The sequence below is a fragment of the Martinezella sp. CNPSo 3890 genome (assembly GCF_057784455.1).
Genome location: NZ_JBXSOR010000028.1, coordinates 1 through 46,754 on the forward strand (window position 1 = coordinate 1; position 46,754 = coordinate 46,754).

The window sequence follows — 46,754 nt, forward strand, 5'->3', positions numbered from 1 at the left end:
AGCCTCGACCGCGAACGGAGCAGCGCCAATCCAGCGCGGCGAGAATAATTCACTCGTCAATTCTCGAGCGACGACATCGTACCCGAGAGGTGCATCAGGTGGCCCGCACATATCGGACAGTTTGACAGCATCGGACTGCCCGACGCTCATGATCGGCAGGCGGAGGGTGGTCCAGTCGAGTGCTGACTGTTGCAGCAATCGCATATGCTCCTCTCCGTCCAGGATCAGCGGAGCCATGTGGCGCATCAGCATCGCGCGCCTCGTCGCCTGCCAGCCATTTTTCTGACCGACTTCTGAATCGAGTTGCGCAGCAGAGCCGGTGGTGGTCACGATCCGCATAATGGACCGTTCGGTCATCACCGGCATCAGATTCCGCATGGCGGCAGAGCAGACGTCCATTGTCGGCAACCCTGCGGCACGAAGCGTCGAGACGACCATCGACGCTCCGTCGAGGAGTTCAGCAACAGCGGCGGGATCATGAACATCGCCATGAACCTGAGTAACTTGCACGGTTGGACCCGATATTCGACTCCTATGGATCAATGCCCGGATTTGGCACTCCTGCGCACATAGAAGATCGAGCACGCGACCACCAAGGCGCCCACTGCCGCCCAGCAGCGCAACCACGGTCATAGCCGATGGTCCTCAAGGAAGACTTCAATGGGCTGAACCAGGCGATCACCTGCCTCCTCCGCGACATTATGGCCCACATCGGCGAACTCGACGCACCTATTCTTGGGGAAAGCCTCCCGCCAGATCGGGAGCACGGGAGCAAGGCCTGGGTCTTTCATTCCCCAGAGAAGAAGCGCTGGAAGATCGGCTAGTATCGATTTCCGCGCCCCGATCCGCGCGGCCCAATCATTTTCGCCGAGGATGGCTCGTGGGAATATCCAGGTCTGCTCACGCGAAGACGGGGCCGCAAAAGGCGCGAGAAACTGAGCGTGTACGGCTCGGGTAAGGAGCGACCGGTCGCCGAAGGACCCCTTGAATACGACCCGAGTAAAGAAATTGAAGTGCCGCGTAAGCCAGCGGGCCACTTTACTACCGACGATCGCACTGAAGCGCCGCATCATGAGCCGATCACTTATGTCGAAAAACCAGCTATTGAGGGCGATAGTGCGACGAACGCGATCCGGATGCTCGACAGCCCAGCTCAGAGCGATCGGACCACCCCAATCATGTACAATCAACGTTACGTCACTGACATCGAGACCGTTTACGAAGCGGGCGAAGTTTGCCGTGTGGAACTGAGGAAGGTACGAGACACCGGACGGCTTGTCCGAAAGGCCAAAGCCGAGATGATCCAGGGCGATGCAGCGATATTGGCTGGAGATGTTATTGCTTCTCCGCATGGAAGACTCCGTCGATTTCACAGAAGACTTAACTTCACCGCCTCCCGCTGACGGATCAACGCACCAAGAGGTTCGCTCCGATGCGGCGACCTGTCCGCTCGGACTGGCAATCAACACTATCGGGAGCGCTAGAAGCTCCACATCTTACGCTCGCTGCTGTTGGTCGGGCCGCTTCGCTACAACGCTCTCCTGTCCGCGATCGACGGGATCAGCGCCAAAGAGCTGACGCAGAATTTGCGTGAACTTGAATCAGCACGGCTGATCAAGCGGGTTGCGGTAGAGGATCAGTCCGCGTATGCGCTCACCCCGCTCGGACGGGAAATAGAGGGGCCGTTTCGCGCATTGGGCATCTTCGGAGCAGCACTCGCGAGACGATGAACGTTGCTCGCCGGAGCGCATAGTACCCTGCCAGAAGCGTGGAAGACCGAGCGGCCGACTGCCCCGGAGGCGTGCTTTGCTTCGAGTGCAGACTGTGATTGGATGCAGTTAGACCGGCGGAGAGCGCGCCCGAGAGGCTGCGCCAGCAGGCCACCTGCTACGATCCTGCGCTCGCATGAGCATATTCCAGTTTGACCGCAAGCGGCTCGTGTCCATCATCCAAGTCGCTTGAACTAAGCAGTGGCAGGAGCCAGACGGGCAGCGGTCGCGGCTTCAACCTCGGCTATGAACTCCGCAACCGTTTCGCCTATGATCTCCGGGTGGTCCTCCTGGAGGTAATGAAGGCCCGATCCGAGTTTCACTAGGCGGCAGTCGTGCAGTCTGCGAGCAAATTCCTCCGCCACCTCAGGCGATACAAGCGCACCAGGATCTCCGGCAAACAATAGCTTGGGATAGGTCGAAGCCGACAAGGCTTCATGCGCTCGCTCCATTATCGCGTAGACATCGGCTGGCTCGCCTGCGATCGGCAATTCGTTCGGAAAACGCCACGTTGGTTTGCGGGAGGCAGGGGTCTGGAATGGTGAGCGATAGATCGCCATTTCCTCCTCGGTATAGACGCGGACGGTTGCTCCCGGTAGTACGCCCTCTACGAATGCATTCTCCTCCAGGATCAGCTTTTCGCCTTCGCCGGGTGTACGAAACTTGCGGAAGATTTCGCGCTCAGCCCGATCGCGCAAAAACTCCTCCCAGGTCGGGATGGGTCTTGTGAACTCCATAAAGGCCATGCCCTTGATAAAGTCAGGACGTCGGGCGGCAAGATGGAAGGCAAGCGCCGTACCCCAATCTTGCGCTACGACGTAGGCCGAGCGGATCTCCAACTTCTCTATAAAGGCGTCGAGATATCTCACATGGTCTTCGAACCGGTAGGTGATATCCGGCTTGCCGGACTGTCCGAAACCGATCAGATCCGGCGCGATACAATGACCGACATCAGCAACAAGCGGAATTATATTTCGCCAGATGAATGACGAGGTGGGATTGCCGTGGAAGAAAAGCACGGTGGGGGCGTCCGTTCGCCCCGCCTCACGAAAGGCCATTTCAGAGTCAAGGACGGGCAGTCGGGGCAGGCTGATATCAGCGTTCATCACGATCACCTTTTAAGCACAGTAGCGAAAACAATCCTTTTGAAGCGCTCCAACGGCTCTACGTCGCGGGATACCTTCATCCGCAATATTGCTCCTTCCCACGCTGCGATCAGAAACTCGGCCAAGTCATTTGGCTCGAACGCATCCGAGATTTCCCCGGACGCCTGGCCTTCGGCAATGCAGTCGGCAAAAGGAGCTGACCATTCAGGAAAGATATCACTCAGCCGCTCGCGCAGGAGATCACTCTGGGGCGCGGCCTCAAGGCTAAAGTCACCGATCAAGCAGCCTCTTTGGAAACCGTCTTCAGCCAGGCGGCCGATAATAATATCGAGATAACGGTTGATCCGTTGTGAAGGGGTTAGCCGCTTATCCCCAAGCGACTCCGCCATTGCGTCCTTCAGACTGGCAAAATACCTGTCCAGCACCTCTCTCGTGAATTCCTCTTTCGAGCGAAAGTGGTTCGTAAAGGAGCCCTGAGGTACGGCCGCTTCGGCGACGATATCGCGCACGCCTGAACCGACATATCCCTTGCGGAACATCACGGTCCGACCCGCTTCCAGAATAGCTTCACGATGAGAATGTTTTGCCATAGTTGTGATAATATGTACGAACGTATTGCTGTCAATATACGTTTTCCCGGCGCCAGGCCACGGCAGCGGTACGAACGATTACCGCGGTAGCTGAGGTGACGGGGCGCGCCCGGAAAGTCCGCCTTGCACCCTCGCTAGCGCTTTCCGTTCGAGCTTCCCGCGCTAAGCACTGAACGCTATGCTTGGTCGTGCTGTGGTGCGGAAATACCTGGCCGCTCAACTGAGGGCGCCGCGATGAAGGCGGTTGAGGGCCCGGCCTGCGAAATGACACCGCTTCGTCCATGCTTCCACGGAGAGATTTTTGGTATCCGCCTGATCGTGCATGGGAACGGCCGGTTCATTTCGTTCGCTACCTTACGATAATCGCAAGGTAGCGAACGAACTTCAATGCTCGACACGGCCGGATCCGGACGGGATCTCAGGGTGCTGGGGCCAGAAAGCTGGCTAGCTGTCTTCGACGCAAGTGCCGCGATGAGGCGGGTAACGCAGGTGAGTGACCATCCGCGATGCGGCCACGGCTTCAAGCCAGCCTCAGCGCTCGGGCGTTCCGCATCGTAGTGGCCAGGCCCGCTAGCGACTGTGATGACACGACGATATCATGGGGCGCTATCGCCACCGCTTCACGTGGTCGACCAGGGCTCGAAGCTTCGGAGCGATATTGCGCCGGCTGGGATAATAGAGAAAGAAGCCGGCAAAGGGAGGGCAATAGTCCTGAAGGAGAGGGACCAACTGTCCGGATTCGACGTAGGGTTTGAAGGTGTCCTCCATTCCGAAGGTAATGCCGCCTCCGGCACAGGCGGTGCGGATCATAAGCCACACGTCGTTGTGGTGATCTGCGGGGTCGACAGCCACATCGAACTCGCGTCCATGCTCACCGAATTCCCAGCGATAAGCGCGCTGTGTGGCGCTGGACGCCAGCCGATACAACGATGCGCGGAGAGCTCCGAAGGATGCTCGGGCCTGCCGAAACGTTCGATGTAGGACGGCGCGGCGAAAGCACCTTGGCGCTGGTCGCCCGAACCTGGAACGGCAATCATGTCTTGATCGATGACTTCACCCAATCGCACGCCCGCGTCGTAGCCTTCGTCGACGATGTCGAATTCCTCGTCCGTGACCGTCACGTCGATCCGGACGCCGGGAAAGGCTTTCGCAAAACCCGCCAGAAGCGGCCCGGAGATGAACTGCTCGGGATGGATGACACCGCCAGCCTCAACAGGTCGCTTGGTGCGCTGTCGCGATCCGCCGTTGCGTCGAGCGCCAGTCCGACTTCGGAAATAGCGGGCGCCACACGCTGATATAGTAGTTCACCAGCCTCCGTGAGGCTGACACTATGTGTCGTGCGCCGCACGAGCGCAACGCCCAGCCGATCTTCGAGACGGCGCATGGCCTGACTGACGGCTGGCCGTGTGATGCCCAAATTCTCCGCGGCTACACGAAAACTCCGCGCTTCAGCGACAGCCAGGAAAACAGAAATGCCATTCAGATCGATTGCCATTGGTTAGATCAGGTTACCAGCTTGGTCATCATTGGGCAAATTGTCCGATCTTATTCGGGCGCCTAGCTTGGATCTCACGAACTAGAACTCGAGGCCTGTCGACGGTGCATGCAGCTTCATCGCGGGTCGATAGTCCTCATCAAGCTCTCAGCAACAGGAAAAGACCGATACCATGACCATTCTTCCGACACGTCACAGGGTCGCCGGCGCGCGCCGTAGAGCTCTGATCACACTGGCATTGCTGTCGCTCGCTCTGCCGGGCACAGCCATTGCAAACGCCATGGCAACGCAGGTGCAAGCTGTGGACAGTGTGGCTATCGAGCAGCGAAACAAGGCGGTAGTCGAGGCCGCCTTCGAAAAGTGGCGCGGGGGCACCTATGTCTTCGCGGAACTCCTCGCTCCCGATGTCGTCTGGACGATCCATGGTTCCGGACCGGTCGCGGGCACCTATCGCAACCAGAAGGATTTCATCGAACAGGCATCGCGTCCGCTGACCAGCCGGCTCGCGACCCCGATCGCGCCGGAGGTGCACAACATCTTCGCCGATGGCGACACCGTCATCATCCGCTTCGACGGAACAGCGACCACGACGTCGGGCGCACCTTATCGCAATCAGTTCGTCTGGATACTCAAGATGAAGAACGGCCTTGTCGTTAATGCTGAGGCCTTTCTGGACCTCGTTGCTTATCAGCAGGTCGTCGACAACAACGCTCCACGGCCCCAATGACCGACGCCGGCGGTTCGGCAGACCAGAGCGTCTGGCGACCGATAGCCGCGCATCCGCGCGCCATCGCTTCCAAACCGAGATTTGTAGTGCTCAATGGAGCCAGATCATGCGACAGGCACTTGCAGCAATCATCACGGCCACCCTTTCATTTCAATCCATGGAACCGCAAGAGACCAATTTGGAGCCGAACCATCCCTGTGCCGGCATGTGGGTCACCGACGACAATCGTGTGCGCCATGAGCTTCTGCCGAACGGACGCTATGTCGAGGCCCGCGGCCAGCGGGAGCGAGCCCATGAGGGCCGCTACGAAGTCGAGGGGACGCATATCGAGTACTGGGACGACACGGGCTTCACTGCCGACGGCGATTTCGTCGATGCCAACACACTGCGCCATGGCGGCATGATCTTACGACGTCAGCGAGCAACGCCTTGACATACCAGTTGACAGGGGCGGAGCCCACTCAGTGCCGCCCTGTCACCGTGACCTGTCCACCTCGCGTAGGAGGTCGATGAAAGCTCGGAGTGGTGACGGAACGTGCCGGCTGCGCGGGTAATAGAGCGCCAGCCCCGATGTCGGCGGGCACCATTCATCAAGCACGGTCACCAATTGACCGGACGCCAGAAATGGCTGCGCGAAATAGTCGGGTACATAGGCGATACCGCGCCCGTCCATCGCCGCCTGGACGAGAAGATCATTGTCATCGAGGGTGAGGTTGCCGGGGACGTCGATCGCCACTTCGGCGCCGCGTTTTGAGAACTCCCAGCGATAGCGCTTCCCGCTCGGCAGACGCTGGCGGATGCAGCAGTGCGCGTAAAGGTCGTCGGGCGTATGCGGTCTTGCTCTGCTCTCGAGGTAGGATGGCGCTGCCACGGCGATGAAACGCACGTCGCCGCCGAACTTCACCGCGACCATGTCTTTCGGAACAGCTTCCAGCAAGCGGATGCCGGCATCGAAACCCTGTTCCACGATATCGACGAGCCGTCCTTCCGAAACCAAATCAAGCTCGACGTCGGGATAACGATCGAGAAAGCTTGGAACGACGTCGGCGAGCAGGATGCGAGCGCCGCTCTTGTTGGCGTTGATCCGCAGCGGACCGCTTGGGGTACCGCGTTCCTCCGATAGGGTATCGAGCGCTTGATCGAGATCCTGCAGAACCGGGTCGAGTCGTGCGAGCAGGCGGGCGCCAGCCTGGGTCAGCGACACGCTGCGCGTCGTCCGATTGAAGAGCCGTACGCCTACTTTTCCCTCCAGTCCAATGATCGCGTGGCTAAGGGCGGAGCGCGAGACGCCCATGATGTCGGCGGCTCTGCGGAAGCTCTGGTGATTGGCCACCGCGGCAAAGGCGGCAAGATCGTTCAGGCTGGGCCGTGACATTCGTGATATATCCTCACCATCTCATCTCAAATTGAAGATCTTATATCACCAATGCTGCCGAATTACATTCCGAGATGAACAGATCAGGAGTTTCTATGCCAAAGACATGGTTCATTACCGGCGCCTCCTCGGGGCTCGGTCTCGAGATGACACAACAGCTGCTTGATAAGGGACACAAGGTGGTCGCCACGGTCCGCCGTGTGGGCGCGCTGACGGAACTTGCGCAGGAATACGGCGATCGTCTCGATATCGTTGAGCTCGACCTGGTCGAGCCGGAAAGCATTGACTCCGCCGTTAAAGGAGCATTCCAACGGCACGGCCGGATAGACGTGATCGTCAGCAACGCCGGTTACGGCCTGTTCGGTGCTGCGGAAGAGCTCACGAATGAGGAGATCGACCGGCAGATCGCCACAAACCTCGTCGGCTCCATCCATCTAATCCGCGCAGCATTGCCTCTTCTTCGGAGGCAAGGCGGCGGGCGGATCGTCCAGGTTTCGTCCGAAGGTGGGCAGATCGCCTATCCGGGCTTCAGCCTCTATCACGCAACCAAGTGGGGCATCGAGGGCTTTGTCGAAGCCGTGGCTCAGGAGGTGGAGCCTTTCGGCATCGACTTCATCATCGCCGAGCCCGGGCCGACCGGCACGAATTTCGGAGTCAATCTTGTCTGCGCGACACCGATGGATGTTTACGATGACACTCCCGCCGGGGCGGTTCGCCGGGCGATTACGCAAGGCAGCTTCGAGATCAAGGGGCATGCGGCGCGAACCGTGGCCGCAATCATATCAGCCGCCGAGAGCGAGAAGCCGCAGCTGCGGCTGGCGCTGGGCAGCACAGCCTATTCGTCTATCTCAAAGGCGCTTTCCGCACGCCGGTCCGCTCTCGAGGCGCAACGGGAGGTGGCGAATTCTGCCGACCGCCAGGACTTGTGAACCGCGAGATCGGCCTGGAAACACAGATCTCATGAATAGGAAAGGAAACACCATGCGCATCCGACCAGCCATGTTGGCTCTCGCCATAAGCGTCTCGTCTTCCGCCTTCGCGCAGACAGCGGCTGAAAACCAGGTTGTAGGCACCTGGCGCATGGTGTCGGCAACCATCGATCCCGGCGGCAAGAACACCGCCGCCTATGGAAAAAAGCCCAACGGTCTTCTCGTCTTCACCCCCGACATGCACTTCGTGGAAGTCCTGACCGACGCCGATATCCCGCCCTTTGCTTCCAATGCTCGCGGTGAGGGAACGGACGATGAAAACCGCATGGCTATGTCACGCAGCATCGGGTTCTTCGGCACCTACACCGTCGATGAGAGGGGCGAATTCAGCGGCAACCGTGTCGAGGGATCGACATTCCCAAACTGGGTTGGCAGCGCGCGAACACGCGATGATCTCACGCTGGTCGTGGACGGCGACCGCATGACCGAGCAATTCCGCAGGCCGGAAGGCACCGAAATCCGGATCGAGTGGCAGCGCGTCAAATGAGGCACGAGGGGTTAATTCCTGCAAGGCCTCGACCTCCGGGCGTGCGCCGTCAGTCACTCGCCTCCCAGTCGTAGCTTCTCATATAGTCGAGAAATGCGCGCATGGCGGCGCTCGGCAGGCGACGGCTGGGGTAGTATAAAAACCAGTGTGGCAAGGTCAGACTCCAGTCGGAGAGAAGCTCCACCAGCTGCCCGGTCCGAATATAAGGCTTGGTGTAGTCATCGAAGACATGGGCGATTCCTCTGCCCGCCAGCGCAGCTTGCAATTCATTATGCGCAGAGCTGACGGTCAAACGGCCGGTCGGAGCGATTTCGATTTCCCCGTCTCCCTCGGCGAACCGCCAGGTGACGAGCGTGCCGCCAGGGAAACGACGTTTGATACAGTCGTGCTCAACGAGTTCGGGCGGCGTCTGCGGCTCTCCGCACCTCTTGATGTAGTCAGGTGAAGCAACGATTGCATAACGAAGTGCGGGTCCAAGCGGGAGCGCAATCATGTCCTGTGCCAACTGCTTGCCGAACCTAACGCCAGCATCGAAACCCTGTTCCACGATGTCGATGACGGTCGCATCGCTGATAATCTCGATCTTCACCTCGGGGTAAACATCCATGAAGTCGAACACGAGCGGGCAAAGAAAATGATCGACGGCCGGTGCCGGTGCGTTGATCCTGACGGTACCCGATGGGCTATCGCGCAGTTCATCGACCTCTGCGATGGCAAGCCGGATGTCGCTCAACGCAGGTGCCAGACGCTCAAGAAGGCGCTGTCCTGCCTCCGTCGGAAACACGCTCCTCGTCGTCCGGTTGAGGAGCCGGATACCCAGAGCCTCTTCCAGCCCATTCATCGTTTGGCTCAAGGCAGATGAAGAGACGCCGCGCTCAAGTGCTGCCGCGCGGAAGCCGCCACAGCGCACGATGGCCACGAAGACATCGAAACTGTCTAGGCGAATAGGGTCCATTGCGAAGTTTTTCTAATCAAGCTGACAACTTTATAGCAGGTTATCAGATCAATAGCGCCGTGTCATGATTGCGGAAACTAAACGCAGCCCTGTGGAAAGTCCTCTTCGTTGATAACGGCCGCGAGGAAAAGGGACTTAGCGGTGCGCCGAGAAGAAGGAACGACAGATGAATGCCTTTACCCTCAACAGACGCGCAATCATGCTGTCCGCTCTCGCAGGTGCTTCAACCATGCTCATCCCAAGCCTCCTGGGTACCTCCGGCGACGCCAAGGCCCAGGCGGCGTCTTCGGTGGCCGTCAATGCTGGCTATTACCGTTTCCGTGTCGGCGAAATCAGCGCGACGGTCTTGAGCGATGGTGTGATAGGTGGCCCGCCCCGCGTCTATGCAAGCAACGCGCCGGAAGCCGAGCTTCAAGAAGTCCTGCGGCAGGCGTTTCTTCCGACCGACCACATGACGCTCAACCTCAACACGCTGCTGATCGAAACCGGCGGCCGGCGGATTCTGATCGAGGCTGGCGCCGGCAAGACAATGGGCCCGAACGGTGGCCGCATCTTTGATAATCTGGCGGCTATCGGTCTTAGTTCCGCGGACATCGACGCCATCGTCATCTCTCATACCCACCCCGACCATGTCGGCAACTTGAGAACCACGGACGGTGGCAAGGCCTTTCCCCGCGCCACTGTCTTCGTCCCGAAGGCCGACTGGGACTTCTTCTTCCGCACCGATCCGGATCTCTCCTACATGCCCGTGCCGGAGGAATTCCGTCTGCGCTTCGCGGCAAACATCAAGAACAGCCTCGCGCCGGTCATGAACGACGTCGAGCTTTATGAAGCCGGCACCGAGATCGTGCCGGGTCTGGCGACGATCGTCGCATCCGGCCACACGCCCGGAATGGCCACCTTCCTCGTCCATTCAGGAAGCGACCAGTTGCTGCTGACGGCAGACCTTGCCTATCACCCCGTCGTCAACGTCGACAAGCCATGGCTGCCCGGGCCTGACCGCGACAAGGAAACGGCCCTTGCCTCCCGCCACCGCATCTTCGACCGCGCGGCTACCGAGCGCATGCCAGTGCTGGGCTTCCACTATCCGTTCCCCGGCCTCGGACGGATGCTAAAGACGGATGGCGGCTACGCCTGGGTACCCGCCAACTGGCAGTTCTGACGGCTGAGGAAAAGGAGAGATCGCATCGACCAGTCGAAGATCAATAGACGCGGCTTCCTCGGGACGATGGGTGCGGCGGCAACAGGGCTGGCACTGGCCACCAACGCTGCGGGGCAAACCTAGGACACGAATATGGTGCCAGCCGCCGGATCTAGTCCGGATGTGCTAACCCGCACTTTGCCGCGTACCGACGAAAGGGTCGCGGCCCTGGGCCTCGGCACCTTCCTGACCTTTGATCTGAAGCCCGGGGATGGGCGCGACGCACTCCGGCAGGTCTTCGAACGGTACGTCGCCGCAGGCGGTCGCGTCGTCGACACGTCACCTCTCTACGGTTCGGCGGAAGTTAGCGTCGGCCAGTTCATGGGCGAATTTGAGCGATCGGACGAGATGTTCCTCGCCAACAAGGTCTGGTCCACAGGAGAATATCGCGGGGACGAAAGCCACGCTGTTGAAAGCTTTCGCCAGTCGCGCGTGCGGACATGGCGTGACACGATCAATCTGATGCAATGCCACAGCATCACCAATGCGCCGGTCGTCATTCCGCGGATGAGGCATGGAAGAAGGAAGTGCTCATATGGAGACGATTCCCGGCTTTGGCTCCATCGGCACGATGCCGTGGTATCCCGGCAAGGAGAATATGTATTCTGGCCTGATCCGAGAGGCACAGGCGAACGCCGCGCAGCGCCTGCGGTACAGCCATACCGGGCCGACGCTGCGGCAGCATCCGGTCGCCGTCCTTTGCAAGGACCTCTCGGAGCTCAACATCATCCCTGTGCCGAGGCGATGACTGCACGGGACGGCCGTTAGGTTTAAACGGCGGGCCTGGTGCTCGTGCGGCAAAGCCAGGGTCGGCCAAGGGCGTCATGCCCATTACCATCGAGGACGAGATAGCCGTTTTCCAGGATGATCTTGTCGACATGCGCGGCGACGCCAGCCGATCCCCAATTCATCTCGGCGATGGAGATGTTGCCGCAATCCGTCGCCTGGCTGGCATCCGCCGACGCCCAGGCGCCGGCCACATAACAAATGCTATAAACCTGTACATGATCAGGGATCTCCCATCTCGGTTTCGGGCTTCAATTCCTTTTGGCTGAACAAGTTTGACCGTAGCCGCGCGGACTGGGCCGCGACCGATATGGCCAGAGTCTAGGACAACAGGCGGCTGTCGAAGGGATAGCATGTCAGATCTTCGTACCCGGTCTCGGTAATGAGCACCTGATCCTCGAGCTTGATGGAGAAATCGCCGCCCTCGGGGCTAACGAGGGCTTCCACACAGATGGTCATGCCCGGTTCCAGCGCGACATCGAAGGCGCCCTCGACCCATGCATCCGGATAGGGCACGAACGGCCATTCGTCGCAGAGGCCAACGCCGTGCATCTTGCAGGAGTATTTCTGTTGCCAATAGCGGTCCGCGAGCCGATGGCCTCCATGCGTTAGCTCCTTGATCGTCACGCCCGGCCTCAGCATCGCCATGTTCTCGCGGATATGGTCGACGGCGTGGTTCATGGCAGAGATCATGTTGTCGCTTGGCCGCGCATCGCCGATCCACCAGGTTCGGGAAATGTCCACGCACATGCCATAACAGCCGACGAGGTCGGTAGAGGGCATTCAATTAAGCAGCACCGAAATATCCAATGCGTCAGATATTTCGAAAGCTTTGGAACGTGTTCTTTGCTTGGACGTTTATGACGCGGTGAACGATAATTGGACGGGCGGAGATGCTGAGCGTAAGTATTGCGGTGCGAACAGGTGGAACGATTGAGCTTCAATCGGGAATTTACGACGACAAAGAAGCCGCAGTCCTCATTTCCTCGATGACAAGATCGTCTCAGGTGGAAGCTACGGATATGATCCACGAAACGCGTCGCTCAGGAATTTGTAGACGCAGAGCGGAGAATTTCGAGATTTTGACCAAAATTCTATAAGTGCGCAAAAGATTCGCGGCATTTGTAGAAGTGTCAGATCTCTGAAAAACCAGGCGCCATCGCTGTGCCATCTCAGATGTTTGGTCAACGGACTAATTTCGGTATTGACTACCGTGTCGTGACGGAATGACCTTCCACGGTGGATGGACGTATCGGCCTCTCGCTCCGTTTCCTCGTGTGATCTCCGCTCGTTGTCCATGGTCGAGATGGCGCGCCTCTGGCCTCCCTTCCTCCGCCCAAATCGGCAACATCTCCGATATCGCCTTCGCCATTGAAGCTGAAGGCGATCAGCCCGATTTCGATGATCTCGTCCTTTCTCGTATCGAGGCCGGTTGTTTCCGCGTCTGGTCGCCCAGCAACTGTTCGACCTGACATTCGATCTCTCCGGCCTTGCCGATCGCGATGAGGCCTTCAGGCTGCCGACTGGTCGCGGCGACGAGTTCGCCCATGGGACTCCCGGCAGTCCGGATTCGCGGGAGCGGGCGATAATGAAGGCACGGGAGATCTATGAGCCGGATCGGCTTATTGAGAGGCTGAAGGTGAGAAGCCGGAATTTTCAGTAGATGCGAAAACAGTCGATCTGGACTGAATAACTCACGAGCCCGCAAACCCATCAGGCAAGCGGCACACACCGGGGAAGCGTTCAGGTACCTGCTGCACGGTTAATGGCTCGAAATGACCGCTGCGCCTCGCCGGGCCGTGCCCGGCACATTGTCTTGGGAACCTTCGCGGGCTGACACGGTTAGGCTACCCCTATTGGACAGATGGAGATCGAGATGAATAAGTTCGTCATTACGATGTGCGCATCACTGTTTACGTTCGGAACGGCTCTTGCGCAAAGCAGTGTTGTTGTAACTCCGGATAGTTCAGACACCAACGCTTCGACGGTGGTCGTACCGGGGGAGGTTAAAACCTATGTCACAGGACATGACGTTCCATCCGCAACTTATGAGGGTGACGTTGTCGTCGGCACCGAACTGCCGAGTTCCGTAGAGGTGTATCCCATCCCCAGCAATAGTGATTATGCCTACACCGTCATCGGAAAACAGCGTGTCATCGTCAACCCGCACACTCACAAGATTATCGAAATCGTTAAATAACGACCGTCTAACTAACAACTGTGTCTAAGTTGGGCTTTGATGGCTCCATGAGGCGCCATTTTTCAGGATCGCGTTTGCGATTGTTAGAGCCTCCTCGCGACAGCGACGACAAGGAGCTTGTGGGGTTTGCCACGCTCTTTCAGTCGGTGGGTGACTGATCTTGGAACAGGGTTGTGATACGCAGCGGCGAGTACACCGGCTTACTGGGGCGGTACTTTAGGCTTGGCGCCATTCTGTCTCGGTTCGCGACGACGTCTATCCACGGTAGGCCTTTAAATACCAAACTGTCCAGCATGCCTTACTCGAGAAAGTCAGCGTGGCATAACGGCGAGCATCTTTTCGTGATTGCGAGAGGAGAGCATGATGCTCAAAGCCGCCGATCGCGTCGCTAAGGATGAAGCAATAACCATTCCGCAAATAGAGGCTGTTGTTGCCTTTGGATGATTCCCTCGCAAGTGCCGATGTGAAAAGTAAGCCGATTCCATTCCTCGTCTATCGGTCAAAGCGCATTTGTGAAATTGCGCATGCTTTGCGCAAAGCTGCATAAGCGCGAAACACATGCGAGGTTGGATGGACGTGACAAGTCCGCTAGCGCTAGCGGAAGGCTTGCCGCTGCTTATTGGAGCGCCCATCGAAGCAGTTAGGACCACGTTCGTCAGGTTCCTATCCGACTTCTTGGATCAGACTCTGCATCGACTGATGATGTCGTCCACACGATAGCACACAAGGAATTTTTTCTTAGTTTTCAAGCGAGCGAGCTTATTTCCGCCCACTGCCCGGAAATGACTTCTGGAACAATCCTCACGGGTCAATGCCAGCGGTTCTTGCCGTCTGAATGACGAGGTCGAGGAAAAGTTGCTGGCCAACCGTGGGCAGCCATTCCGCCCGACAGGTGACGCCTATCGGCCTGGCAGTATGCCCTAATTCGAGGGGGAGTGCCTTTAGCAGTCCTCGTGAAATCTCAGCTTGTGCTTGCAGAAAGGAAATGCAGCCTAAATGATTGGTCCGATCCAGAAGTTCGCGCATGAGGATGAGCGAACTGGACTCGACGATGCTGAGCGGTTGCCGACCAAGTCCTTCGAACATTGCGTCGAAGTGCCTTCGGATCGGAGTTCCGACCTGCCCGACGACCCATGGGAACGATGCGAGCTGCTCCGTCGTCGGCACGCCCTTTTCAAGCAGGGGGTGATCCTTGCCAGCGACGACGACGATGGTGTCTGTGAACAGCACACGCTGCTCGACATCGCCGATAGGGGGCGGATCGCGCATCGCTCCAATCAGAAAATCTATCTCCCCGCGCCGCAGACCCGTCAGGAGGTCGGCGTACGGACCCTCCAGGACATGAATTGGCGTCTTTGGTCGGAGCTTTCGGAACTCTGCGATTGCTCGTGGAAGAACAAAAGAGCGCGATAGAGGCATGGCGCCGATGACGATCTGTCCAGCTTCCTCATCGTTCGCGTCGGCCAAATCGACCTCGGCCTGCGCAAGCTCCGCAAGTGCGAGACGGGCCGCCTGGGCAAGCCCGTTCGCCGCCTTGGTCGCCACAATTCCAAAGGATGTGCGATCGAACAAAGTGCGGCCCGCTTCTTCTTCGAACTGCGTGATCGCTCTGTGCACCGTTGGTTGCGCCAGGCCGAGCCTCTTTGCCGCGAGGGTGAAGTTCTCGCACTCGCGCACTGCGATCAGGGCACGAAGCTGAGATGTGGTCGTCAACATCCGCAGGCGAGGGCTCAGTTCGTCGAGTGCGGGATCCAGATATGCAAACGCCCGCCGGACCCTCTTGGCAAGGAGGTCGCCGTGAGCCGTCGCGAAGAGCCCTGTTGGTGTTCTCGTGAACAGCTTCGTGTGAAGCTCTCGCTCGATTTTTGACAGCGCCTGCGTTACAGCCGGCTGTGACAAATGACAGGCTGCCGCGGTCTTAGTCACCGAGCTGGTGGTCACAACAGTCAGAAACACCCTCAGATGGCGAAGGTTGTGCTGGATCTGAGGTGCTGGAGACTTTCCGTTACTCAATCGAGCGTCGACCCCAAAATTGCGTCGGTCCTGGCTTGCAGAGAGTCTTCGACGGACCGTGTCACCCTTCCGCCGATTTGACGTTGCCAATCCGCCGTCGCGGTTGCCATTCGATCCGGCAGTCCGAGCTCTCTCAGTGTTGCTGCAACTTCGACCATCTCCGCAGCTCTTCTTTGACCGTGGACCATCATTCTCTCGAGGTTGTAAGTTGCTCGCTTGTTCCAGTCCAGCCCGGGATCGGAAGATTGAAGTGACGCCAGAACAGCTGCCTCGACACCGGCGCGCCTTGCAGCCAGAAAGCACTCCGCGGTCAGCGCTTCGAAGCCTTTGATCATCACTGATCTGAGCATCTTGATCGATGATGCCTGTCCGACCCTATGTCCCGCAACTGTGGCGTTCATGTTGAGGCTGGAGAGAAGGTCCAGAGCCTTGTCGGCCGACGAACCCGACAGCAAAAGCGCGGTACGGTGGCGCGCGGGATATACCGGAGCCATGACCGCGACGTCGATATAGATCCCGCCGGCCACCTCGATGACTTCTGCTGCCTTTAACTTCGTGTTGGGCGAACATGAATTGCAGTCAAGGTAGAGTGCGCCTCTTTCGAGGTTTTCCGCCGCGCCGGTTGCGGCCTGCAACGCCCTATCAGCGGTCACAAGGCTAAACACGAGCTGGCGATCAGCAAGCGCTTCAGCGGGAATCTTGGCGCACAAAACCTGAAGATCCTTACAGCGGTCCTGCAGCCCGGACAGGGTCTCGAGGTCTTCGACCTTCACGTCGAACGTGGTCACGTCCTCGAGTTCTCGGCTGCTGATCTCATCGGCTCGCCATCCGGAAACAAAAGCCTGCGCGGCTTCTCCAAATCCCACCAGACCGACCTTTGTCATGCTTATCTCTCTCGACACCTGGTTTGTTCAATGCAATGAGGCGCGGAGGCAGGACCTATCTCCGCGCCTCGGTTTCAATGGGCCGGATCCTTGACGTTCTGGATCGTCTGGAATTCGGTGTTGTAAAATTCGCCGTCGACCTTCTCAACCTTCCGCATATAGATGTTCTGGATGATGTCGTGCGTCTCCGGATCGATCGAGATCGGCCCGCGCGGGCTGTCGAGCTGCATGCCCTCGGCGGCCTTGACAAAGGTCGCACCGCTTGCGTCGCCCTTGGTCTTGTCAAGCGTCTTGTAGATCAGGTCCAACGCATCCCATGCCGCGGCCGCGACCATGTTCGGACGCATCCCGTCGTTGTTCTTCTTGAAGGCTTCGACGAACGTCTTGTTCTGCGGTGAGTCATGATTGGTGGAGTAAGGGCCTCCGGTGATAACCCCCAGCGCGGGCTCGCCCATGTCGTTCAGCAAGTCGTCATCCGTGACGTCAGCCATGGCAATGACCTTGATGCCTGACTTGTCGAGACCGCGTTCGACAAATTGTTTCATGAAGGCCGCGCCGGCGCCCGTCGGAACGAACACGAACAGGCCTTCAGGCTTTTCATCCGCAGCTCGTTGAAGGAAAGGCGCGAAATCGGGATTTGCGAGCGGAACTTTGAGCTTGGAAACGATCGTGCCGCCATTCTCCTCCAATGTCTTCGAGAACCATTCCTCGGCATCCTTGCCCGGGCCATAGTCCGATACGATCGAGACGAACTTCTTCGTACTGTTTTCGGAAGCCCATTTTCCGATGACGCTCGCGACCTGCGGGATCGTCCAGGAGGTGCGAAGCATGTACGGGGACGCCTTCATGATCGAGGAGGTGGCCGCCACCATGATCACCTGAGGGATCTTCGCACGTTTCGAAAGTTGTGCCACCGAAAGCGCCGTCGGTGTGTTGCCGAATCCGGTCAGGATCGACACCTTGTCGTTGGTGACGAGTTCCTGGGAGATGCGAAGCGCATTGTCCGGCGAGCTGGCGTCGTCCTTCACGATAAATTCAACCTTCTTGCCGCCGGCTGTGTCGCCGTGCGTGGCAACGTAAGTCTTTAGCGCTGCGTTGATCTGACGCCCATTCGATTGGAAGCCGCCCGTCATCGGAATAACGACGCCGACCTTCACCGCATCTTCGGCACGTCCGGAAACGGCGGTCGCCGCCATGATCGTGAGCATTGCAGCCGCTGTGGCAATAATGCCTTTCATGTTCATTCTCTCCTCCTTGTTGACCGGGTTATGGCCATTTTTGGCCGCACGCCGTTTGCTTGATTTCATTCGATCGGTTGCCGGAGCTGCGATCACTAGGCCGCACCGACGCCGAGAAACTTGCCCAACGTCGCCCGATCATCGGCAAGGCAAGCGCTGCTACCCGAATACGCGACGCTTCCCCGATCAAGAATGACCGCGCTATCCGTGATCGCGAGGATCTGTTGCGCATGCTGCTCGACGATAATTGCGGCAAGACCTTCTTCCCGAACGATCCGTCGAATGGCTACCAGCAGTTCCTCGACAATGATCGGCGCGAGGCCTTCAGTCGGTTCGTCGAGCAGTAGAATACGCGGATTGAGAACCAGAGCGCGGGCGATAGACAGCATCTGCTGCTCGCCGCCTGAAAGCTGATTGCCTAAATTCGAACAACGCTCCTGGAGCCGGGGGAAGAGTTCGTAGACAGCTTGCAGCGTCCATCTCCCAGGTCTCGCCACCGCGGTGATGTTTTCCTCGACGGTCAAAGAACGGAAGATCCCGCGCTCTTGTGGAACCCAGCCGACGCCAGCCTCGACCCGCCGCTCCGGGGCCATGCGCTCGATAGAGGCGCCATTAAGCCTGATCGAGCCGGACTGGTACCGGGTCAGCCCGACGATCGTGTTCAGTGTCGTCGTCTTGCCCACGCCATTGCGGCCGAGCAGTGCAAGAGCCGTTCCCTGTTCCACCGAGATGTTGACGTTGTGAAGCACTGTCGCCTTGCCGTAACCGGCGGACAGTGCATCTATCCTGAGAACTTCAGTCATGGGCACCCCCAAGATAGACTTCCTTGACGCGTTGATCCCGGGCGATCTCGTCTACACTGCCTTCCGCAAAAAGCGCGCCTGAGACAAGGACGGAAATCCTTTTGGCGAAGTTGAAGACGAGATCCATGTCGTGCTCGATCAGCAGGATAGAGACGTCCGATGGCAAGGCCGATATCCGCCTCATGACCTCCTTCCGGTCGGCTTCGGGCACACCCGCGGCGGGTTCGTCAAGCAGTAGCACGCGCGGTTTGGATGCTATCGCCAGCGCGATCTCCAGGAGGCGTTGCTTGCCGTAGGGCAGCGCCGAGCATTTTTCGTCGCCCACTCCGTCGAGGCCAAAGTCTTCGAGCAGGATTCCAATCTCCTTCTCCAATCCTTTGATTGCATGCGTTGGCCGCAGGAGGTTCCATCCGCGGCGGTCACGTTCAGCAATGACGAGCGCCAGGCTCTCAATCACGGTCAATCCTGCAAAGAGCTGGTTGATCTGGAAGGTTCGAACCAGTCCCCTTGCGACCCGTCGCTCCAGCTTTAGGCGGGTGACAACTTCTCCGTTCAGTAAGATCTCGCCACCTGATGGCTGCAAAACGCCGGTGAGCAGATTGATGAATGTCGTCTTCCCCGCACCGTTAGGGCCGATCAGTGCGTGGCGCGCGCCATGCTCCAAGCCAAAGTTGACATCTGTGGTCGCATTCAAGGCGCCGAACACCTTATTCAGACCCCTTGTTTCCAAGGCGAGCGCGGTCATGACGCTTCTCCTTTCGACGCCCGGATCGAAGATGGCGCCTTTCGCGCACCGAGGCCACGTGCTGCTATTTGTTCGATGATCTGGCGCGGCCGATCCCGGCCCACGAGAACGAAGGCGACCAGTAGGATGCCGAGCCAGAACTGCCAGTATTGCGGGGTCAAGGACGAGAGAGCGTCCTGGATCAGTTCGTAGAAGAGCGCCCCGATCAGACCGCCGTAGAGATAACCCGTTCCGCCGATGACGAGCACCATCAACCCGTCTGCCGACTTTTGAAACGAGAGGACGTCGAGCGAGATGAACTGCTGTGTCTGGGTGAAGAGTGCGCCCGCGATGCCCGCATAGGCACCCGCCAGCGTATAAATCGCAATCTGGCGAGCCTTCACCGGGATACCGACGGCTGAAGCGCGCAGCGGATTGTCGCGGATGGCCTTCAGGGAATTGCCGAAGGGCGAGGCCATCAGATAGCGGGCGAGCACGAACAGGACGAAGAGGACCGTCAGGCAATAGGCATATCCGACATGGCCATAGATGTCGAAATTGAAGGACCCGAACAGCGGATCAATCGTGATGTTTTGCAGTCCGTCGGCCCCGCCCGTCAGCCATCCGGCCTGGTTGGCGATCTCGTGGAGAACCGCGGCAACGCCGAGAGTGACCATCAGCCGCGTCAGATCGGCGCCACGCAACAGCAGGAAACTGGTCGCCAGCGCCACGGCGGCACCCGCCGCTGCCGCAACCAATAATCCGATCAGCGGCTCTCCGGTAACGTAGATCGAGAATAGGCCGCTGGCGTATGCGCCAACGCCGTAAAGCGCGGCCTGTCCGAGGGTCACGATCCCCGAGAAGCCCAGGATCAGGTCGATCGAGAGGGCGAGGAGGGCGAAGATCGTAATCTGGGTGAGGATCAGGTGTTCATCAGGCAACAGGAACCAGGATGCCACCGCAGCGATCCAGAATAGGACTTCCAGCAAAGCCCACCGGGTTTGTCGCCTCAGGCTTGCTTTGACAGCATTCGAAAGCGGACCATTGAGTTGGTGCGTCACGGACATCAGCCAGCCCTCGAGAAAAGGCCCTGGGGACGAACAACGAGAACAGCCACGAGCACGATGTAGATGATGAAGCCGCCAAGCGACGGCACGTAGTATTTACCGAGGACGTCGGCCATCCCGAGCAGGATCGAGGCGACGAGCGGTCCGGTCATGCTCGACGTTCCGCCGACAGACACCACGATCAGGAAGTAGACCATGAACTTCAGCGGGAAGGTTGGGTCGAGGCCGAGGATTTCCGCTCCAAGCGCCCCTCCCAGTCCTGCAAGGCCGGATCCGGCGGCGAAGGTCGCCGCAAAGATCGTGTTGACGCGGATGCCGACGCCGCGAGCAACCCGCTGATCGTCCACCGACGCCCTCAGCCTGCTGCCGAAGCGCGTGCGGCTGAGGACAAGCTGCAGGCAGCCTGCAAGGACGCCGCACACGAGGATCAGAAAGGCGCGATAGACGCCAATACCGACACCGAAAAAGGATACGCGTCCTTTCAGGAATTCAGGCAGATCGAGAATCTGCTGCTGCGAGCCAATCAGATAGTCGATACCGGCGACAGCGATGAAGACGATCCCGATCGAGAATAGAACCTGATCCAGGTGGGTCTTGTGGAACAGCCTTGTGTAGAGAGTCCGTTCCAGAACCAGGCCCGCGATGGCCGTGAAGATGAAGGCGATCGGCAGCGTCAGCAGAAATGGCACGCCCCAGCGGTTTGTCAGGATGACGGTGACATAGCCACCAGCCATAGCGAAGGCGCCGTGCGCCAGGTTGATGAAATTCATCAGCCCGAGGGTGACAGCCAATCCGCACGACAGGACGAACAGCAACATTCCATAGGCCAGCCCATCAAAGAGAAGGGTCAACATGCTTCCTCCCTGTGCCGCCGATATTCTCGCTTCTTCGGGTGGCACATCACGTTGCGGGCTCGACAAGACGAGCCAGTTTTAGTCGCATCAGGGTGGAGGGATCGAGCAGGGAAGGCTATTTCAAAATGGCCCGCATGATATAACAAAAAGCTATAGCGCGACCGGCGCTTTTCGATGCGAAGATTCATCTATAGCGAAAACTTATCGGATTAGCGTCACTTCCAAATTGGCAAATCGCTTTCCCCGGCGCGATATCTCCCTAACAGGAAGGAGACATCCAATGTCGGAAAAGAAGACTGCACTCGTAATCAGTGCCCATGCCGCTGATTTCGTCTGGCGCTGCGGTGGCGCGATCGCCCTACATGCTGACAAAGGATACGACGTAACGGTCGTATGCCTTTCATTCGGTGAGCGCGGTGAGTCAGCCAAGCTTTGGAAAGAAAACGGCATGACGCTGGAGAAGGTCAAGGCGGCAAGACGCCGCGAAGCGGAGAAGGCCGCGAAGACGCTTGGCGTGCATGATCTCATCAGCTTCAACCTCGGCGACTACCCGCTGCGGCTGACAGACGAGGACAAGTACCATCTCGTCGACGTTATCCGCGACGTGCAGCCCTCCTTCATGCTGAGCCATTCCCAATACGACCCTTATAACACGGACCATATGTATGCCACGCAGGTGGCCCTCGAGGCGCGCATGATCGCGCAGGCGTGGGGTCACAATCCCGGCCAGGAGGTGCTTGGCGCCCCGCAGCTCTACCTGTTCGAGCCGCACCAGACGGAGCAGATGGGCTGGAAGCCCGATGTTTTCCTTGACATAACACCAGTCTGGGAAAAGAAGCGCGCGGCTATCGAATGCATGGAAGGCCAGGAGCACCTCTGGGAATTCTATACCCGCGTCGCTCAGAACCGTGCCAACCATTTCCAGCGTAATTCCGGCGGCCAATCCGGCGGCCGTGCATCGAAATATGCGGAAGGGTTCCAGTCGATCTTTCCGCGCACGGTCGACGAGCTTTGATCGACCTAGGGAGGATGAACATGGAGCCGTGCTTCGACATCGCGCACCTGGCGCACGTCGAGATGTACACGAACAAGTTCGATGAAAGTCTCGATTTCTTTTTGCGCATTTACGGTCTGACGCTTTCGGCTCAGGACGAGAATTCGGCATATCTTCGGGCCTGGGACGATTATGAGTTCCATACCCTGAAGCTGACGCGCCACCACACGACGGGCGTTGGGCATATTGCCTATCGCGCATCCTCGCCAGAGGCGCTGACGCGCAGAGTTAAGGCGATCGAGGAGAGCGGCTTCCATATTATAGGCTGGGTGGACGGTGATCAGGGTCACGGACGGGCGTTTCGGTTCAAGGATCCGTTCGGACACGTGTTCGAGCTCTACTACGACACCGTGCGCTACCAGCCGCCGGAAGAGCAAAAGCCGGCTCTGAAGAACATTGCATCCCGATATCACGGGCAGGGATGCCATCCACGCCGCCTCGATCATCTGAACCTCCTGGCTGCAGACGTGACCGAATTCCGGCGATTCATGCAAACCTGCCTCGGCTCGAGGGTGACGGAGATGATCCAGCTCGATAACGGCCGAGTCGGTGGCTGCTGGTTCACGATCAACAACAAAGGGTACGACCTTGCCTGCACGGAAGAGCACGGCAAAGGCGACGCCCGACTCCATCATGTCACATACGCGACGGATACGCGCGAGGAAATCCTGCGGGCTGCCGATATCTTTCTGGAGAATGGCGTGCATATCGAAACCGGGCCGCACAAGCATGCGATCCAGGGAACCTTCTTCCTCTACGTCTGGGAACCTGCCGGCAACCGCGTCGAGCTTGCCAACGCCGGTGCCCGACTGATCCTTGCTCCGGATTGGGAGCCCGTCGTGTGGACGGAAGCAGAGCGCAAGAAGGGGCAGGCCTGGGGGCTAAAGACCATCGAAACATTCCACACCCACGGCACACCGCCCGTGGGGTCGAAAGGAGAATGAAGTGGGTATCGTCGTACAGAACATCGAACGAGCAAGCCAATCGGTTATCGATCGTCTTGCCGCCACCGGCGTCGCAACGGTACACGAAGCTCAGGGCCGCAACGGGCTGTTTGCAAGCTACATGAGGCCAATCTATCCCGGCGTCCAGATTGCGGGATCCGCGGTAACAATTTCCGCGCCTCCGGGTGACAACTGGATGATCCATGTCGCGATCGAGCAGATCAAGGAAGGCGACATTCTGGTGATCGCGCCGACATCGCATTGCGAGGATGGTTACTTCGGCGATCTTCTCGCGACCTCCGCGCTCGCTCGAGGTTGCCGCGGGCTCATCATCAATGCGGGCGTGCGCGATGTCCGCGATCTGACAGCCATGAAATTTCCGGTCTGGTCGAAGGCGGTATCGGCGCAAGGAACCGTCAAGGAAACGCTCGGTTCGGTGAACGTACCGGTTGTTTGCGCCAGTGCTTACGTCGAGCCGGGCGACGTCATCGTTGCCGATGATGATGGCGTCTGTGTCGTCAAGCGGGCGGAAGCGGAAGAGGTTGCGGTCGCTGCGGAAAAGCGCGTCGCCAATGAAGACAGCAAACGCAAGCGTCTCGCCGCGGGTGAGCTTGGGCTCGACATCTATGAAATGCGGCCCAAGCTCGAAGCCAAGGGGCTGAAATATGTATGAGGATGGAATCCCTTGCCTCTGGATGCGTGGCGGGACATCAAAGGGCGCTTACTTCCTCGCCAGTGACCTGCCGGACGACCCAGAGCAGCGAGATGAGCTTCTGCTGCGGGTCATGGGATCTCCTGACCCTCGGCAGATCGACGGCATCGGTGGCGCAGACCCACTAACTTCGAAGGTGGCGGTTCTGTCTCCCCCGACGAGAAGCGATGCTGATGTGGACTACCTGTTCCTTCAGGTCTTCGTCGACCAGGCCTTGGTAAGCGACGCCCAAGGCTGCGGAAACATTCTCGCAGGGGTGGGACCCGCGGCCCTGGAACGAGGCTTGGTTCCAGTCTCGGGGGAGGTGACCCCCGTGCGAATCCATATGGTCAATTCCGGTGAGGTTGCGGTCGCAAAGATAAGCACGCCTGGCGGCAAAGTAAGCTATCTTGGTGATACTGGCATCGCGGGAGTACCAGGCAGGCACGCAGCGATTCCGATCCTGTTCACGAACACTGAGGGCTCGATGTGCGGATCCCTTCTGCCGACAGGCAGGGAAGTCGACGTCATTGATGGGATTGAGGCGACGCTCATCGATAACGGCATGCCGTGCGTGATCATGCGGGCAACAGACTTCGGGTTGACGGGACAAGAATCGCGCGAGGACCTTGAGGCCAATAATGGCTTAAAACAGCGGCTCGAGGCCATCCGATTGCAGGCCGGGCCGAAGATGAAACTCGGCGATGTCAGCACGGCGTCGGTTCCGAAGATGACTTTGGTGTCAGGGCCGGCCGCCGGTGGTGCAATCAACACGCGCAGCTTTATACCTCATCGAGTTCATGCTTCAATTGGCGTATTAGCCGCCGTCACGGTCGCAACAGCAACCCGCATTCCCGGAACGCCTGCCAACAAACTTGTCACTGCACCGTCGGATGGGCGGTATCGCATCGAGCATCCTACAGGCGAGATGGAAGTGTTCCTGGAACTGACGGAGCAGGCAAACGTCACGGGGGCAGGCACCGTGAGGACTGCCCGAAAGCTATTCGATGGGTTGGTCTTTCCCATTGAAAAGCGCGAAAAGCAATCTCACTGAGCTGGACCAAGCCAATGAAATCCATGTTTCTTCGCTATGCCACCCCATTCATCACGGGCCTCTTCTTGGTCTCGCTGGTATCGGGATTCGCTCTCTTCCTACACCTTGGGCAGTCTTGGTTCCGTGCGATGCATGAGTGGCTGAGCATGGTGCTCATCGTACCATTTCTCCTCCATGTGTGGAAAAATTGGCGGCCGTTCACGAACTATTTCCAGCGTCTGCCCATGACCGTTGCACTCGGAGTTTCCCTTGCTGCATCACTTTACTACGCAACGATCTCCAACGCGCCGGGTTCGCACACTGGAGGACCTCCGCAGATCGCGTTCGCAAACCGAATCTTGCAGAATCGGGTCTCGGATGTCGCGCCTTTGCTCGCGACTTCATCCCAAGCCCTTCAGGAGCGGCTGCTAGCTGCGGGATTTTCAGCAGTCAGCCCTGATATGCATCTCAATGAGATCGCGGCTCGGTCCGGCAAGGGTGAAGCAGAATTGATCAACATCCTGACTGCGTCGCACTAGCTGTATGCCGAGAGGTTTTTTGGTGAAGTCCTGACGGAAAATCTAATCGCCTACCACACTGTCAAGGAGATGGCGATTGACGCACCCAACCTGATCGGATTCGGTTTGCAACCGCCTGAGCAGAACAAAAAAGAGAACCAGGGATTCAGCTGCCGCCTTTATTTCTACAGATCGTCAATGAGACTCCCAGGCCAAAAATTCCTGGTCGGTAGCGATCTTCCCAGCCCGGTCTGGGCGTGCGGCCCCGTTGTCGTGGCGGCGCGTCGACACAGGCGCCAGTGTCAGCTTATCAACCACGACGAGCTGCAAGAGCCTTCTCAGCGTTAGACATGCCGCTTCACCCGGGCAACTGCTCGAATCATGAAAGCGAAGGCCTGTGCTCCGGCTCCATTTTATAGCTGATGGGCGAGCGTCACGACCATGGTCTGGTGACGCTTAAGGCCTTCAACAGCCCTGCCAACGTCCTTTTGTCGGCGAGGCGCATGACAGCGACGACGGGGCCAGGCGACGTACTAATGCTCCGTTGGCGCAGCCGCGACCATCTCACCCTTGGTCCGATCCCAATAAGGGTTTTCGATTCTGCCGTTCAATCCCAGCCCCGGAAGCGCGTTGTTCCAGCGCGCGATATAGAAAGGATGAGTGGTGCGCGTGCTCAGTGCGCCGAGGCATGCCGCCTGCACGACATGCCCGTTGGAGTCTAGACGGGTTGAGGACCTGAGATCGTCGTTAACGTCGGGAGATAGTCCGCCAGATGAATGTGGAAATAGCGGTTGAGGATCTCAAATCGTCATTTCAGCCCAAGCTCGTGACTCGCCCAAGGGTCTACTCCATGCGAAATTTCTGATGATAGGGCCTACGGTTCTGATTCCTCAAGAGCTTGGATTCCTTCCATTTGTAAAAAGTTGGTCGCTTGGCGGTGTGATGGAGACATGCACAATTTTGCTTTCGATTCGCTCCGCGAATATCTCTCCTTTGAGGATCAGCTAGGTCAGTTCCGGTGACCTGTCAGCGAAGGTTCAGCGTCTGCGTGGCCTCTTACCGCCTTCATGCTGCCATTTGGCATCGGCCTCAGTTTCAATCAGACGCCATGCCGATTTCAATTAGTCATTCCTTGACTTTCAATTGGTCATGGACAGGGGGGCGTTCGGAGCGTTGCTGGAAACTTTCGTCTTTGGGGAGATCCTTAAACTCGCCAGCAGTGGACATGGCCGCTTTGAGTTCTCGCATTTTCGTGACAAGCAGCAGAACGAAGTCGATATTGTCATCGAGGACAGAAGAGGGAGGGTTGTCGGCATCGAGATAAAAGCGGCAGCATCCGTCTCGACTTCCGATTTTTCCGGATTGAGAATGTTGGCCGAAGCATCTGGAGAGCGGTTTGTTTCGGGCATCGTCTTGTACGACCATGACAAGGTTGTCCCGTTCGGGGAACGCCTGTCCGCCGTGCCAATTTCGGCATTGTGGCGTTAGCGCGTGGGAATTTCTCTTCAGTCTCCAGGCCTGAACATTCTTGAAACTTCGAGCGCTTCGATAAAGCCGGCCTCCAGTTCGAATCCCTTCACATCAACGGATCCGACCACGGATCGTGAGCTTTAAAAGTGGTGTTGTAGCTTATTGCGGCACGACTGCTTTGCGCCCTCAGCCAAGCCGGCGCTCGATGTTGCTCGGCTGACCAAGCTCTTCCGGGATCGAAGGGAAACGATCAAGCCCGGCTCCGGCATCGAGAAACTGACACTCATTGCCGTCATGACCGACCGCTTGGCGAGGAGCAGCGATCGTCACTGGTTGACCATGCGGGCGAGGATATCACGCCGCTGATCGACACCTTCGGAAACCAGGGACAGTGCGTCTATCGCATCGCGCCTATGGCCTCCGATGTTCCTGAATGCAGCGTCTCGGCTGCAGCCGAGGACGTCATTGAAACCTGGGTGCATCACTGGCCAAATGGTGTGCATTCGGGCTTACGGCAGTTGGCAATCGGCTCTCAAGACGGTACCTGCTGCTTTTGCGTTTTATCGACATACACCGTGGAATGTCATCCGGTACGAAGGCGCCCGCCTTACATGAAGGATCGCCCCCCGGTGCAACTTCGTAACGCCAATCTAGGAGATTCATGCAAGACATTATCAAGCGGCAGCCGGTGCTTCTGGACATGATTTATGACGCAATCAACACTGCCCCTGCAGCCTTGGCGCGGGTCGTTTTGTACATAGCACAAGATCCTGAGATCGTTTTGGGACTGTCGGTGGCGGAACTCGCTCATAATACCGACAGCGGGTCTGCTTCTATCGTTCGGTTTTGTCGAATACTCGGTTTTTCAGGTTTTCGTGAGTTCAAGATTGCGCTCAGTGGCGAAATCGAACGGGCTCGAGCGCTGGATCTCGCTCAACGCTCTAATGTAGCGATATCACCATAGCCACGCGCTCGCCCGCTTTGTCATCCCGACATTCTGCTGGTGAATATGCCAAATAATTGATCAAGCTTTGAGCTCCTCATGAGCCGTCGGTCGAATTGCGACAGATTAATCTGCCTATCGGCTGGTTGATGGCAGACCCACCGGTCGCAAGCCAGAAGGTGCCCCGCCCGCCGCTCCCGTCATTTCCAAAACCGCTTCGCGTCGAGCACATCATCGACATGGGCCTGGGCACTGTCGATCAAGGCATCCTTCTCGGCATGGGAAAGAACCGTGTCGCTCGCCGGGTGGTTCGCCAGCCAGTGTTTCTCCAGGACGCCGGGAACCGACACCAGATCGTTCAATGCTCCCAAGTCGTCTTGAAGGGCTTCCATCGCGGCAAGGAATTTCGCGTGTCGACGCCTGCCGCGCTTGTCATCGAAAAGCGATGCGAAGAACTCGGCGGCATAGCGAAGCTTTTTCGCATCCTTGCGAACCTCATGACGATGCTCGTCGTCCAGCTTGGCCAGTGCGCTGCCGTCCTTCTTGAGCTTCTTGCGCTGTTTCTCAAGTGCCCGCCCAGCGAAGGTGAGTGCATCCGGAATTTCCGCCGACACTGGGGATTTGCCGTGAAGGTAGTCTCCACATTCAAGCCATTGCAGCAGGTCAAGCATCAGTGCTCGCGCGCGCGGGGAGGATAAGGCATCGACCGCATCACGGTAGGTGTTCTCGCGCGCTGCTTCCAGCTTAAAGACAAGATCCGGTTCGGCGGCTTTCCCGAGCAGGACGTCGACATTGCGGGCCTCTCCGAGCACCGCCGCCAGCCATCGCAATTCGTTGTTCAGCCGCCGCGGCTCCTCGTCAGGAAGCACCGGTTTGAATATGGAGAAGGCCGATCGCAGCCGACGCAGCGCCACGCGCGCCTGATGGAGAGCCTCGGCGTTGCGCCGATAAAGGAGGACATCCTCGTTCAAGCGGAACTGCCGGAAGCACGAAGACGCGATGGCCTTGAATGCCGCCGCGGCATTCATGTCACGATCGAGATGAAGCGGCTCCGACTTGAAGACCGTCTTCTGCGCCTCGGCAAGGGCGTAACCCCGCTCCGCCTTCGAACGCACCCCGAACCGAAAGCGGGCAATCTCGTCTATCTTCCTGGCAAAAGCAAAGAGATCACTGGGACTGCCATCCTTCAGCTCGATTTCGGTCTCACGGATCGGAGAAGAGCGTTCGCCCGAAACCACTTCGCCCTGGTCGACGACGACCTCGAGGCTGGAACCATTCTCCTCCACATTCCACAGTCGCCTTTCGACGACCACATCGAAGATCGGCTCCAGTTTCAGGCTGTTTCCAAATTCCCCCAGAAGCGGCGAGGTGTGGTCGAGAACGGGTTCCTCTCGCTCAACCGGCGTCTCCCACTCGGATCTCGCAAACAGCGACCTGCCGGGTCCAGTCGCTTTGACGGTTTGGGTGCGCGCGGCGCCCACCTGCCGAATTCGAAGCGTGAAGCCTTTTTTCCACAGCCTACGATCGGAGGTGTCGAAGTAGGTGGACCGCTGCCGGACAATCTTTTCGGGCTCGCCCAGCAGATCGGAACCAAGGATGGCTTCCAAGGATTCGGGTGAGAGATCAAGCTTGACTTCGGTTTCTGACGACAAGGCGGACTCCGTTTGATAAGACCGAATTCAGCACGGACCTAGCTGTCATAGTCCAGTGCTATAGCGACTGTATGAGAGATAGGAAGAAATCGAAAACAGCCATGCTCTCGAGCGCGCAACGATATGCGTCGAACGTTTCCGCCGCTCGCGATGTTCCGCAGGCGGGTGCGATCTGTTACCGCCGCGGGGATGATGGAGTGCTCGAAATCCTTCTCGTCGGCAGCCGTCGGAATGGCAGATGGGGCATTCCGAAAGGCCACATTGATGCCGGCGAGACCAGCGAGATCACAGCGGCTCGCGAATCTTTCGAGGAAGCGGGCGTGGTCGGTCGTGTCGAGGTGGAAATTTTCGGAATATTCACCTATGAGAAGGACAGCACGCCGGATCGCTACCATGTCTCGGTTCACCTTGCAGAGGTGACAAGGATCGCGATGGACTATCCTGAAAAATCGACGCGAAAGAAGGCTTGGTTTCCCCTGGCGGCTGCGCCGGTCGAAGTCTCGCAACCAGGGCTGCGCGAGCTGCTACGCAAGTTTGCCGATGGGATCGGCGATTCTGGCACCACGGACGGACCAGGTTTTCAGCTTGGTCGTGGTTTCAGGGTATAGTGGGATCTCTGGATCTTTCGCCAACGGCGCGAAATTCGCCTGATCAGTGCTGTACAGGTGCCCGGCTTTCAGCCTTGCAGCGTTCCGCTCTTTGGACCGATGGAACGACTTCTCTGTCTTCTTCGACATCTTCCCCGTCATAATCGTCCGCCACACGAACCTCATCCATGCGGTGTTTGATCGCCAGGGCATAGATCGTGTCGAGCACATTCTTGTCCGTGACGCCAGGATCGGTCATGGCCAGCAGCGAGGCGCGGACAATCTTCTTGCTGGAGGTTTTCGGGCAGCGCTTCAACACGAACTCATACAAGGCATCGCCTGTCAGACCTTCGGTAGCTCCGTCAACGAGAGCCTGGTAAATCTTCTTGCGCTTCTCACCCATGTGATTTCTCCTTAAGCGGTACTGCCCGGGACCTAGCCACCGGCGCCGGGCGGCGCGTCGTTCTCTAAGTTCTCGGGGTACTGCACAACCTCATTTTCGTCCATATCCTGTGCAGCGCCGCTGCCCGTACGTAATGAGATGCCGGGACCCGACGCAACGCTGCCAGCTTGGAGGAACGTCACGCCAGCTGTTTCGAGGACGGCGCGGACCGCGACAACATGATTCCGCATGCCGGTGGCCGGGCCTTCGCTTGCTTCCATGCGTTTCAGCGTCGGCACGGAGATATTCGCAGCGAGAGCGAGCGTTGCTTGCGGCATACCGATGAGCGCTCGAGCGGCCGAAATCTGCCTGCCAGATAGCATCTTATGGTCCTTTAAGTCTCAGCGATATTCAAAGGTGTTGAACAGCACATCTGGATCCGACTACCTAGAAAAACTAGCGATGGCATGCCAGGACACTCATGACGGCCGGAGAGAAGGGCTGATCGGCGTACCGCTTTTCGGCAGGGCGATATCAACGAGTTCGCGTGATAGGCCCGACGCAAAATGACGCTCAGCGCGCGCCAGCAGTCCACATCACCGCCATCGAGAATTATTTAACGACGCATCGCGCCCGAGAACATAGCCAATCGCAAAGGCGAGGGCGCCGATCGTAAGGACAATCCCCGTTGCCGTGTGCGGATGCTCAGCGGCGCCCGCGGCCACTGCGGTGCTCTCACGGACAACAGCATCCTTGGCATCCCTCGCGACCCTCCGGATACCTGTTGGTGATTCTGCGAGTGTTCCTGTGAAGCCAGCACTGAGTTCGTCGGTCATGATGTTCCTCCTTTTTCTGAGGGAAGGAGAACCCGCGCCAGCGCGGGAAGTTCCAGCGACCTGGCTGGCTGCAACTGGTGGCTTAGAGGCATCTGCAAAAATCACTCGAGGCGATAACGCGCTAGCGGAGCACCTTTTCCTAGCGCCGATAAGGCCGACCCCCACTCAAGCGGATCGTTGGACAATAAGAATCCGGTGCAAATCCAACTGCACGGTAAAACATCGAGACATTGCTCATCGCAAGGAACGTTGCAGCTGCCAGCGGCGTTGAGCCGAAATTAGAAGGAGATCTAATGATGGACAGAGAACAGAAGATTCGTGAGCGCGCCAACCAGATATGGGAGGAAGAGGGTCGCCCCGAAGGCAGTTACGAGGAACACTGGCGGCGAGCTGAAGAAGAAATTGCGGCAGGCGAACACGTAGCCGCTGGAGAAGGCACCGAGAACTGGAAGGCAGAGGCCGGTCTGCCCAATGACCAGAACTCGCCGGGCGTCATGCCGACTGTGATCCCACCGGACTGAGGACGTCAACTTCGTCGCAGATGACACCCTGTCGTTTGGCATTTAACTGTGGGAATGCGCCCGTTGCGGAGGTGATGGCACTTAATTTGAGATTTTTCGGTGCGATTTTCGGCGCTTGACGGCCTTCAGTCCGACCATGATCTTTTGTCATATTCGGCATTTTCTGATGAGGGTTGTCCGCAGGCAGCCATGCTTTCCTCGGTAGGAAGCCAGACTGCGGTCGTGTTGATATCAGCCGGCGTTACTCGGGCATCTAGTGAGGCTCATCGGCAGGAATATGTAGTGGCACGCCCGCTTTTTCGGCCGCTGTTTGCAGTCGCCTGTCTCTGGTCCAAAAGGCTGCCTTCCGCTCAAGGAGAACGGATGCCAGCAGATGGGCATCAGTGTAGCCAATACCCATGCTGAAAATTCCATATCGGTCGATCATCGTCATGACTTCGTCGTGGGTGGCGGCAACAGCTCCGCGCTGAGCTGCCAAAAAAGCAATGATGCTGCCGCGATCCCGAAGGCTGCCAAGAGCCAACTCGCCAATCACGCACGGATGGCAAAGTAGTCGATCGTCTTCGATTATTCTTCGTAGCTCGCCATCGCCATATCGGAAATGATCGATGCAGATCGAGGTGTCTACCAATATTACTTAACTGCCGTGCTCCGACGACGAGAGGCTGCCTCGGCCTCCGGCATGGTTCCCCCAAGAGCTATGAGGCGTTTTCCGGACTCCACACGAACCAGCGTCTCCAACGCCTGGCGGACGAGTGCCGCGGTTTCCTTGGTGCCGGTCAATGATCTCGCCCTGTCCATGAGGGCGTCGTCGAGATTGATGGTTGAGCGCATCAGCTGGCCTCCGTGTTGATGACGTCAAAAATGGCACCATTTGGTGATGAACTCTACGCCTGCTTTCGCTTCTACACACGGAACGTGGTCTGCGCATGTAAGGTAGCGACGCTCTAATCCCATAGGATATCGGAATTGAGCCGTGAAGTTGAAGCCCGTGCCATCCGTGCCACGGGCTCGAATATATTGCGGAGGTCCACGGTTCGAATCCGTTCACATCAACAAGCGCATTTTTTCACTCTGCAACTTTGCTCGGATCCAAGTTTCGCTGCCCAGCTGTTGCCAATTATCCACTTTCCGCTGAAGAAATCTATGTTGCGCAACCACTCAAATTACTCGGTTGACTTGTGTCGGAATGTCATTGTAATGCTATATTAGCATTTGCTGCACTATGGAGGTGTGGCTCCTTGGTAATATAACGGCATTGTTCTCATGAGGAACAAAGCTTGTCGATTGGAGGTCGTCCAATCGACAAGGGTATATACATATGTGTGGGGCGTGCATGTTTAATAGTTATGCCGAAGAGGAGAGTACAGTACTGACGTATGTGCTCGCGATGCTGGCGATTTCTACCTGGCAGCACTATTATCCAACCAGCACAAATATGCGCGCTAAAATCGCAACTGGGGCATAGTTGGGCCATGCCACGTCCGCTGTATTCATGTGACGACGGACTATATCGTTCCAAGAAAAAAGATGAGATTCGACTTGAAGCGTCTCTTCGATCGTATTGTCGTCGATTTATATCAAATAGTGCTTGTAACTCCGCTTCTGATAGCATCAACTATTAATGATAGAATATTTTATAGCGTTATAATTTTTCTAGGATTTTGCATACCGGGTTTTATCGATGTCATGATCAATGGCAGTCATAGTTCAGGACGAGAAAAATTTTTCGTCCCTCTGCGACTCAAGCTTCCCTACAAAGTATTAGTGTTCATTTGGAATGGCTTCAAGGCGAGCCAATAAGTCGAGGGGCGACCGATGGCAAATGGAAAAGATACGAATAGCGCAACAGAGGATGGACGGCACGCCTGGCAATCATTTTGGGATGGCCCAGAAAAAGGTAGCATGAAAAAGCTTATAATCTGGGTGGCCACAACTATGATGGCTCTTTCTGTCCCGGCCGGCGCGCAAACTGTCGCGACCAAGCGCGGCTATGAATATGATAAAAACATGCTGAGCAATCCCTCGGCACTGAACTGGAACATCGAGGCCTGCAGCCACCAAGGCATCAAGCCTGAATTGCAGGAAGGGCTTGCCAAGCTCATGGGCGTGTCGCAGGCCAATGTCCGGCTAGAATTTTGCCGCCGTGTCCTCACCGCCTATGCGAGAGGCCGCATCCCCTATGATGACTACCTTCAGTTCATGCAAGGCGGCGGTATGCCTGCGAGTGTTTCGCGGGCTTTGAGGATCGCGGGCTCTGCCCCAAAGAAGCCGCAGAGCCACGGAGAAGGTAGTATTGTTCTTCCGGCGTCAGCGAGAATGGATTCCGGTGAGACATTCAAGGGCTCGACCGTCGCGTCAAACGGTAAGGGTCGCTTCTCGGTTCAATCGTCTCGGCGAGCCGTGAAATGCTCAGGCACCTATGATCTCAGCGATCGGCGTCCGACAATTACGCTTCCGGTCAAATGCTCGGACGGTCGCAACGGCAAGGTCGAGGTGACGCGGGCAGCGGATATGATGTCGGCATGGGGAAAGGTAAAGCTGTCGGATGGGAGCACCGGCCGGCTGACGGTTGGCAAGGACTGAAACGGCCATAGTTGACCGCGGGCCGTCAGCCTGCTCTCCGTGGACGGGAATTTCAGACGAATAGCTCTGATAAAGAGCAGGGCCGCCAGTTCAACAGTGGAGACGTTGCCGGGCTAACGTCGTTATCAAATGCTTTTCTAACGAGTCAGTTCCATAAATCCGATTACGCTGCAAACTACTACGCTCCGCTTAATTAAGAGACCAGTTTTCAATCGCTTAGCGCATTAAGCGCCGCGAAAATTGGATTGCGCGAAATATGTAACGACAATATCTATACGAGTCTTGTAAAGATATTGTCGTTACGCTATATGGGGGCAAAAGGAGTTTCCAATGCCGACCTCACATACAAGCAAAAGCCCGGACGCAAGCGTACCGCTGAATATGCGGATCAAGCCTGCGACCCGCAACTTGATCGATCGCGCCGCTGAGTTGCTTGGTAAGACGCGCACGGATTTCATGTTGGAGGCTTCCGAGCGGCGAGCAGAGGAAGTGCTGCTCGATCGCACTATCTTCACGGTAAGTCCCGAAATCTATGCTGAATATCTTGCTCGGCTCGATGCACCCACGCAGCCCAATGAGCGTTTAGCACGCACCATGTCGACCAAAGCACCGTGGGATGAGGCGTGACCCTCAGCGCACCGGCACCCCTGGCCGATCATCACCAGCTGGCCGAGTTTAATTCCGGGGTCCTTGAGTTGGACGACTGGTTGCGACGTCGCGCGCGTTCTAATCAAACGAGCGGCGCATCGCGGACCTTCGTCGTGTGCGAGGAGAGCCGCGTCATTGCCTATTACGCACTCGCCTCCGGCGCTGTCAAACAGCCGGAAGCGCCTGGCCGTTTTCGGCGCAATATGCCAGATCCAATTCCGGTCGCTGTGCTTGGTCGCCTCGCCATTGATCAGTCCTACCAGGGGCGTGGTCTCGGCAGGGCATTAGTGCGCGATGCGGGCCTGCGCCTGCTCAATGCCGCTGAAGTACTTGGCATCCGAGGCATGCTGGTTCATGCGATTTCAGATGACGCACGAGCCTTCTATGAGGCCGTGGGCTTTCTGTCTTCTCCGTCCGACCCCATGATGCTGATGGTCGGATTGCATGACCTCAATCAGGCGCTGAACCCTTAAGCGAAACTCATCAGTAATTTCGGTTGGATGCATTCTATTTCTGCTCTAAGCCGCTGAATTTGCGGCAGAAGGTCCCGGACCTCAAATGAGGCCGCGGGTTCGATTCCGCTCAAGAGCAATAGATGCGCGTCGGTGGTCATCAATATTTTAGCCTCAGCCAGAACATTCGCTATACTGATACCTACGGAAGCCCAGCGAACCTGACCTTAGAACCCCACTGGTGCTTCTGCAGGACGCGTCGTGCTGTAGACTTCTTCAAGGCTCATCATTTTTGAAAGATCGATGTTCATGGAGGCTCCGTAACCGAAGGCACCATGCATCAGGCAGGTTTGAGCGGCGGCTTCTGCGGCTTTCTTCAAAATGGCGTCGGGCTCAACGTTATTCAGCAAGCCTACGAGAACATTCGCGATGTAAGTATCGCCGGCGCCGAGTGTGTCCAGGGCGTCGACCCGCTCAGCACACGCTTCAAAGATGCCAAGCCGGCCAGTGAGGATCGCGCCTTGAACGCCGCGCGTAACAAGGCTCCAGCAAGCGCCGGCATTTAAAGCGCGCTTACCAAGCGCGAGCGCCTCTTCCCTAGACAAGCCGCCGGCGGAGAAGGCGATCAGGTAGCAGTGCGGCGCGACCTGGGCGATGCGTTCAGGATCGTGAACGGTGGCGAGATCATAAGAGATCTTCGTCGCCTCGGCAAAGTGCTGTAACCAGGCGTCGACATGGCTTGACCGTCCAGTATGGACGGCGTCGAAATCCGGAAGACGAGCGATATCCGCTTTTGACGGCGCGATGATTGAAGGGCCCAGATTTGCCCCGACAAACACGCGGTCGCCATCCCGCGTCTCGATAACGCAATAGGCGGTCTGTCCTGGTTCCATCCGTAACGACGATACGTCGACACCTTCGTCAACAAGAGCCCGACGGATAAGGCGCCCGGCGTCATCGTCGCAGACGGCGCCCGCATAGGCGGTTTCCGCACCGGCGCGGCGGGCGAAAACGGCATGATTGACACAGTTCCCGCCGGGAAACATCAGGTTTTGGTCGCGGTAGCAGTCAACGACATTGTCGCCGAAGGCGAGGATTCTGACGGGTTGCGACATCGGGCAAGCGCTCCTGAGAATAACTGAGAACGTTCTCATTAAAGAGCGGTGTCAAAAAATGCAAATGGTTTCCGGGATGCGGCCTACGGGGAATGGAGAGCGGTGACCGGTTGTGTACGAGCGAGACCGGGGGCCGGCGAAGGAAAGTGGCCAGGCTCTTCTTTTGAGTTGGAATCCAAAACAACAGCTATTCGGCCGCCGTCGGTAAGGGCGATATGGGCTTACGCCTTGTCGGATCAGAGGTGGATGACGGAGCCCCGTTCAATGAGCTCAGCAGGCATCAATACGGTGCGTGGCGGATAGTTCTCACCGCGAATGCGCTCGAGAAGCATGCGTGCGGCAGCCTCGCCCATAGCAAGGCGCGGCTGCGACACGGTTGTGATTCCGGGACGGTGAAAACTCATCCAGTCGAGATCGTCGAAGCAGATGATCGAAACATTTTGAGGAATGGTGAGCTTCAGTTCGGCGAGTGCCCGCATCGTGCCTTCGGACATCGTGCCGTCAGTGGTAAAGAGCGCGCTCGGCGCTGCCGCCGCCGTCATCAGACTAGCCAAGGCCGTTTGTGCAGCGAGGGCGGAATAGCTTCCCACCCTCAGCGTAAGATGCGGGTCGACGGGCAGTCCTGCCACTCGATGCGCGCGGATATATCCGAGAAGACGCTGCCAGCTGGGATACAGCGTTTCGCTTTCGATCGGATCGCCAGCGATAGCGCGGGCGAGAAATGTCTCCAGGCTGTCGCTTTCTTCGTCGGCGAGCTCCGCTACGATCCCAATCCGACGGTGACCGGCGACTATCAGGTGACGGACGGCCTGTTCGGCCGCGGCGATGTTGTCGGTCGCAACCCGGTCGACCATCAGGCCGGCGACGGCGCGATCGATGAGGACGAGGGGAACCCCCATGGCTCTCAGATTGTGCAAGTGTCGTGCTTTGCGCGTGTCGCTCGGGGTAACGATCAGCCCGTCCACCTGCTTCTGCGTGAGAAGCTCGACCGAATGCACTTCCTTCGGCTGGGCTTCGTCACTATTGGTGATCAGAAGGCCAAAGCCGTTGGCCTCGGCAACGTTGGAGATACCTCGCAGGACCGACGCATAGAACGGGTTCTGAATGTCGCCCGCGACGACGCCGAGCGTACGGGTCTTGCCGGTGATGAGGCTGCGCGCCAGGGCATTGGGCCGGTAACCGAGGCTCTGAGCCGCCTTGAGGACCTGCTCCTTCTTGTCCTCGCTGGTATAGCCATATCCGCCGAGCACGCGTCCCGCAGTCGCCGTGGAAACGCCCGCTGCCCGTGCAACATCCGCGATTGTTGCCTTGCTTTTCAAAGCCACCTGGCAATCCTCTCACATTGTCGAGCTGCCGAAATGAGAATCTTATCATGTTCGACGTAGAGAAAACGGTAGCTCTTCCTAGCTGTTAACAGATCGGTGGGGGTTTTCAACGCCATTTACTGGCAGATTTCACCATTTCCACGCTTGACGAAGAGGTAATCTCCGTATCTCATATGTGAGAACGTTCTCGTAACTTAATCAAGGGGAGCTGGAGAACGCAGTCACGAGCCCACTGGGTTCGCTACAACAAGGAGGACACTATGTTTAGATCCATTCTCGTCGCCTGCGCGTTAAGTGCTGTGCTTGCAATGCCAGCGCTTGCCGATGTCATTCCTGCGCTCCATGACGCGCTTCCAAAGGAGTACCAGGATCACGGTATCAAGGCGGCGGTCTTCAATGACTGGGCGCCGGACGAGTACCAGGATGCCGATGGCCAGCTCAAAGGTTGGAGCATCGATATCGCCAAGGAGATGGAACGCCGCCTCGGTGTGTCCTTCACCTTCGAAGGCACGAGCTTCGACGCCATCATTCCGGGGCTGCAATCCAAGCGTTTCGATGCGGGCTTCTCGTCCTTCGGTACGACCGCGGAGCGGCTAAAAACGCTGGACTTCGTTTCTCAGCGCAGGATTGGCACCTCTTTTGCCTATCCGAAAACCAGCACGCTTGACATCAAGTCGGCCTCTGACGCCTGCGGGCTGACAGTCGCCGTACTCAACGGTTCCTGGGACATCGGCCTCCTTGAGAAGCTGAACGCCAAGGAGTGCAAGGATAAGCCGGTTGTCATGCAGACCTATAGCACACAGGCGCAGGCCGAGCTTGCCGTTCGCTCCAATCGCGCGCAAGCAACAGTGGGCGGCTCGGTCAAGCTCGCCTACATCGCAAAACAGACCAGCGGCCTCAAGGTGTCCGAACTGGTTCTGTCGCCCGTAAACAGCTGCATCGGCGTACGCAAGGGCGATCCGCTCGGGCAGGTGTTAACCGATACCATCCAATCGATGATTGACGACGGTACCTATGAGAAAATCATGACCAAGTGGGGGCTGAACGACAGTGGCATGCTGAGGAAGGCATTGCTGATCACGGAAAAACATCCGGCCGATCTCTGAACGTCCGTTTCGTCGGATGCAAAAACAATCCGGCCTGACATGCTTCAAGCCGGATGAGACGACCCAAACAGGCAGCAAGGACTGACGATGGCTGAAAAGACAATTTCCCGCCCTTCGATCCATGACGTGAAACCCATCCCGGTGCCAAACATCGGTCACTGGATCGGTGGCGTCGCGCTTGCCATTCTGGCTGTCGTATTCCTTCAGGTGCTTGTCACCAACGAGAACATGCAGTGGAGCGTGGTCGCCGAATACATGTTCAGCCCGGCGATCCTCTCCGGTCTCGGCATGACGCTGTTGTTGACGGTACTTGCCATGGTGCTTGGGCTGGCGATCGGCGTCGTGCTCGCCATCATGCGCCTCTCCACCAGCAGCGTCTTCCAATCGGTGAGCTGGGGCTGGATCTGGTTCTTCCGCGGGGTGCCGCCGCTGGTGCAGATGATCTTCTGGTATAATCTGGCGCTGCTCCTGCCGGAGGTCTCTATCGGCGTTCCGTTCGGCGGGCCGAAGCTTTTCTCCTGGAATACCAACGAATTGATTACTTCCTTCAGCGCGGCTATCATGGGCTTGGCCTTTACCGAAAGCGCTTATGCCGCCGAAATGATCCGCGCGGGTATCCAGGCCATCAATGCCGGTCAGACAGAGGCCGCCGCCACACTCGGCATGACGCGGGGGCAGACACTCCGCCGCATCATATTGCCACAGGCGCTGCGTATCGTCATTCCGCCGATCGGCAACGACACGATCTCGATGCTGAAATTTACTTCGCTCGTTTCCGTGCTGGCCCTGCCCGATCTGCTCTATTCCGCGCAGATGGTGTATGCGCGTACGTATCAGACCGTGCCGCTGCTGCTGGTCGCCACCATCTGGTATCTCGTGCTTACCACCGCTCTGACCGCCGCCGAGCATGCCGTCGAGCACCGATTGAAATCTGAACGCCGCGTCGGCGCGAAGAAAGCGGCCGGTTTCTTTCCATTCCGCCTGTTCGCACGCCAGCGGGAGATCCTGTGATGAACGCCCAGATGACCAACGAGCCGCTGCTGAAGGTGGAGCACCTGCGCAAGAGTTTCGGCACCCATGAGGTGCTGCGTGGTATAGATGTCGCAGTGATGCGGGGAGATGTGACCTGCATCGTCGGTCCTTCCGGTTCCGGCAAGAGCACACTGCTGCGCTGTCTCAATTATCTCGAAAAGCCGACAGGCGGCGCGATTTTCCTCAACGGTGAGCCCGTTGGGGTGCGCTGGAAGGGCGACAAGCTCTATGAGATGAGCTTCAACGAGCTCGCCCGCCAGCGCCAGCGCATGGGCATGGTATTTCAGGGTTTCCATCTTTTCCCCCATAAGACCGTGCTCGAAAATGTCATAGAGGCCCCGGTTCTCGTCAAGCGCATGCCGCGCCAGACGGCCGTCGGGGAGGCGATGATCCTGCTGGAGCGCGTCGGCATGAAGGAGCGGGCGAGCTACTATCCGGCCCAGCTTTCCGGCGGTCAGCAGCAGCGTGCGGCGATCGCCCGCTCGCTGGCGATGAAGCCGGATGTGATGTTGTTCGATGAGCCGACCTCGGCGCTCGACCCGGAGCTTGTTGGCGAAGTTCTGGCCGTCATGCGTCAACTGGCCAATGACGGCATGACCATGGTCGTCGTTACCCACGAAATGGGGTTTGCGCGCGACGTGGCCGACCATCTGATCTTCATGGATGGCGGCGTGATCGTGGAGCAGGGGCGCCCGGCGGATGTGCTGACACGCCCGCAGCATGATCGTACGCGGGCGTTCCTGGGGCGGGTTCTGGCTGACGCGTGAAGCGTCAGCCATGTGGCTTCAATCATGCGTTTGCGATAGCGCCGATGCGGTGAACAGGTCGAGATGAGCGCCGCCGTTGTTCTTGAACACAGTAATCTGATCGGCGCCAGTGCGACCTTCCCTTTTTCCTTGAGCTAGCTCGAATAGATCGGCCCTTACGGCGTCCCAGCTAATGGCACCGGATGCAACCGCTTGCGAAAGATCGCCGCCTCCTTCCATGTTGTTGCGGCTGTCGACGAAAATCGTACCGCGCATCAAAGCCACGTCGTCCGCTTCACGAAGGCTGGGCAAATAGGCCCCGACGAGATCGAGATGGGTGCCGGGTCGCAGCAGGGTGCCCTTGACAAGCGCCTTGTCCGACATCGTCACGCAGGAGATCACATCGGCGCAGGCGACTGCAGCGTCGAGATCTTCAGTGACCGTGGCGCTGATGCCTTGTTCCCGAAGCTGCGCGGCAACGGCCTCCGCCCGTACGGCGGTGCGGTTCCAGATTGTAACCCGGCGCAGCGACGGACGTGCCGCGAGATGCGCCTCGGCGAAATGGGGCGCGAGCGCTCCGGCGCCGACGATCAGCAGGTCTTCTACATCTTTGCGGGCCAGAATGGCGGCGCCGAGGGCGGAATCGGCGGCGGTCTTGCGCGCAGTCATCGCCGCGCCGTCGGCGATCAGCAGCGGCCCGCCGGTCTTGCCATCGAACAGCGCCACCAGCCCCTGAACGGCCGGTTGCGGTGGCTTACGGCCTGCGTTCTGCGGAAAGACGCCGACCATCTTCACGGCAATCGGCCCGCCGGGCGCCCAACCCGGGAGGGTGATGAACTGGGCTTCGCCGCCGGTCGGATCGGATTGCACCACGACCTCCGAGGCGGGCATGTCTCCGAGATGCGCTTTGCGTAGCGCCTCTATCAGAAACGTCCAGGGAAGCGCCGCGTGAACGGCGGCGGCGTCAAAAACATGCATGGCGAACCTTTCAGGTCTTGATCATATAAGTGACCAGATGACTGGGAGTGACGAGCTGCGACAAAGCGAGCGGGCGCATCGCGGCGTCGCTTACGATCTTTTCGATGCGATAGACGGGCTGTGCGGCGGTGATGCAGAGTATGGCGCGCTCGCCGGCGGAGGCAAGGCCGACATCGATCTGACGCTCGGCATGGGCTGGCTCGATGCCAGCCTTGTCGCGCAGGGCTGCGAAGAAGGAATCGCCGCCGGAGACGGCCTCGATCACTTCGGGAAAGCGCCCTGGATCGAACCAGAGCGTTTCGAGCGTCATAGGCCGGCCATTGTCTTCCAGCAGCCGATCGAAGCGGATAAGCGCTTCGGCCTGCAGCCGGGCGCGTATGGCTGGCGCATCGGGATTGTCCGCGCGCGCGAGGATGCGGTGGCCGGCCTTCCGGCCGAGCCCGTCCATGGTTTCGGAGAAGCCGGACAGCGAAACGAGTGTCTGACGGACCTTGCCCGGCATGATGATGGTACCGCGGCCCTGTTGGCGCTGCAGACGGCCATCGGCACAAAGCTCGCTGATCGCGCGCCGCAGGGTGATCCGGCTAACGCCATACCGCGCCATTAGCTCAGGTTCCGGGGGCAGAAAGCTGCCCTCGGCGAACTGGCTGGTTTCGATGCCGGCCAGGATTGAGCGCCGGACCTGTTCATAGAGCGGCAAGAGGTTTGCTTGATCGTCCATCCGCTCTTCCCCGCCCTCTTAATAGCTGATCTTCTTCATGTAGCGCCGCGCTGCCAGCATTTCGTGTTTGCGCAGGTCGGCGATCTTATATGCGAAACGCCAGAGCGTGTCGAAGAAGATCAGCGGCACGACATTACCCCGGAATTGTGGATCAATGCCGGAGAGATCGAGCTTTTCCGCATCGAGAACCAGGAGTTTGTCGGCAGAGCCGAAGCGGTGCAGGAATTCGTCGGCGCGCTGTTCGAGCGGCCGCGTGCTGTCGAGACCCTTTAAGAGTATGAAGGCACGGTCCTTATCCAGTATCTCGAACGGACCGTGAAAGAACTCGTTGGCATGGATCGCCTGGCTGTTGATCCACTGCATTTCCATCAGCACGCAAATGGCGAAGGAATACGCCGCGCCGTAGCTCGCGCCGCTTGCAATTGTATAGATCACGTCTTCCTTGGCAAAGCGCGGGGCAAAGTCGTCGAACGTCGGCGCCAAGGCGGCATGCGCCCGCTCGATCGCCGGCTGAAGGGCGACAAGGCTACTGATCAACGTTTCGGTCAGATCTTCGCCACCGGTGAGCGCCACGAGGCCCATGACGATCTGGTAAATTCGAGAATAATTACTGTTCCTCGCGTCGATCGGCACACCGGTCGTATAGGGCGCCTCGAATCCGACGACTTGATCGACGGCCTTGGTAAGCGGCGAGTCGGGCTCAACCGTCAGGCCGATCGTCGTGGCGCCTGTCGAACGAGCGAACTCGGCCGCGGCAGTGGTTTCCTTGGTGGTGCCGGTCATCGAGCAAAGAATGACCAGCGAATTGCGGTCGAGGGCACGTGGTGCGCGGGCGACGAACTCCGCGGCGTTATAGACATCGGAGGGAAGCGGTGAGTGCTGGTCGAGCAGGAACTTCGCTGGATGCATGATCGACAGTGAGCCACCACAGGCGACGAAGAAAACATGCTTGATCGATTTTGCATCGAGGGCGGACAGCGCGGCTACGACGCCGGCGTTAAACGCAGAGGGGAGAGACATTGTTGGACCTTTCTATAAGACGTTATAATACGTATTATAATCTTGCCGACGAGGTCAAGCGACCTTGACATCGTCGATGAAATTTTGCGAACGTTCTCACATTCCACATGAAGAGGCATCACTTGCCGGTGAGGGGAGTTGGGATGAGCGAGATCTACGACACCGTTGTGGTGGGCGGCGGCATCATCGCCGCGGCTGCCGGCCAGCATCTGACGGCGGCAGGCTATCGCACGCTATTGGTCGAGCGCGACGATTACGGTGCGGGTACTTCCAGCAAGACGTCGCGCCTGCAGCATTGCGGGCTCGGCTATCTCTCGGCCGCCAGCGGCTCGCTTGGGGCCTTTTTCGCCCATCCGCGCAACGCGGTAGAATGCTTGAGCCTCATGCGCCGCTCGATGCAAGGGCGGGCGGAGTTCGTGCTGCTGGCGCCCGAGCGAGTAAGACCCGTCACCTTCATCATTCCACTGACACCCGAAAACGCCATTCCTCCTTGGAAGGCGCGACTCGCGTTTCGCCTGATGGCGGCCAACGATGGCGGTCAGGTGCCGCTTGACCTCCGTATCCTCTCGGTGAAAGAAGCGCGGGCCCATCCGGCACTTCAGGGCATGGCGGGACTGCAGGACATTCGCGGGGCGATGAGCTTCACCGAATACCAGTATCATTGGCCGGAGCGGATCGTCGTCGATACGATCATGAAGGCACGGGCGATCGGCCTGGAGGCGCTGAACTATACGGCGGTGGAAGGACTTGCAAGGCAAGGCGATCTCTGGCGGGTGACGCTGACGACCGCCGGCGGCCCCAAAGATGTTCTGACCCGTGCGGTCGTCAATTGCGCCGGCGTCTGGGTCGATGAAATCACCGCTCTGGCGGGGGCGCCGCATCTGCGCAAGAATACCGGCGAAAAAGGTACCAATATTGTTGTTCGCCTGCCGCAGAGCCTGCGCGGCATCGGATTCCAGACGGTAACAGCGGCCGGTGCGCCCTTCTATCTGATCCCCTGGGGCGAGCTTCATTATGTGGGGCCATGGGATTCTGTCTCGGATGGTAGCCCGGAAGGGTTTTGCGCGACGGAAGCGGAGATAGCGGCCATTCTTGATCAACTCGGCCGCTTGTTTCCGGGTTTCGGCCTGAAGCGCGAGGATGTGCTCTATGCATGGTCGGGCGTGCGCCCGCGCACCCTTGCCAGGGACGGCCGGGGTTCCACACCAACCGTCCGCGAGCATGATCTTACCAACGAAGGCATGCCAAATTTCTTCACCTTCACCGGCGGTCTACTAATGACCCACCGCGATGCCGGGCGTCGGCTGACCCGTGCCGTTCATCGCCGGCTGCGGCCTTCCAGTCCGCCGCGCCCGCTCGACGCGCCACTCCCGCCACTCCCGGATATGGATCACGTCACGGAGGCGTCCGTCGCCCATGCCGTTCTCAACGAGCAGGCGCGCACGCTCTCGGACATCCTGTGCCGCCGCCTTTCCGTCGGCTGGGGGGCAGACCTCGGCCGAGGTCATGCGGAGGCGGCCGCGAAATTGGCCGCGCCGCTTCTCGGCTGGACACAAAAAGAGATGGCGACGCAGGTCGCTGCTTTCATCGAGGAGACGATGACCGTATTCGGGCTGCGGGCGCCTTAAACCCGCAGTGGCATCAGGATCGACTGCAAATTATGAGAGAACGTTCTCATAAGTGAACATAATTTAGCACATCTGAGACCGTTGAAGGAGTAAAGATGATGGCACTTGGCGAACACAATATCAGCGTTATGAATTTCCACTATGTGCGGCATACACTGGACCGTTTTCTGGCCGATGTTTGCGAGGCTGGGGTCTCGCGCATCGAGCTCTGGGCTGCCGCGCCGCACTTCTATATCGGCGATAAGACGCTAACCGATGCGCGGGCACTGGGGCGCACCGTCCGCGGCATGGGCCTCGATATCGTCGCCTTTACGCCAGAGCAGTGCATCTATCCTATCAATATCTCCGCTAAGGAGCCGGAACTGCGCGATCGCTCGCTGCGCTACTTCCTGGAATCGATGGAATTTGCCACCGAATGCGGCGCGCCGGCGCTTCTGGTAACGGCGGGCGGCGGCTACCGGGACGAGCCGGCGGAGCAGGCGATGGAGCGATGCGTCGATTCCATGGGCATCCTCTGCGACCGCGCGCAAAAGCTCGGCGTCGACCTATGGATGGAATCGCTGCCCGATTCCTTCGCCAACATCATCCGCTCAGCCCGGGAAATCCGCGCATTGATGGATAAGCTCGACAGTCCAACGCTGCATGCGGTCTATGACGTCGCCGGCGCGGTCATGACCCATGAGACGCCGCAGGATTATTTCACGCATCTCGGCGATCGTGTCGCACATGTGCACTTCACCGATTCCGATGCCGGCGGCAGCCATCTTGCCTGGGGTGATGGCATCATCGACCTCGACCAGTTGATCGCCTATCTGCGCGGCCAGAACTACGCGGGTTCACTTACCATCGAGCTGACCAACTGGAAATACAATGTCGATCCTACACCGCCTCTGAAGCAATGCGTGGATGCCATGCGCAGGGCGCTTGGTCCGGCATAAGCGGGAGAGAGTGGATCTGGAAGAGCAAGATCATTCATCCGTACCGGCCGGCCCATCTGCACTACATCATCAAGGCGGACGGTTTCGAGACGCTGACAACCCACATCTTCGATCCAGACGACCCCTATATCCATTCTGATGCGGTGTTCGGTGTCAAGGAAAGCCTACTGGCCGAGTTCAGGCTCATGGATGATTCTACACGCGCAAAAGAGCTTGGCTTCGATGGCAAATTTTGGAAAGTTGAACACCATTTCGTGCTCGCGCCATCCGGTAATTGAGGAGTGCCTCTCTCAGGGCATCGTAAACTTAACTGCTGAGAAGGCAGGTCGGCTCCGGTAGCAAGCATCGCTTACGCCGCGGCGATTGCTGCTGTTGGCAATTCACCTTGATGGCCTGAGAAGATGTCGTGTCGGGAGATGTGAAACAGGTTGGCGATCGCATTATGCGTGGAGACGAAGTGTTGTAGATGGGACGCCGAACCGCTAACGCCTCCAATCCACTGATCGCGGCCTTTCTCGACGCGATGGAGCAGGCAGGGGAGCCTGAGGTCGAGAAGCGCAATAAA

48 protein-coding genes and 11 pseudogenes are annotated in these 46,754 nt (G+C 58.3%); 30 read left to right on the forward strand and 29 right to left on the reverse strand.

Annotated features, from left to right (window positions below):
- Both AC13RC_RS32615 and AC13RC_RS32620 read right to left on the reverse strand, forming a co-directional pair.
- Nucleotides 1–633, reverse strand: a 633-nt coding sequence (locus AC13RC_RS32615; protein ID WP_488559651.1) for an NAD(P)H-binding protein, incomplete at its 3' end; no start/stop codon positions are given.
- Nucleotides 630–1,352 carry an alpha/beta fold hydrolase gene (locus AC13RC_RS32620; protein WP_488559652.1) on the reverse strand — a complete coding sequence of 241 codons (723 nt, stop codon included), beginning with the start codon at nucleotides 1,350–1,352 and terminating at the stop codon, nucleotides 630–632. The genes AC13RC_RS32620 and AC13RC_RS32615, both read right to left, overlap by 4 nt.
- A gap of 141 nt (nucleotides 1,353–1,493) precedes the next feature.
- Between AC13RC_RS32620 and AC13RC_RS32625 the strand changes: the two genes are divergently transcribed.
- On the forward strand, nucleotides 1,494–1,730 hold the full coding sequence (locus AC13RC_RS32625) for a winged helix-turn-helix transcriptional regulator (RefSeq protein ID WP_113391221.1): 237 nt from the start codon (nucleotides 1,494–1,496) through the stop codon (nucleotides 1,728–1,730).
- Between the two features lie 233 nt (nucleotides 1,731–1,963).
- Here the strand turns inward: AC13RC_RS32625 and AC13RC_RS32630 are convergent, their stop codons facing one another.
- The 3 genes and pseudogenes from AC13RC_RS32630 to AC13RC_RS32640 all read right to left on the reverse strand — a co-directional run bounded on the left by AC13RC_RS32630 (nucleotide 1,964) and on the right by AC13RC_RS32640 (nucleotide 4,960).
- Nucleotides 1,964–2,875, reverse strand: coding sequence for a haloalkane dehalogenase (locus AC13RC_RS32630; protein ID WP_113391250.1), 912 nt, complete (start codon nucleotides 2,873–2,875; stop codon nucleotides 1,964–1,966).
- Nucleotides 2,876–2,880: 5 nt separating this feature from the next.
- Nucleotides 2,881–3,465, reverse strand: coding sequence for a TetR/AcrR family transcriptional regulator (locus AC13RC_RS32635; RefSeq protein WP_113391222.1), 585 nt, complete (start codon nucleotides 3,463–3,465; stop codon nucleotides 2,881–2,883).
- 606 nt (nucleotides 3,466–4,071) lie between these two features.
- Nucleotides 4,072–4,960, reverse strand: a pseudogene (locus AC13RC_RS32640) (LysR family transcriptional regulator).
- 172 nt (nucleotides 4,961–5,132) lie between these two features.
- On the opposite strand from AC13RC_RS32640, the gene AC13RC_RS32645 reads away from it, so the two are divergent.
- Both AC13RC_RS32645 and AC13RC_RS32650 read left to right on the forward strand, forming a co-directional pair.
- Nucleotides 5,133–5,687 (forward strand): nuclear transport factor 2 family protein, encoded by a 555-nt coding sequence (locus AC13RC_RS32645; protein ID WP_183813649.1) that lies wholly within the window; start codon nucleotides 5,133–5,135, stop codon nucleotides 5,685–5,687.
- A 106-nt stretch (nucleotides 5,688–5,793) separates the two neighbouring features.
- Nucleotides 5,794–6,120 (forward strand): Atu4866 domain-containing protein, encoded by a 327-nt coding sequence (locus tag AC13RC_RS32650; RefSeq protein ID WP_488559653.1) that lies wholly within the window; start codon nucleotides 5,794–5,796, stop codon nucleotides 6,118–6,120.
- Between the two features lie 42 nt (nucleotides 6,121–6,162).
- Here AC13RC_RS32650 and AC13RC_RS32655 read toward each other — a convergent pair whose 3' ends face one another.
- Complete coding sequence (locus AC13RC_RS32655; protein ID WP_113352370.1) at nucleotides 6,163–7,062, reverse strand: LysR family transcriptional regulator; 900 nt, start codon at nucleotides 7,060–7,062, stop codon at nucleotides 6,163–6,165.
- A 95-nt stretch (nucleotides 7,063–7,157) separates the two neighbouring features.
- Between AC13RC_RS32655 and AC13RC_RS32660 the strand changes: the two genes are divergently transcribed.
- Nucleotides 7,158–7,991: an SDR family oxidoreductase gene (locus AC13RC_RS32660; protein ID WP_113420980.1), complete on the forward strand. Its 834-nt coding sequence runs from the start codon at nucleotides 7,158–7,160 to the stop codon at nucleotides 7,989–7,991.
- 52 nt (nucleotides 7,992–8,043) lie between these two features.
- Nucleotides 8,044–8,538 carry a lipocalin-like domain-containing protein gene (locus AC13RC_RS32665; protein ID WP_113352372.1) on the forward strand — a complete coding sequence of 165 codons (495 nt, stop codon included), beginning with the start codon at nucleotides 8,044–8,046 and terminating at the stop codon, nucleotides 8,536–8,538.
- Between the two features lie 49 nt (nucleotides 8,539–8,587).
- Here the strand turns inward: AC13RC_RS32665 and AC13RC_RS32670 are convergent, their stop codons facing one another.
- Nucleotides 8,588–9,493 (reverse strand): LysR family transcriptional regulator, encoded by a 906-nt coding sequence (locus AC13RC_RS32670; RefSeq protein WP_113352373.1) that lies wholly within the window; start codon nucleotides 9,491–9,493, stop codon nucleotides 8,588–8,590.
- Nucleotides 9,494–9,659: 166 nt separating this feature from the next.
- Here AC13RC_RS32670 and AC13RC_RS32675 point away from each other — a divergent pair, with 166 nt between their 5' ends.
- The 4 genes and pseudogenes from AC13RC_RS32675 to AC13RC_RS32690 form a co-directional block, all read left to right on the forward strand.
- On the forward strand, nucleotides 9,660–10,655 hold the full coding sequence (locus AC13RC_RS32675) for an MBL fold metallo-hydrolase (protein WP_488559654.1): 996 nt from the start codon (nucleotides 9,660–9,662) through the stop codon (nucleotides 10,653–10,655).
- Nucleotides 10,656–10,721: 66 nt separating this feature from the next.
- Nucleotides 10,722–10,778 (forward strand): hypothetical protein, encoded by a 57-nt coding sequence (locus AC13RC_RS32680; RefSeq protein ID WP_488559674.1) that lies wholly within the window; start codon nucleotides 10,722–10,724, stop codon nucleotides 10,776–10,778.
- A gap of 9 nt (nucleotides 10,779–10,787) precedes the next feature.
- A pseudogene (locus AC13RC_RS32685) lies at nucleotides 10,788–11,114 on the forward strand (aldo/keto reductase); the annotation flags it as partial.
- Nucleotides 11,115–11,346: 232 nt separating this feature from the next.
- Nucleotides 11,347–11,542 (forward strand): annotated as a pseudogene (locus tag AC13RC_RS32690) (hypothetical protein); the annotation flags it as partial.
- On the opposite strand, the pseudogene AC13RC_RS32695 reads toward AC13RC_RS32690, so the two are convergent.
- The 3 genes and pseudogenes from AC13RC_RS32695 to AC13RC_RS32705 all read right to left on the reverse strand — a co-directional run.
- Nucleotides 11,543–11,683: pseudogene (locus AC13RC_RS32695) on the reverse strand (ABC transporter substrate-binding protein); the annotation flags it as partial.
- 118 nt (nucleotides 11,684–11,801) lie between these two features.
- Nucleotides 11,802–12,263, reverse strand: coding sequence for a M24 family metallopeptidase (locus AC13RC_RS32700; protein WP_488559655.1), 462 nt, complete (start codon nucleotides 12,261–12,263; stop codon nucleotides 11,802–11,804).
- Between the two features lie 515 nt (nucleotides 12,264–12,778).
- Nucleotides 12,779–12,925, reverse strand: a pseudogene (locus tag AC13RC_RS32705) (exonuclease domain-containing protein); the annotation flags it as partial.
- Between AC13RC_RS32705 and AC13RC_RS32710 the strand changes: the two are divergent.
- Together AC13RC_RS32710 and AC13RC_RS32715 are read left to right on the forward strand one after the other, a co-directional pair.
- A pseudogene (locus AC13RC_RS32710) lies at nucleotides 12,925–13,143 on the forward strand (hypothetical protein); the annotation flags it as partial. The pseudogenes AC13RC_RS32705 and AC13RC_RS32710 sit on opposite strands and share 1 nt — an antisense overlap.
- A gap of 213 nt (nucleotides 13,144–13,356) precedes the next feature.
- On the forward strand, nucleotides 13,357–13,680 hold the full coding sequence (locus AC13RC_RS32715; protein ID WP_488559656.1) for a DUF1236 domain-containing protein: 324 nt from the start codon (nucleotides 13,357–13,359) through the stop codon (nucleotides 13,678–13,680).
- 801 nt (nucleotides 13,681–14,481) lie between these two features.
- Here AC13RC_RS32715 and AC13RC_RS32720 read toward each other — a convergent pair.
- The 7 genes from AC13RC_RS32720 to AC13RC_RS32750 all read right to left on the reverse strand — a co-directional run bounded on the left by AC13RC_RS32720 (nucleotide 14,482) and on the right by AC13RC_RS32750 (nucleotide 21,263).
- Entirely contained in the window at nucleotides 14,482–15,693 is a 1,212-nt protein-coding gene (locus AC13RC_RS32720; protein WP_488559657.1) for a LysR family transcriptional regulator, read from the reverse strand.
- Nucleotides 15,690–16,577 carry an NAD(P)-dependent oxidoreductase gene (locus tag AC13RC_RS32725; RefSeq protein ID WP_113391234.1) on the reverse strand — a complete coding sequence of 296 codons (888 nt, stop codon included), beginning with the start codon at nucleotides 16,575–16,577 and terminating at the stop codon, nucleotides 15,690–15,692. The genes AC13RC_RS32720 and AC13RC_RS32725 overlap by 4 nt, the downstream gene beginning before the upstream one ends.
- A gap of 74 nt (nucleotides 16,578–16,651) precedes the next feature.
- Nucleotides 16,652–17,821 (reverse strand): ABC transporter substrate-binding protein, encoded by a 1,170-nt coding sequence (locus tag AC13RC_RS32730; protein WP_488559658.1) that lies wholly within the window; start codon nucleotides 17,819–17,821, stop codon nucleotides 16,652–16,654.
- Nucleotides 17,822–17,910: 89 nt separating this feature from the next.
- On the reverse strand, nucleotides 17,911–18,618 hold the full coding sequence (locus AC13RC_RS32735; RefSeq protein WP_113352379.1) for a branched-chain amino acid ABC transporter ATP-binding protein: 708 nt from the start codon (nucleotides 18,616–18,618) through the stop codon (nucleotides 17,911–17,913).
- A complete protein-coding gene (locus AC13RC_RS32740) occupies nucleotides 18,611–19,363 on the reverse strand; it encodes an ABC transporter ATP-binding protein (RefSeq protein WP_113352380.1) in 753 nt (250 codons plus the stop codon). Before AC13RC_RS32740 ends, AC13RC_RS32735 begins: the two co-directional genes overlap by 8 nt.
- On the reverse strand, nucleotides 19,360–20,409 hold the full coding sequence (locus AC13RC_RS32745; protein WP_488559659.1) for a branched-chain amino acid ABC transporter permease: 1,050 nt from the start codon (nucleotides 20,407–20,409) through the stop codon (nucleotides 19,360–19,362). Before AC13RC_RS32745 ends, AC13RC_RS32740 begins: the two co-directional genes overlap by 4 nt.
- Nucleotides 20,409–21,263: a branched-chain amino acid ABC transporter permease gene (locus AC13RC_RS32750; RefSeq protein WP_488559660.1), complete on the reverse strand. Its 855-nt coding sequence runs from the start codon at nucleotides 21,261–21,263 to the stop codon at nucleotides 20,409–20,411. The genes AC13RC_RS32745 and AC13RC_RS32750 overlap by 1 nt, the downstream gene beginning before the upstream one ends.
- A gap of 280 nt (nucleotides 21,264–21,543) precedes the next feature.
- Here AC13RC_RS32750 and AC13RC_RS32755 point away from each other — a divergent pair, with 280 nt between their 5' ends.
- The 8 genes and pseudogenes from AC13RC_RS32755 (at nucleotide 21,544) to AC13RC_RS32790 (ending at nucleotide 27,937) form a co-directional block, all read left to right on the forward strand.
- A complete protein-coding gene (locus tag AC13RC_RS32755) occupies nucleotides 21,544–22,278 on the forward strand; it encodes a PIG-L deacetylase family protein (protein ID WP_113352383.1) in 735 nt (244 codons plus the stop codon).
- Nucleotides 22,279–22,298: 20 nt separating this feature from the next.
- The gene (locus AC13RC_RS32760) at nucleotides 22,299–23,261 is read left to right on the forward strand and encodes a VOC family protein (protein WP_488559661.1); all 963 of its coding nucleotides are present in this window, start codon (nucleotides 22,299–22,301) and stop codon (nucleotides 23,259–23,261) included.
- Nucleotide 23,262: 1 nt separating this feature from the next.
- A complete protein-coding gene (locus AC13RC_RS32765; protein ID WP_488559662.1) occupies nucleotides 23,263–23,934 on the forward strand; it encodes a 4-carboxy-4-hydroxy-2-oxoadipate aldolase/oxaloacetate decarboxylase in 672 nt (223 codons plus the stop codon).
- Nucleotides 23,927–25,006, forward strand: coding sequence for a 4-oxalomesaconate tautomerase (locus AC13RC_RS32770; protein ID WP_113391240.1), 1,080 nt, complete (start codon nucleotides 23,927–23,929; stop codon nucleotides 25,004–25,006). The genes AC13RC_RS32765 and AC13RC_RS32770 overlap by 8 nt, the downstream gene beginning before the upstream one ends.
- A gap of 14 nt (nucleotides 25,007–25,020) precedes the next feature.
- On the forward strand, nucleotides 25,021–25,524 hold the full coding sequence (locus AC13RC_RS32775) for a DUF4405 domain-containing protein (protein WP_488559663.1): 504 nt from the start codon (nucleotides 25,021–25,023) through the stop codon (nucleotides 25,522–25,524).
- Between the two features lie 1,131 nt (nucleotides 25,525–26,655).
- A pseudogene (locus tag AC13RC_RS32780) lies at nucleotides 26,656–26,991 on the forward strand (DUF4143 domain-containing protein); the annotation flags it as partial.
- A 162-nt stretch (nucleotides 26,992–27,153) separates the two neighbouring features.
- A pseudogene (locus AC13RC_RS32785) lies at nucleotides 27,154–27,461 on the forward strand (DNA polymerase Y family protein); the annotation flags it as partial.
- Nucleotides 27,462–27,634: 173 nt separating this feature from the next.
- Nucleotides 27,635–27,937 (forward strand): MurR/RpiR family transcriptional regulator, encoded by a 303-nt coding sequence (locus AC13RC_RS32790; RefSeq protein WP_210296520.1) that lies wholly within the window; start codon nucleotides 27,635–27,637, stop codon nucleotides 27,935–27,937.
- A 179-nt stretch (nucleotides 27,938–28,116) separates the two neighbouring features.
- Here AC13RC_RS32790 and AC13RC_RS32795 read toward each other — a convergent pair whose 3' ends face one another.
- The gene (locus tag AC13RC_RS32795) at nucleotides 28,117–29,568 is read right to left on the reverse strand and encodes a CHAD domain-containing protein (protein ID WP_113420990.1); all 1,452 of its coding nucleotides are present in this window, start codon (nucleotides 29,566–29,568) and stop codon (nucleotides 28,117–28,119) included.
- A 101-nt stretch (nucleotides 29,569–29,669) separates the two neighbouring features.
- Here AC13RC_RS32795 and AC13RC_RS32800 point away from each other — a divergent pair, with 101 nt between their 5' ends.
- Nucleotides 29,670–30,176 (forward strand): NUDIX hydrolase, encoded by a 507-nt coding sequence (locus AC13RC_RS32800; protein WP_113420991.1) that lies wholly within the window; start codon nucleotides 29,670–29,672, stop codon nucleotides 30,174–30,176.
- Nucleotides 30,177–30,219: 43 nt separating this feature from the next.
- Here AC13RC_RS32800 and AC13RC_RS32805 read toward each other — a convergent pair whose 3' ends face one another.
- From AC13RC_RS32805 to AC13RC_RS32815, 3 genes and pseudogenes are all read right to left on the reverse strand, one after another.
- Entirely contained in the window at nucleotides 30,220–30,558 is a 339-nt protein-coding gene (locus AC13RC_RS32805) for a hypothetical protein (protein ID WP_113420992.1), read from the reverse strand.
- 125 nt (nucleotides 30,559–30,683) lie between these two features.
- A pseudogene (locus tag AC13RC_RS32810) lies at nucleotides 30,684–30,920 on the reverse strand (helix-turn-helix domain-containing protein); the annotation flags it as partial.
- A 213-nt stretch (nucleotides 30,921–31,133) separates the two neighbouring features.
- Nucleotides 31,134–31,373: a hypothetical protein gene (locus AC13RC_RS32815; RefSeq protein WP_113420993.1), complete on the reverse strand. Its 240-nt coding sequence runs from the start codon at nucleotides 31,371–31,373 to the stop codon at nucleotides 31,134–31,136.
- Nucleotides 31,374–31,666: 293 nt separating this feature from the next.
- On the opposite strand from AC13RC_RS32815, the gene AC13RC_RS32820 reads away from it, so the two are divergent.
- Complete coding sequence (locus tag AC13RC_RS32820; protein ID WP_488559664.1) at nucleotides 31,667–31,894, forward strand: DUF2934 domain-containing protein; 228 nt, start codon at nucleotides 31,667–31,669, stop codon at nucleotides 31,892–31,894.
- Between the two features lie 253 nt (nucleotides 31,895–32,147).
- Here AC13RC_RS32820 and AC13RC_RS32825 read toward each other — a convergent pair whose 3' ends face one another.
- Together AC13RC_RS32825 and AC13RC_RS32830 are read right to left on the reverse strand one after the other, a co-directional pair.
- Nucleotides 32,148–32,528, reverse strand: a complete 381-nt coding sequence (locus tag AC13RC_RS32825; RefSeq protein ID WP_113420994.1) for a type II toxin-antitoxin system VapC family toxin — start codon at nucleotides 32,526–32,528, stop codon at nucleotides 32,148–32,150.
- Nucleotides 32,528–32,728 (reverse strand): type II toxin-antitoxin system VapB family antitoxin, encoded by a 201-nt coding sequence (locus tag AC13RC_RS32830; protein ID WP_113420995.1) that lies wholly within the window; start codon nucleotides 32,726–32,728, stop codon nucleotides 32,528–32,530. Before AC13RC_RS32830 ends, AC13RC_RS32825 begins: the two co-directional genes overlap by 1 nt.
- A 1,071-nt stretch (nucleotides 32,729–33,799) precedes the next feature.
- Between AC13RC_RS32830 and AC13RC_RS32835 the strand changes: the two genes are divergently transcribed.
- The 3 genes from AC13RC_RS32835 (at nucleotide 33,800) to AC13RC_RS32845 (ending at nucleotide 35,601) form a co-directional block, all read left to right on the forward strand.
- Nucleotides 33,800–34,480, forward strand: coding sequence for a hypothetical protein (locus AC13RC_RS32835; RefSeq protein WP_113420996.1), 681 nt, complete (start codon nucleotides 33,800–33,802; stop codon nucleotides 34,478–34,480).
- Nucleotides 34,481–34,810: 330 nt separating this feature from the next.
- Nucleotides 34,811–35,107 carry a type II toxin-antitoxin system TacA family antitoxin gene (locus AC13RC_RS32840; RefSeq protein ID WP_113396042.1) on the forward strand — a complete coding sequence of 99 codons (297 nt, stop codon included), beginning with the start codon at nucleotides 34,811–34,813 and terminating at the stop codon, nucleotides 35,105–35,107.
- Nucleotides 35,104–35,601: a GNAT family N-acetyltransferase gene (locus AC13RC_RS32845; protein WP_113396041.1), complete on the forward strand. Its 498-nt coding sequence runs from the start codon at nucleotides 35,104–35,106 to the stop codon at nucleotides 35,599–35,601. Before AC13RC_RS32840 ends, AC13RC_RS32845 begins: the two co-directional genes overlap by 4 nt.
- Nucleotides 35,602–35,807: 206 nt before the next feature.
- On the opposite strand, the gene AC13RC_RS32850 is transcribed toward AC13RC_RS32845, so the two are convergent.
- Nucleotides 35,808–36,695, reverse strand: a complete 888-nt coding sequence (locus AC13RC_RS32850) for a PfkB family carbohydrate kinase (RefSeq protein WP_488559665.1) — start codon at nucleotides 36,693–36,695, stop codon at nucleotides 35,808–35,810.
- Between the two features lie 236 nt (nucleotides 36,696–36,931).
- Nucleotides 36,932–38,020: a LacI family DNA-binding transcriptional regulator gene (locus AC13RC_RS32855; protein ID WP_488559666.1), complete on the reverse strand. Its 1,089-nt coding sequence runs from the start codon at nucleotides 38,018–38,020 to the stop codon at nucleotides 36,932–36,934.
- A gap of 260 nt (nucleotides 38,021–38,280) precedes the next feature.
- Here AC13RC_RS32855 and AC13RC_RS32860 point away from each other — a divergent pair, with 260 nt between their 5' ends.
- From AC13RC_RS32860 to AC13RC_RS32870, 3 genes are all read left to right on the forward strand, one after another.
- A complete protein-coding gene (locus AC13RC_RS32860) occupies nucleotides 38,281–39,126 on the forward strand; it encodes an ABC transporter substrate-binding protein (RefSeq protein WP_488559667.1) in 846 nt (281 codons plus the stop codon).
- 87 nt (nucleotides 39,127–39,213) lie between these two features.
- Nucleotides 39,214–40,137 carry an amino acid ABC transporter permease gene (locus AC13RC_RS32865; protein ID WP_488559668.1) on the forward strand — a complete coding sequence of 308 codons (924 nt, stop codon included), beginning with the start codon at nucleotides 39,214–39,216 and terminating at the stop codon, nucleotides 40,135–40,137.
- Nucleotides 40,137–40,925, forward strand: coding sequence for an amino acid ABC transporter ATP-binding protein (locus AC13RC_RS32870; RefSeq protein WP_162748879.1), 789 nt, complete (start codon nucleotides 40,137–40,139; stop codon nucleotides 40,923–40,925). The genes AC13RC_RS32865 and AC13RC_RS32870 overlap by 1 nt, the downstream gene beginning before the upstream one ends.
- Before the next feature lie 18 nt (nucleotides 40,926–40,943).
- Here the strand turns inward: AC13RC_RS32870 and AC13RC_RS32875 are convergent, their stop codons facing one another.
- Genes AC13RC_RS32875 through AC13RC_RS32885 form a run of 3 tightly spaced genes read right to left on the reverse strand, consistent with a single transcriptional unit; the run spans nucleotide 40,944 to nucleotide 43,623 of the window.
- Complete coding sequence (locus tag AC13RC_RS32875; protein WP_488559669.1) at nucleotides 40,944–41,882, reverse strand: ornithine cyclodeaminase; 939 nt, start codon at nucleotides 41,880–41,882, stop codon at nucleotides 40,944–40,946.
- 10 nt (nucleotides 41,883–41,892) lie between these two features.
- On the reverse strand, nucleotides 41,893–42,603 hold the full coding sequence (locus AC13RC_RS32880) for a GntR family transcriptional regulator (protein WP_488559670.1): 711 nt from the start codon (nucleotides 42,601–42,603) through the stop codon (nucleotides 41,893–41,895).
- 18 nt (nucleotides 42,604–42,621) lie between these two features.
- Nucleotides 42,622–43,623: an SIS domain-containing protein gene (locus AC13RC_RS32885; RefSeq protein ID WP_488559671.1), complete on the reverse strand. Its 1,002-nt coding sequence runs from the start codon at nucleotides 43,621–43,623 to the stop codon at nucleotides 42,622–42,624.
- A 143-nt stretch (nucleotides 43,624–43,766) separates the two neighbouring features.
- On the opposite strand from AC13RC_RS32885, the gene AC13RC_RS32890 reads away from it, so the two are divergent.
- From AC13RC_RS32890 to AC13RC_RS32900, 3 genes and pseudogenes are all read left to right on the forward strand, one after another.
- The gene (locus tag AC13RC_RS32890) at nucleotides 43,767–45,251 is read left to right on the forward strand and encodes an FAD-dependent oxidoreductase (protein WP_488559672.1); all 1,485 of its coding nucleotides are present in this window, start codon (nucleotides 43,767–43,769) and stop codon (nucleotides 45,249–45,251) included.
- Between the two features lie 95 nt (nucleotides 45,252–45,346).
- A complete protein-coding gene (locus AC13RC_RS32895) occupies nucleotides 45,347–46,189 on the forward strand; it encodes a sugar phosphate isomerase/epimerase family protein (RefSeq protein ID WP_488559673.1) in 843 nt (280 codons plus the stop codon).
- A gap of 35 nt (nucleotides 46,190–46,224) precedes the next feature.
- A pseudogene (locus tag AC13RC_RS32900) lies at nucleotides 46,225–46,467 on the forward strand (dioxygenase family protein); the annotation flags it as partial.
- A 71-nt stretch (nucleotides 46,468–46,538) separates the two neighbouring features.
- On the opposite strand, the pseudogene AC13RC_RS32905 reads toward AC13RC_RS32900, so the two are convergent.
- Nucleotides 46,539–46,754: pseudogene (locus AC13RC_RS32905) on the reverse strand (hypothetical protein); the annotation flags it as partial.

Coding starts and splice junctions, on each gene's coding strand:
- AC13RC_RS32620 (WP_488559652.1), bottom strand. CDS start 1,352: ATGCGGAGAAGCAATAACATCTCCAGCCAATATCGCTGCATCGCCCTG.
- AC13RC_RS32630 (WP_113391250.1), bottom strand. CDS start 2,875: ATGAACGCTGATATCAGCCTGCCCCGACTGCCCGTCCTTGACTCTGAA.
- AC13RC_RS32635 (WP_113391222.1), bottom strand. CDS start 3,465: ATGGCAAAACATTCTCATCGTGAAGCTATTCTGGAAGCGGGTCGGACC.
- AC13RC_RS32645 (WP_183813649.1), top strand. CDS start 5,133: ATGACCATTCTTCCGACACGTCACAGGGTCGCCGGCGCGCGCCGTAGA.
- AC13RC_RS32650 (WP_488559653.1), top strand. CDS start 5,794: ATGCGACAGGCACTTGCAGCAATCATCACGGCCACCCTTTCATTTCAA.
- AC13RC_RS32655 (WP_113352370.1), bottom strand. CDS start 7,062: ATGTCACGGCCCAGCCTGAACGATCTTGCCGCCTTTGCCGCGGTGGCC.
- AC13RC_RS32660 (WP_113420980.1), top strand. CDS start 7,158: ATGCCAAAGACATGGTTCATTACCGGCGCCTCCTCGGGGCTCGGTCTC.
- AC13RC_RS32665 (WP_113352372.1), top strand. CDS start 8,044: ATGCGCATCCGACCAGCCATGTTGGCTCTCGCCATAAGCGTCTCGTCT.
- AC13RC_RS32670 (WP_113352373.1), bottom strand. CDS start 9,493: ATGGACCCTATTCGCCTAGACAGTTTCGATGTCTTCGTGGCCATCGTG.
- AC13RC_RS32675 (WP_488559654.1), top strand. CDS start 9,660: ATGAATGCCTTTACCCTCAACAGACGCGCAATCATGCTGTCCGCTCTC.
- AC13RC_RS32700 (WP_488559655.1), bottom strand. CDS start 12,263: ATGCCCTCTACCGACCTCGTCGGCTGTTATGGCATGTGCGTGGACATT.
- AC13RC_RS32715 (WP_488559656.1), top strand. CDS start 13,357: ATGAATAAGTTCGTCATTACGATGTGCGCATCACTGTTTACGTTCGGA.
- AC13RC_RS32725 (WP_113391234.1), bottom strand. CDS start 16,577: ATGACAAAGGTCGGTCTGGTGGGATTTGGAGAAGCCGCGCAGGCTTTT.
- AC13RC_RS32730 (WP_488559658.1), bottom strand. CDS start 17,821: ATGAACATGAAAGGCATTATTGCCACAGCGGCTGCAATGCTCACGATC.
- AC13RC_RS32735 (WP_113352379.1), bottom strand. CDS start 18,618: ATGACTGAAGTTCTCAGGATAGATGCACTGTCCGCCGGTTACGGCAAG.
- AC13RC_RS32740 (WP_113352380.1), bottom strand. CDS start 19,363: ATGACCGCGCTCGCCTTGGAAACAAGGGGTCTGAATAAGGTGTTCGGC.
- AC13RC_RS32745 (WP_488559659.1), bottom strand. CDS start 20,409: ATGTCCGTGACGCACCAACTCAATGGTCCGCTTTCGAATGCTGTCAAA.
- AC13RC_RS32750 (WP_488559660.1), bottom strand. CDS start 21,263: ATGTTGACCCTTCTCTTTGATGGGCTGGCCTATGGAATGTTGCTGTTC.
- AC13RC_RS32755 (WP_113352383.1), top strand. CDS start 21,544: ATGTCGGAAAAGAAGACTGCACTCGTAATCAGTGCCCATGCCGCTGAT.
- AC13RC_RS32760 (WP_488559661.1), top strand. CDS start 22,299: ATGGAGCCGTGCTTCGACATCGCGCACCTGGCGCACGTCGAGATGTAC.
- AC13RC_RS32770 (WP_113391240.1), top strand. CDS start 23,927: ATGTATGAGGATGGAATCCCTTGCCTCTGGATGCGTGGCGGGACATCA.
- AC13RC_RS32775 (WP_488559663.1), top strand. CDS start 25,021: ATGAAATCCATGTTTCTTCGCTATGCCACCCCATTCATCACGGGCCTC.
- AC13RC_RS32790 (WP_210296520.1), top strand. CDS start 27,635: ATGCAAGACATTATCAAGCGGCAGCCGGTGCTTCTGGACATGATTTAT.
- AC13RC_RS32800 (WP_113420991.1), top strand. CDS start 29,670: ATGCTCTCGAGCGCGCAACGATATGCGTCGAACGTTTCCGCCGCTCGC.
- AC13RC_RS32805 (WP_113420992.1), bottom strand. CDS start 30,558: ATGGGTGAGAAGCGCAAGAAGATTTACCAGGCTCTCGTTGACGGAGCT.
- AC13RC_RS32815 (WP_113420993.1), bottom strand. CDS start 31,373: ATGACCGACGAACTCAGTGCTGGCTTCACAGGAACACTCGCAGAATCA.
- AC13RC_RS32820 (WP_488559664.1), top strand. CDS start 31,667: ATGATGGACAGAGAACAGAAGATTCGTGAGCGCGCCAACCAGATATGG.
- AC13RC_RS32830 (WP_113420995.1), bottom strand. CDS start 32,728: ATGCGCTCAACCATCAATCTCGACGACGCCCTCATGGACAGGGCGAGA.
- AC13RC_RS32835 (WP_113420996.1), top strand. CDS start 33,800: ATGAAAAAGCTTATAATCTGGGTGGCCACAACTATGATGGCTCTTTCT.
- AC13RC_RS32840 (WP_113396042.1), top strand. CDS start 34,811: ATGCCGACCTCACATACAAGCAAAAGCCCGGACGCAAGCGTACCGCTG.
- AC13RC_RS32850 (WP_488559665.1), bottom strand. CDS start 36,695: ATGTCGCAACCCGTCAGAATCCTCGCCTTCGGCGACAATGTCGTTGAC.
- AC13RC_RS32860 (WP_488559667.1), top strand. CDS start 38,281: ATGTTTAGATCCATTCTCGTCGCCTGCGCGTTAAGTGCTGTGCTTGCA.
- AC13RC_RS32865 (WP_488559668.1), top strand. CDS start 39,214: ATGGCTGAAAAGACAATTTCCCGCCCTTCGATCCATGACGTGAAACCC.
- AC13RC_RS32870 (WP_162748879.1), top strand. CDS start 40,137: ATGAACGCCCAGATGACCAACGAGCCGCTGCTGAAGGTGGAGCACCTG.
- AC13RC_RS32875 (WP_488559669.1), bottom strand. CDS start 41,882: ATGCATGTTTTTGACGCCGCCGCCGTTCACGCGGCGCTTCCCTGGACG.
- AC13RC_RS32880 (WP_488559670.1), bottom strand. CDS start 42,603: ATGGACGATCAAGCAAACCTCTTGCCGCTCTATGAACAGGTCCGGCGC.
- AC13RC_RS32885 (WP_488559671.1), bottom strand. CDS start 43,623: ATGTCTCTCCCCTCTGCGTTTAACGCCGGCGTCGTAGCCGCGCTGTCC.
- AC13RC_RS32890 (WP_488559672.1), top strand. CDS start 43,767: ATGAGCGAGATCTACGACACCGTTGTGGTGGGCGGCGGCATCATCGCC.
- AC13RC_RS32895 (WP_488559673.1), top strand. CDS start 45,347: ATGATGGCACTTGGCGAACACAATATCAGCGTTATGAATTTCCACTAT.